The organism is Pseudomonas sp. USHLN015 (assembly GCF_037153275.1).
Lineage (GTDB): Bacteria > Pseudomonadota > Gammaproteobacteria > Pseudomonadales > Pseudomonadaceae > Metapseudomonas > Metapseudomonas tohonis.
Genome location: NZ_JBBCKP010000001.1, coordinates 278,968 through 332,882, shown reverse-complemented (window position 1 = coordinate 332,882; position 53,915 = coordinate 278,968). Strand labels below are relative to the sequence as shown.

Sequence of the window (53,915 nt, the reverse complement as noted above, 5' to 3'; positions counted from 1 at the left end):
GCTGAGTCCGCGTACACTGCAGCGTCGCCTGCGCGAGGCCGGCCTGTCGTTCAGCCAGCTGGTGGACGAGACGCGCCAGCAGCTGGTGCTGCATTATCTGCGCGATCCGGCGCTGGAACTCGCCGATATCGCCTTCTTCGTCGGTTTCAGCGAGCCCGGTTCGCTGGCCCGAGCCTTCCGTCGCTGGACCGGGCAGAGCCCCGGCGAGTACCGGCGCCATTTGTCACCCTTTCCCTGAGGAGCCCCCAATGAGTTTGAGCGAAGCGCGTTTCCACGATCTGATCGATGCCGCTCAGGAAGCCATCGAAGATATCTTCGACAGCAGCGACCTGGACGTCGACCTGGAGAACAGCGCAGGCGTCCTGACCATCCGTTTCGAGAACGGCACCCAGGTCATCCTCAGCCGCCAGGAATCGCTGCGCCAGCTGTGGGTGGCGGCGCGTTCCGGCGGTTTCCACTTCGACTACGACGAGGCCGCCGGCCTGTGGATCTGCGACACCAGCGAGGAGCCCCTGGGCGAACTGCTGGGCCGCGTGACCCGCGAGCAATCCGGTGAAGAACTTGAGTTCGAAGAGCTCTGACGAACCCGCTCCGCAGGCCTCGCCCTGCATCCGCAGGTGCTGCCTGGACGACACCGACGTTTGCGTCGGATGCGGACGCACCCTGGGTGAGATCCTGGAGTGGAACGAAGCAGGCGATGAACGTCGCCGGCAGATCCGCGAGCAGGCTGCTCGGCGCGTGCGCCAACGTGCCCGCTGACCGCCCGGTCTTGCCAACAGCGCCCGCACTGACGTAGTGTCGGTCGGGCCGGTGCTCGAACGCATCGGCTCACAGATCTGAAACCCCGCCTCCGGGCGGGGTTTCGCTTTTTTGAGCCAAGGATTCAGGAGTTTCGGATTTGCCATGACCACTCAACCCTCGATCATCATCACCCGCCTCGACCTGCAGCGACTGGAGCGTCTGCTCGATGAACTGGAGGACTTCGGCCCCGGCGCCGAGGCGCTGGAGCGGGAGCTCGCTCGCGCCCAGGTGGTGGGCCACGAGGAGGTACCGCCGGGCGTAGTGACCATGAATACCCGCGTGCACTGTCGTGAAGAGGGGAGCGGCAAGGATTACCACCTGACCCTGGTCTACCCGCAGGACGCCGGTGGCGAAGGCACCGTCTCCATCCTCGCGCCTATCGGCAGCGCGCTGCTCGGCCTGTCCGTGGGCCAGCACATCGACTGGCCGGCCCCGGGTGGCAAGACCCTCAAGCTGCAATTGCTGGCGGTCGAGTACCAGCCCGAGGCGGCTGGCGAGTACGATCGCTGATCGACGACCTGGCCGCCTCCCCGGCGGTCAGGCCTTGTTCAGCGCCTGGTTGAGCTGCTTTTCGAGCTCGGCCTTGTAGCGCAGGTAATGAACCGTCTGCGCATGGCCCTCGCCGAGGACCCGCGACAGGTCCAGGTCGGTGATGTAGCAGGGGTAACGCTCGGCCTCGCTGCGCTGCGAAAGGATGTGCCGGGCCACGGAGGCGAACAGCTCGCCGCCGTATTCCAGTTCCGAGAATTCCCGATGGTTGCAATAGAGCGTGACGTGGACGCGATCCGCGTCCAGCGGCTCGACGATCGCCTGCACGTCGTAGAACGGATGGCTGACCGGCGCCTGCGGCGCGGCGCGGCGCTCGACCTGCTGCGCGCGCTGCGGGGGTGAGGGCAGCACTTCGTAATAGAGGATCTCCAGGTCGCTCGGTGGCGTCGGGCTGTCCAGGGGCAGCAGGGCGTTGCGTCGGTAGAGCACCGATTGCAGGAAGCGTTGCAGCGGCGTGAGCAGGCTCTGCTGGTCGCGGAACGGCTGGCGCTGGCGCCACAGGGCGTTGTGCTCGTCGAGCAGGGTCAGTTCGGCACTCTCGCCGTCCTGGCGGAAGAACACCTGGATGCAGTTCGGCCGGCCCAGCGGCAGGATCAGCGCCAGGTCCTCGCCTTCCAGGGCGTAGCGGTCGAGGAACAGCGGGCTGTAGGTCGGCAGGTCCTCGCCCAGGTGTTCCAGCAGCGCCGGCAGGTCATCCAGGGCGGTGTGGCTGACCTGCCCGGGCAGCAGCTCCAGTACGTGGTATTGCTGGCGGACCTGCAGCAGGTAGCGGGTGGTGTCGGGGCTGCCCAGGTGCGCCAGGGCGTCACGGAACAGCTCTTCCACGCGTTGGGCGATGGCCTGGGCGCGGTTGCGGCAGAAGCAGCGCACGCGCAGGTTCGGCTGCATGTCCGCAGGCGTCGCGTTGAGGAAGTCGCGCAGGCAGTCCAGCGGGGCGAAGGGGCCGTCGTAGCGGGTCACCAGCAGCTCGTTCCAGCTGTTCAGGGTGACCTGGTCGATGGTCAGCACCAGGTTGTCGCGCACGCCGGAGTAACCCAGGGAGTCGGTGCGCTCGGTGGTCATGTGCACGTTCATCTGGCTGTGCTGCTTGAGCGGGTCGACGCCGACGTTGATCAGCAGCAGCACCTCGCTGGGCGCGCTGGCACGCAGCAGCGCGGCCTCGCCCACCGGCGGCAGCGGCAGCGGAATGCACTGCTGCAGGCTGGCGATCAGGTTGGACAGCTCGAACTCGGACAGGTCGCTGGTGCCGGGGTTCAGGGACAGGCGCGTGCTGGGGTCGATCACACCGTTGCGGTGACACCAGGCGAGCAGCTCGATCAGCTCGTGGGCGCGCTTGATCGGCGCGAAGTCGCGCCACTCCTGGGCGTTCAGGCTGCCCGGGAAGAGCGCCCACTGGGTCTCGCCCTGGGCCTCCGGGCTGGGGCACTGCACCAGGGTCAGGGTGTCCTCGGCCAGGTCCGGGGCGATGCCGGGGTTGATGAATTCCACCTTGCCGGCCTTGCGTTCGAAGGCGGCATAGAGGCGCCGGCCGAGCACGCCGAGGTCGCGGCTGTTGAGCGAGCTGATGGCGTGCTGGCTGCGGCCGAACTCGGAAAGGAAGCGATAGCTGTAGGTCAGCTCGTTGACCAGCGCGCGGCGCTCGGCGCCGACCTGGCGCACTTTCCACTGGCTGCGGCTGTCGAGCATGGCCAGCTGCCGCGCATCCCACTGCCACTCGCGGGTCAGGCGCTCGAACAGCAGGCGTTGCCAGCTCTTGCGGCGGTTGCGCGGTGGGCGGCTGAGCTTCTTGTTGACCTTGAGGTAGAGGCAGCGGCGGATCAGCTCCAGGCGCTCGCGGTCGCCGCGCGCCGTCAGGTATTCCTCCAGGCGGCGGTACACGACTATGTAGGGGTCGAGCTCGTCGAGGTCGAGGTGGTTGGCGTAGACGGCGTGCTTGAAGCGCAGCGACAGGCAGTGCACCCGTGGGTGCTCGCTGGCGTAGACCTCGGTGAGCAGCAGCTTGAGCACCGACTTGTAGGGCGACTCGATGCCCTTGAACAGCTGCCACATGCCGGCACCGATGAACTCGCCCACCGGGATGTGCGCCAGGTGGCCCAGGTCCAGCACCTCCTCGGCACGGATGAAGCGGCGTGACAGCAGTTTCTCGGTGTACTCGGCGTAGCGCCCTTCCTCGTAGACCGGCACCAGCCACCAGAGCGGCGTACGCCCGGCGAGCCAGATGGCGGTGCGGTAGAACTCGTCCAGCAGCAGGTAGTGCTGGGTGGTGCCGCAGTCGTCGGAAGTGAGCTGGGTTTCGCGGTCGCCGACCACGAAACGCTGGGGGTCGATGAGGAAGAAGTGCGCCTCGGTGCCCTGGGTCGCGGCCCAGGTTTCCAGTTGCTCGCACTTGCGGCGCAGTTCGGCCACCTCGGCGGCGGACAGGTCCGGTGCGTGGCAGACCCAGAGGTCCATGTCGCTCTGCTCGGCCTGCGCCACCGTGCCCAGGCTGCCCATCAGGAACAGGCCGTGGATCGGCATCGGCGGGTTGCCCCGGCGTGCCTTGTAGGCGAAGGAGCGGGTCAGGCGCTGGACTTCGGCCAGCACCTCGTCGTCGGGCTCGTAGTTGGACAGGCCCGCAGGCGTCTGCCCGGACACGTAGCCGGGCAGCAGCGGATGGTTGACGTGGAACAGCAGCGGCAACAGGCGCAGCACCAGCTGCTGGCGCGTGGAAAGGCCCTGCATGGCGCGTTCCAGGCGCCCGCCGTTGACCTTGAGGAAGCGCGCGCGCAGCTGCGCGAGGACCTTGCGGTCGATGCCGTCATCGATGTCGGGGCGGATTTCCTGGGTGCGCGTCATGGAGCTTCTGCCGGGTGGATGGGCACAGCCTACCAGCCGGCGAAGCGGCCGGGCAGGGTTGTGCCCGGGTTATCGGCGCGGACGCGTTTCAGCTTGAATGGACGGGCTCGGTGGTGAGGATGGTGAGCAGGCTCTGGGCGTGTTCGGCGGCGTCCAGCCCCAGGCTGGTGAGGTAGCCGCCATCGGGCTGGGTGATGAGTTTCTTCTGGTGGAGACGGGTGACCGCGCCTATGACCTTGGACGAGGCGTTGTTGTGCACCTTGAGTCCCTCCTGGGTGTTGTCCAGGTTGAACAGGGTCAGCAGTTCCAGTTCGGCGATCAGCTCGGGGGTATACGACATGGTGACTCCTGGGCTTCTGGTGGGCCCGCCTTCGTGCGGGCGGGTGTGACGGATCAGTGTAGTAGGCCGGGCTCAGTCTGCCGGGTAGATCGCCTCGCCGTATTGCCAGCGGTCGAGGATCGCCTGGTAGCGACCGTCTTCCTGGATGCGCTGCATACCCTTGTCGAAACGCTGCAGCAGCCAGCCGGCGCGCGATGCGCTGCGCGAGAACGACAGGTACAGCTCCGGCTGGTGCACCGTGCCCACGGCCTGGAAGCTGCCGGCGAGCTCGGGGTGCTCGCGCAGCAGCTCGGCGGTGGTGGCGCGGTAGGCCACCACGTAGTCGACGCGGCCGTGCTGCAGCATCAGGAAGCCGTTGAGGTCCTTGCGCACCGGCACCCGCTCCAGGGTGCGCAGGGCATCGAAGCGGGCGCCGTACTCGTAGCCGATGGTCACGGCCACCCGCGCGCCCTCCAGGCCTTGCAGGTCCACCACCGGGGTGGCCCGGTCGACACGCGACCAGAGCAGGATGTCGTCGCGGAACAACGGGTGCCGCGGCAACTGGTAGGCCTCGGCGATACGTGCGTCCGGCGCGGTGTTGAAGCAGCCCGCCAGCTTGCCCTGGAGGGCGAGTTGCATGCAGCGGGAGTAGGGATAGGGCACGAGCTCCACCGGGGTGTCGACGGCGGCGAAGGCGGCCAGCACGATCTCCGCAGACATGCCGCGCACAGCGCCATCGCGGAACGCGGTGAAGGGGTACCAGTCGTCCTCGGCGCCGATCTGCAACGGCTCGGCATGGACGCCTGCGGCCAGCAGGAGCAGCAGGCCGGAGAGCGCTCGGCGAGCAAGGCGGGTGATGCGCAGCGGGCTCGAACTCATGGGGGCCTGGACCTCGACGACGCTCGGGTGGGGTGGCGCGATGCTAGGGCCTGTTGCGACGGGTGATCCCGGCGTGGATCAAGTTTCCTCGTCGTCTTCGTCGCTGTCGTCCGGCAGCTCGGGCAGCGCCCTGAGGGCGGCTTCGTACCAGGCCAGGTCGAAGGGCTGGTCCTGCTCCAGGCGGCCGATCGCCCGAGCCAGCACCAGGGCCATGAGCTGGACGCTCTCCTCGCGCTCGTAGCCCACCAGGGTCAGCTTGTTCAGGGTGGCCTTGGCTGCCGGCGGGTTGTCGGCTTCCAGCTGGTTCTCGATGGCCTCGATCAGGGTTTCCTCGGCGAAGGCTTCTTCGCTGTCGTCGTGCTCGCTCATGGCGCTTCTCCTCGTTGTGCAGGCACGCAGTGTGCCACGGCGTGCCCCTCCATTCACTGTCCTGATCCTGCTGGCGCGGCCCGGGTGGGCGGGTCTATAAGAACGGACGCCCACCCCGCACGGCCAGGAGGCCCCCATGCTCAAGCTCCACGGTTTTTCCGTCAGCAACTACTACAACATGGTCAAGCTGGCGCTGCTGACCAAAGGCATCCCCTTCGAGGAAGTGCTGGTCCATGGCAGCCAGGAGCCGGCGTTCCTCGCCATCAGCCCGCGCGGCAAGGTACCGGTGCTGGAGACCGAGCAGGGCTTCATCAACGAGACCGGCGCCATCCTCGAATACCTGGAAGAACGCTTCCCCCAGCGTCCGCTGCTGCCGGCCGACCCCTACCAGCGTGGCGTGGTCCGTGCGCTGGTCCGTGAGATCGAGCTGTACATCGAGCTGCCGGCGCGCAGCTGTTATCCACAGGCCTTCTTCGGCATGCCGCTGCCGGAGGCGATCCTCGAGAAGGGCAAGGCCGAGCTGCTGGCCGGGGTCGCCGCGCTGGCGCGTCACGGTCGCTTCGCGCCCTATGTGGCGGGCGACTCCATGAGCTTCGCCGACCTGTATTTCCTCTACAGCATCGACCTCGCCTGCGAGGTGGCGCAGAAGCTGTTCGCCACCGACCTGCTGGCGGATCTGCCCGGCGCCCGTGCGCTGCTGGCCAAGCTCGGCGCCGAAGCCCATGTGCAGCGCATCGCCGCCGACAAGGCGCGGGAGATGCCCGGCTTCCTCGAGGCGGTCAAGGCCCGCGCGCGGGGCTGAGGCCCGGCTTCAGCCGGGCAGGCTGTCCAGCCAGGCGTCGAGTTCCGCTCGCGACCCCAGCCGGATGAAGCGGACCCCGGCGTTGGCCGGGTCCTGCTGCTCGGCGGCGAAGCGCGCGCGGTAGACCGCGTGGCGGGTCCAGGTCCAGAGGATGATCGAGCGCTCCGGGTCCAGGCTCAGCAGGTTGCGCAGGCGTTCGCGGTTGCCGTTCCAGAGCGTCTTGCGCAGCAGCAGGCGGCCCAGGGTGCGGGCGATGACCTGGCGCATCACGACCGGGCGCGGGAGGTCGAGCCAGATCACCGTGTCGGCACGGGAAAGCGTCAACGGGCGCACCGCCGAGTAGGCGCCTTCGACGATCCAGCGCGGTGCTTGCAGGGCGGCCTCGACCCGCGCGCGGAATTCGGCGCGGGGCAGGGGCTGCCAGCCGGGCTGGTGGAAGATCGCGTCGAGCTCGATGTGCGGGCAGCCCAGGCGCGAGGCCAGGCGGCGCGCCAGATGCGTCTTGCCCGAGCCCGAGCAGCCGACGATGGAAATACGCTGGCCGACATGCGTCGGCCAGGTGTCGGGGGTGTGGTCCTGCATGGGCATCCCTGCCGGTCGCGGGGCGACCTGGTGATCAGCGTGCGGCGAGCAGCGCCTTGCCACGGGCGACGGCGGCGCGAACCTGGTTCGGTGCCGTGCCGCCGATGTGGTCGCGGGCATTGACCGAGCCTTCCAGGGTCAGCACGGCGAAGACGTCGTCGTCGATCTGGTCGCTGAACCGGCGCAGTTCGTCGAGGCTCATCTCGGCCAGGTCCTTGCCGGAGTCGACGCCGTACTTCACCGCGTGGCCGACGATCTCGTGGCAGTCGCGGAAGGGCAGGCCCTTGCGCACCAGGTAGTCGGCGAGGTCGGTGGCGGTGGAGAAGCCGCGGCGGGCCGCCTCGCGCATCACCGCGTGGCGCGGCTTGATCGCCGGAATCATGTCGGCGAAGGCGCGCAGGGAGTCACGCAGGGTGTCGGCGGCGTCGAACAGCGGCTCCTTGTCCTCCTGGTTGTCCTTGTTGTAGGCCAGCGGCTGGCCCTTCATCAGGGTCAGCAGGCCGGTCAGGGCGCCGAACACCCGGCCGGATTTGCCCCTTACCAGCTCGGGCACGTCGGGGTTCTTCTTCTGCGGCATGATCGAGGAGCCGGTGCAGAAGCGGTCGGGCAGGTCGATGAACTGGAACTGGGCGCTGGTCCAGAGCACGAGCTCCTCGGAGAAGCGCGACAGGTGCATCATCGCCAGGGAGGCGGCGGCGCAGAATTCGATGGCGAAGTCGCGGTCGGACACGCCGTCCAGCGAGTTGCCGCCGACGGCGTCGAAGCCCAGCAGGCGGCAGGTGACCTCGCGCTGGATCGGGTAGGTGGTGCCGGCCAGGGCGGCGCTGCCCAGCGGCATGCGGTTGACGCGCTTGCGGCAGTCGACCAGGCGCTCGTGGTCACGGCTGAGCATTTCGAACCAGGCCAGCAGGTGGTGGCCGAAGGTCACCGGCTGCGCGGTCTGCAGGTGGGTGAAGCCGGGCATGATGGTGTCCGCTTCACGCTCGGCCTGCTCCAGCAGGCCCTGCTGCAGGCGGGTGATCTCGCCGAGGATGATGTCGATCTCGTCGCGCAGCCAGAGGCGGATGTCGGTGGCCACCTGGTCGTTGCGCGAGCGGCCGGTGTGCAGCTTCTTGCCGGTGATGCCGATGCGGTCGGTCAGGCGCGCCTCGATGTTCATGTGCACGTCTTCCAGGTCGACGCGCCACTCGAAGGTGCCGGCCTCGATCTCGGCCTGGATTTCCTTCAGGCCCTTCTCGATGGCGTCGCGTTCGTCCGCGGTCAGCACGCCGGCTTCGGCCAGCATGGTGGCGTGGGCGATGGAGCCCATGATGTCGTGGCGATACAGGCGCTTGTCGAAGTCGACGGAGGCGGTGAAGCGGGCGACGAAGGCGTCGACGGGCTCGCTGAAGCGGCCACCCCAGGACTGGTTGGTCTTGTCGGTGCTCATGAGTGGGCTCGGTGCTGGAGGTGAAGGAAGGCCGATGGCCGAAAAATTACCGGCGATAATAACAGCGTTGCTGGCGAAACCGGCGCGTCCCGTCCGAGCGACCTGCCGGTCGGCGTTTGTAGCCTGCTTCACAGTTTTTCATCTCCAGCAGCATTTCGGTGCTTTATTTCGCCCGGCCGGAGCGCTCTGGCTTGCTGCCCGGCGGGCGCTTACGGAAACTGCCCGGATGCCTGACGACAGCCGCAACAAGGCGCGCCCCGCCGCGTCCATCGACGATTTCTTCCTGCCCGAGCTGTGCCTGCCGGATGCGCTGCTCGGCCTCGTGCTGCTCGCCGAGCTGCTGGTGATGGTGCTGGTGCTGGCCGAGCCCATGCTGCCCAACTTCGACTGGGTGCGCCTGGCGCTGACCTCGCTCTTCGTGCAGTGGATCGTGCTGCTTTCCGCCGCCCTGCTGTGTCGGCTGCGTCCGTTGCTGGCGCGCATCAGCGCGGCGCTGGCGGGGATCATCTGCTGCCTGATCGTGGTCGGCCTGACCCTCACCTGCACCGCCGTGGCCGACTACTACGACCTGGGCGGGCCGCTGCCGCGCGCCGGCGAGGTCAACCTCTACCTGCGCCACGGGTTGATCAGCCTGATCATGTCGGCGCTGCTGCTGCGCTACTTCTACCTGCAGAGCCAGTGGCGCCGGCAGCAGCAGGCCGAGCTGCGCGCGCGCATCGAATCGCTGCAGGCGCGCATCCGCCCGCACTTCCTGTTCAACAGCCTGAACAGCATCGCCAGCCTGGTGGCCATCGATCCGTACAAGGCCGAGCAGGCGGTGCTCGATCTTTCCGACCTGTTCCGCGCCAGCCTGGCCAAGCCCGGCACCCTGGTCAGATGGGCCGAGGAGCTGGAACTGGCGAAACGATATTTGTCGATCGAGCAATATCGTCTCGGAGAACGGCTACAGTTGGATTGGCAGGTAGACGAAGTGCCCGATGATTTGCCGATTCCACAACTGACCCTGCAACCCCTGCTGGAGAATGCCCTCATCTATGGCATTCAACCGCGTATAGAAGGGGGACTGGTGCGGGTGGAAGCCGAGTACAGGGATGGTGTGTTCCTGCTCTGCGTGAGCAACCCGTTCGACACGGGTGCGGAACCCCAGCCTTCACGCGGAACCCACCAGGCACTGACGAATATTGATGCCCGACTTACGGCACTTTTCGGCTCCAGAGCCAGTCTCAGCGTGGAGCGCCGTGACGGTCGCCACTTCACCTGTCTACGCTATCCTTGTGCGAGACTCACGCAGGAAGCCCGAGCAATATGAATGTCCTGATCGTCGATGACGAACCCCTTGCCCGAGAGCGTCTCAGCCGCCTGGTCGGCGACCTCGACGGATACCGAGTTCTGGAGCCCGCCGCCACCAATGGCGAAGAGGCTCTGACCCTGATCGACAGCCTGAAACCGGATGTCGTGCTGCTCGACATCCGCATGCCAGGGCTCGATGGCCTGCAGGTGGCCGCGCGGCTCTGTGAGAAGGAAGCGCCGCCCGCGGTGATCTTCTGCACCGCCCATGACGAGTTCGCCCTGGATGCCTTCCAGGTCAGCGCCGTGGGCTACCTGGTCAAGCCGGTGCGGCCGGAGTCATTGGCCGAAGCCCTGAAGAAGGCCGAGCGCCCGAACCGGGTGCAGCTTGCGGCGCTCACCCGCCCCGCCGCGGAAAGCGGCACCGGCCCGCGTTCGCACATCAGCGCCAGGACTCGCAAGGGCATCGAGCTGATCCCCCTGGACCAGGTCATCTACTTCATCGCCGACCACAAGTACGTGACCCTGCGTCACGAGCACGGCGAGGTCCTGCTGGACGAACCGCTGAAGGCGCTGGAGGACGAGTTCGGCGATCGCTTCGTGCGCATCCACCGCAACGCCCTGGTCGCCCGCGAGCGCATCGAGCGCCTGCAACGCACCCCGCTCGGGCACTTCCAGCTGTTCCTCAAGGGCCTCAACGGTGATGCGCTGACGGTCAGCCGGCGCCACGTCGCCGGAGTGCGAAAGCTGATGCACAACCTCTAGGACGCATGGCCGCAGACGCCGGGTTTCCCACCTGCGCGCCTGCGGCTGTCTTGCCTGTTATCATTCCGGGCAGTCCTGCTTCCGGAAGTCATCATCCATGTCCCGCGAGATTCGCATCGCCACCCGCAAGAGTGCCCTGGCCCTGTGGCAGGCCGAGTTCGTCAAAGCCAGCCTGGAGAAGGCCCATCCCGGGCTCAAGGTCAGCCTGGTTCCCATGGTCAGCCGCGGCGACAAGCTGCTCGACGCGCCCCTGGCGAAGATCGGTGGCAAGGGCCTGTTCGTGAAGGAGCTGGAAACCGCCCTGCTGGAGAACGAGGCCGATATCGCCGTGCACTCCATGAAGGACGTGCCCATGGACTTCCCCGACGGCCTCGGCCTGTTCTGCATCTGCGAACGTGAAGACCCGCGCGATGCCTTCGTCTCCAACACCTTCGAAAGCCTCGACGCGCTGCCCGCCGGTGCCGTGGTCGGCACCTCCAGCCTGCGCCGCCAGGCCCAACTGCTGGCGCGTCGCCCGGACCTGAAGATCCAGTTCCTGCGTGGCAACGTGAACACCCGCCTGGCCAAGCTCGACGCCGGCGAATACGACGCCATCATCCTCGCCGCCGCCGGCCTGATCCGCCTCGGCTTCCAGGAACGAATCCGTTCCTCCATCAGCGTCGACGACAGCCTGCCCGCCGGCGGCCAGGGCGCGGTGGGCATCGAATGCCGCACCGCCGACACCGAGATCCACGCCCTGCTGGCGCCCCTGCACCACCGCGACACCGCCCTGCGCGTCACCGCCGAGCGCGCCCTGAACAAGCGCCTCAATGGCGGCTGCCAGGTGCCCATCGCCTGCTACGCGATCCTCGAGGACGACCAGCTGTGGCTGCGCGGCCTGGTCGGCCAGCCCGACGGCGGCACCCTGCTGCGCGCTGAATCCCGCGCGCTGGCCAGCGACGCCGAGAGCCTTGGCGTGCGTGTCGCCGAAGACCTGCTGGGCCAGGGCGCAGAGGCCATCCTCCAGGCCGTCTATGGTGAGGCCGGCCACTCGTGACCGGCTGGCGCCTGCTGCTGACGCGCCCCGCCGACGACAGCGCCGTGCTGGGCGAGATCCTCGCCTCGCACGGCGTGCACAGCGCCAGCCTGCCACTGCTGGAGATCCAGCCGCTGGACGACGCCCCCGAACACCGCGCCACCCTCCTGGGCCTCGACCGCTATCGCGCGGTGATCGTGGTCAGCAAGCCCGCCGCCCGCCTCGGCCTCGAGCGCCTCGAGCGCCACTGGCCGCAACCTCCCGGCCAGGTCCGCTGGTTCAGCGTCGGCGCCGCCACCGGCGAGGTGCTCACGGCTGCCGGCCTCGATGCCCACTGGCCGGAAAGCGGCGATGACAGCGAAGCCCTGCTGGCGCTGCCGGCATTCACCGAGGCGCTGGCCGCCCCGCACGCGCGCGTGCTGATCATGCGTGGCGAGGGTGGCCGAGAATTCCTCGCCGAGCGTTTGCGCGGCCAAGGCGTGACGGTGGACTATCTGGAACTCTACCGCCGCCGCCTGCCCGACTACCCGCCGCGCAGCCTGCAGCGGCTGATTCGAGCGGAACGCCTGAACGGCCTGGTGGTCAGCAGTGGGCAGGGTTTCGAGCACCTGAACGCACTGGCCGGGGATGATTGGCCCACCCTGGCCCGTCTACCCTTGTTCGTACCGAGCCCGCGCGTGGCCGAACTGGCGCGCGATGCGGGCGCGCAAGTCGTTGTGGACTGCCGGGGCGCCAGCGCCTCGGCCTTGCTGGCGGCGCTGGAGAATCAACCGGCCCCGGCCCCCTGATGCAAAGGATGGATACGTGAGCGAAGCAGATCTGGCTAAAACCGAGCAGCAACCCCCGGCCTCCGAGCCCGTCATTCCTGCCACCGCCAAGCCGGCTTCCCGGGGCGGTGGCCTGGCCATCCTGGCATTGCTGGTGGGCGCCGCCGGCGTCGCCGTCGCCGGTTGGAGCCTGTGGCAGATACGCAGCCTCGAGGCTCGCGACCAGCAGCAGCTGAGCATGGTCGAGGACGCCCGTGGCCAGGCCCAGTCCCTGCAGCAGCGCGAGAAGAAGCTCACCGAGCGCCTCGACCAGCTGCCCAGCGCCGAAGAGCTGGACGAGCGCCGCCGCCTGCTGGCCGACCTGCAGGGCGACCAGCAACGCCTGAGCCAGCGCCTGGAGACCGTTCTCGGTGCCAGCCGCAAGGACTGGCGCCTGGCCGAGGCCGAGCACCTGTTGCGCCTGGCCAGCCTGCGTCTCTCAGCGCTGCAGGACATCACCAGCGCCAAGGCCCTGGTGGAAGCGGCCGACGACATCCTCCGCGAGCAGGACGACCCCGCCGCGTTCGCCGCCCGCGAGCAGCTTTCGCGCAGCCTCGAGGCGCTGCGCACCACGGCGCAACCGGACCGCACCGGTCTGTTCCTGCAACTCGGCGCGCTGCGCGAGCAGGCCACCCAGCTCAGCCCCCTGGCCCCGGCCTTCGAGGACAAGGGCGGCGTGCTGCGCAACATGGCCGCCGACGGCGACGGTGGCAGCTGGTGGGCCGAGTGGCTGGAAAAGCTCTCCCACTACTTCCGCATCCAGTTCGACGCCGACCAGAACATCAAGCCGCTGCTCGCCGGGCAAGGGCTGTCCCAGGTGCGCCTGGCGCTGTCGCTCGCCCTGGAGCAGGCGCAGTGGGCGGCACTGCACGGCAAGACCCAGGTCTATCGCCAGTCGCTGAAGCAGGCGCGTGACGTGCTGGATTCGCAGTTCAACGCCGAGAACCCGGAGAGCCGTGCATTGCTGGCGCGCATCGACGAACTCGCCACCCAGCCGGTCGAAGTGAAGACGCCCGACCTCGGTGCTTCCCTCGAAGCGCTCCAGGCCTACCTGCAGCGCAGCCAGCGCCTGGCCGATCCGAAGGCCGCTGCGGCGCCCGAGGCCGACCCGTCGCAGGACCCCGAAGCGGCGCCGCCGGTGGAGGGCCAGGGCCAATGAGACGGATCATCCTCGTCCTGCTGCTCCTGGCCGCTGCGGGCACCCTGGTGGGCATGGCCGTGGTCCAGCATCCCGGCTACGTACTCTTCGCCTACAAGGGCTTCCGCTACGAGTCCAGCCTCTGGGCCTTCCTCGCCCTGGTCGCCGTGGTGGTGCTGCTGCTCTGGCTGGTGCGCGCGCTGCTGACCCTGGTGTTCGTCTCCGGCGGCGTGGTCAACCCCTGGTCCCGGCGCAATGCCCGCCGTCGGGTGCGCCTGGCCTCCGAGCAAGGCCTGCTGGACCTGGCCGAAGGCCGTTGGGCCCGCGCCCTGCGCCACCTGCGCCGTGCCGCCGAGGCCGATCCGCAGCCGTTGATGTACTACCTCGGTGCGGCCCGTGCGGCCAACCGCATCGGCCAGTACGAGGAGAGCGACCAGCTCCTCGAGCGCGCCCTGGAACGCCAGCCGCAGGCCGAACTGGCCATCGCCCTGGCCCATGCCGAACTGCAACAGGAGCGTGGCGAGACCGATGCCGCGCTGGAGACCCTCAAGGTCATGCAGGAGCGCCATCCGCGCCATCACCAGGTGCTGCGCCAGTTGCTCCAGCTGCATCGCCAGCGCGGTGACTCGGCGGCCCTGGTCGGCCTGCTGCCCGACCTGCGCAAGAACAAGGCGCTACCGGAATCCGAACTCAACCAGCTGGAGCTGAGCGTGTGGAGCGACCGCCTGGTGCACGCCGGGCAGGCCGGCCTCAACGAGGGCGAGACCGCGCTCAACCCGCTGATCCAGGCCTGGCAGCATCTTTCCGCCGCGCAGCGCGCCGAGCCACGCCTGGTGCTGGCGTTCGCGGACCAGCTGCGTCACCTGGGGGCCGAGCCCGAGGCCGAGGAGGCGGTGCGCATCGCCCTCAAGCGTGGCTATGACGACGCCCTGGTGCGCTTCTACGGACGCCTGCGTGGCGCCGATCCGGCGCGCCAGCTGCAGACCGCCGAAGCCTTCCTCAAGGACCACCCGACCGACCCGGCGCTGTTCCTCACCCTGGGCCGGCTGTGCCTGCAGAACAGCCTGTGGGGCAAGGCGCGGGAGTATTTCGATACCGGCCTGAGCTTCTCCCGCGAGCCGGAACTCTGCGCCGAGCAGGCGCGCCTGCTGGCGCAGATGGGCGAGCTGGAACGCAGCAACCAGCTGTTCCAGGAAGGCCTGGTGCAGCACCTGCCCGCCCTGCCCCTACCCGGCGAACGCGTCGCCTGATGTCGCGCCGCCCTGGCGGCGCGTCTCTCACGAACCCTCGTAGCTGATGCGGTAGATGGCTCCGGCCTGGTCGTCACTGACCAGCAGCGAGCCATCCGGCGCCACCAGCACGTCCGCCGGGCGCCCCCAGACCTCGCCATCCTCCAGCCAGCCTTCGGCGAACACGCTCTGGCGCTTGAGGCTGCCATCGTCGTTCAGTTCCACGCGCTTGATGCGGTAGCCGATCTTCTCGCTGCGGTTCCACGAGCCGTGCTCGGCGATGAACAGGTTGTCGCGGTACTCCGCCGGGAACTGGCCGCCGGTGTAGAAGCGCAGCCCGAGCGGCGCCACGTGCGGGCCGAGCCTGGCGACCGGGGCGACGAAATCCTCGCAGGGGCGTGTGCCGAACTCGGGGTCGGCGACACTGCCGGCGTGGCAGTAGGGAAAGCCGAAGTGCTGGTTGGGTGCGGTGATGCGGTTGAGTTCGCAGTCCGGCATGTCATCGCCGAGCAGGTCGCGGCCGTTGTCGCTGAACCACAGCTCGCCGGTCTTCGGATGCCAGTCGAACCCCACGGTGTTGCGGATGCCCCGGGCCACCCGTTCCAGGCCGCTGCCGTCGGGGTTCATGCGGTGCAGTGCGGCGTAGCGATCGGGGTCGCGTTCGCAGACGTTGCAGGGCGCACCCACCGGCACGTAGAGCTTGCCGTCGGGGCCGAAGGCGATGAACTTCCAGCCGTGATGGGTCTCGGCGGGGAAGGCCGGGCCGACCTGCTCGGGTTGCGGTGGCGCATCCAGATGCGTCTCGATGTCGCGCAGGCGCAGGATGCGGCTGATCGCCGAGACATACAGGTCACCTTCGTGGAAGGCTACGCCGACCGGCATCTGCAGCCCGCTGGCGAGCGTGCGTACGCGGCCGCTGGTGGTGTCCAGCGCATAGACCTTGCCGGCGGCATTGCTGCCCACGAACAGCGTGCCCTTGGCGCCCCAGGCCATCTCCCGGGCGCTGGGCAACCGGTCGCTGAGGACTTCGATGCGAAACCCCGGCGGCAGGCGGATCCTGTCCAGGGGCAGTTGCGCCTGGGCCAGCAGGGGCATGAAAAGCAGCAGGGCGAGTAACCGACGCATGGCGTTCTTCTCTGGATGGGCACCCGCTGCAGACTAGACGGTCGCCTTGAAAGGCCAATGGGCTTCCTCTACCGTATCGGCCTCTCATCACTCCTCGGAGCCGCCATGACCCTGGCCAGCCCCCGTTCCCTGTTCTTCGCCGCCTTCCTCGCCTGTGTCGCCGTCATGGGCGGTGCGCTCTACCTGGAACACGCGATGGGCCTGGAGCCCTGCCCCCTGTGCATCGTGCAGCGCATCTTCATCATTCTCTTCGGCGTGGTCTGCCTGATCGCCGCACTGCACGCGCCCCAGGCCCGAGGCCGTCGCGTCTACGCCGGGCTGGCATTGCTGTTCGCCGCCGGTGGCGCCGCGACCGCCGGCCGCCAGGTCTGGCTACAGGGCGTGCCCGCGGACCAGCTTCCGGCCTGCCTGCCGAGCCTGGAATACATGATGGATGCGCTGCCCTTCCAGGAAATCATCAAGCTGATGCTGCACGGCACGGCCGACTGCGCCGAAGTCACCTGGACCCTGTTCGGCATGAGTATTCCCGAGTGGAGCCTGCTGGCGTTCGCCGGCTGCATCCTCTTCTCGCTCTACCAGATGCTGCGTCGCGCCTGATCGCACCACCCGCCGCGCCTGGCTTGCAGCCGGGTGCGCGTTCTCGTCGCACCCTCCCGCCCCTGATGCACAAGCCGCGCCGGCTCTGGCGCGACGATTAAACGCTCGTATGAAATTTTCTCGACGAGGTGCCTTGCTGGCAGGCAGGCACGGGCATAATCTGGCCCGCACGCGACGCCGGAAAGTTGCCACTTCCGCGCCGTCTTCCCCGTTTTTGCGCCGATCGACAAAAAACCGTCTCGGAGCAGACGAACAAAGCATTACCGAAAGGGAAGCGAGGACATCATGCTCGAAAGTTGCCAGAACGCTCAGGAACGTTGGGGTGGGGTACACCAGTTGATCGACCGCTGGTTGCTGGAGCGCCAGGAACTGGTCAGGGTCTTCACCAGCGTCAGCGACAGACCCGAGGCACCTGCGGTGGAAGACCTGCAGGGGTTCTGCGAAGTACTGGTCGACTACGTGTCGGCGGGGCACTTCGAGGTCTACGAACAACTGCTCAACGAGGCCAAGGCCTTTGGCGACCAGCGCGGCCTGGATCTCGCCAAGCAGATCTACCCCCGTATCGAAGCCATCACCGAGGTCGCGTTGAGCTTCAACGACTGCTGCGACGGCAGTGCCAGCCGCGAAGTCTGCCTGGCCACCGAGCTCAAGCGCCTCGGTCCATTGCTGCACGAGCGCTTCGAACTGGAGGACTGCCTCATCGAGGTGCTGCACAACGCCCACCAGAACCAGGGCGCGCAGCTCGCGTGATTCAGCGGACCTCGAGCAGCTCGAGGTCGAACACCAGGGGCGCGTGGGGCGGAATCAGGTCCCCCGCGCCTTCCGCGCCATAGGCCTGGGCCGAAGGAATCACCAGGCGCCACTTCGCCCCTACCGGCATCTCCTGCAACGCATCCCGCCAGCCGGCGATCACGCTGTCGAGGCGGAACCATTGCGGCCCGTCGCTCTCGTCGAACACGCTGCCGTCGGCCAACTGCCCGCGATAGTTCACCCGCACCTGCGAATGCGCGCCCGGCTTCGCGCCGCTGCCGGCCCGCAGCTCGGTCACCAGCACGCCATCCTTCAACTCGCGCACTCCGTACCTGCCGCGTTCCAGCGCGATGAAGCGCCTCTCCGCGGCGATGGCTTTCTGCATGTCCTGGCCGTTGCGTTCGAGGGCCGTCTCGTGGGCGTCGAGCAGCTGTTCCATGCGCTGCGCATCGAGTTCCGGCTTCTCGCCGCGATAGGCCTGGGCGAGCCCGCGCAGCAGTGAGTCCAACTGCAGATCCGGTGCTTCCTGGCGCAGCCGCTCCCCCAGTTTCACGCCCATGCTGTAGGCGAGATCCTTCTGCTCGTCGGCGGCTTGAAGGGGCAGAGCGAAGAGGCAGAAAAGCAGGGAGGCGAGGATGCGCATCGGGCGTTCTCCAGGAGCGGAATGCGGGCGATTATGCCAGCCATGCAGTTTGGAATAACGGGGAACTAGCGATGGCTCAAACAGGCGTCTAGTATGGGCGCAACCACGTCCGCCCGGAGGCGCACCATGTCGGCCAAGAAGAAGCCCGTAAGCACCCCGCTGCACCTGCTGCAGCAACTTTCCCACAGCCTGATCGAACACCTCGAAAACGCCTGTAGCCAAGCGTTGGTCGATGCCGAAAAACTGCTCACCAAACTGGAGAAGCAACGCGGCAAGGCCCAGGAAAAACTCCACGGTGCGCGGACCAAGCTGCAGGATGCTGCCAAGGCCGGCAAAGCGAAGGCGCAAGCCAAATCCAAGGAAGCCGTCGCGGAGCTGGAAAGCCTGCTCGACGCACTTAAGGCCCGCCAGGCCGAGACCCGCTCCTACATCGCCGACCTCAAGCGCGACTCCCAGGAAAGCCTGAAGATCGCCCAGGGCGTCGGCAAGGTGAAAGAGGCCGCTGCCAAGGCGCTGGTCGCTCGTGAAGCCAAGGCCAAGCCCGCTGCCGCCAAACCGGCCGCCAAGGCCGCGCCGAAAGCCGCCGCCAAACCCGCTGCCAAACCTGCCGCCAAACCCGCTGCCAAACCTGCCGCGAAAGCACCGGCCAAGGCTGCCGCAAGCAAACCCGCTGCTGCCAAGCCTGCCGCCAAACCTGCTGCGAAAGCCCCGGCCAAAGTGGCTGCTGCCAAGCCCGCCGCCGCCAAGGCTCCGGTGAAAGCCGCTGCCAAACCGGCGGCCAAGCCTGCCGCGAAAGCGCCGGCCAAGGCCGTCGCCAGCAAGCCTGCCGCTACCGCGAAACCCGCTGCCAAGCCGGCTGCTAAACCGGCCGCCAAGCCCGCTGCCAAGGCGCCGGCGAAAGCCGCAGCGAAACCCGCTGCTACCAAGCCCGCTGCCGCGGCGAAACCTGCAGCCAAGCCTGTCGCCGCCAAGCCGGCAGCTGCCAAGTCCGCCGCCAAGGCTCCGGCCAAGCCGGCTGCGAAGCCGGCACCCAAGGCCGCTGCCAAACCCGCTGCCAAGCCTGCCGCGAAGGCCCCGGCCAAGCCCGCCGCCCCGGTGAGCGCACCGGTCGCCAAGCCTGCCGCACCGGCTCCTACCGCTGCTGCCACGCCGGCTCCGTCGGCTGCCAACGGCGCAGCGCCGACCACGCCTTCGGCTTAAGCCTCGAGGGCCGCGACGCGCAGCGATTGCAGCGCGTCGCGGTCACTCTCCCCCGCCTTTCCGGCCAGTCCCTCCAGCCATCCCATGTCATGCCCAGCGGCCTCCGGCCAGGGCGCGGCAGCCTGCTCCAGGCGGGCCAGCAGACGCCGCTCGGCATCCAGCTCCAGCCGTTTCACCGCCTCGCGCAACGTGCGCAGTTCCTCGTCCATGGCCGCCGCTTCGCGCCATCCACGCCTCAGCGCACGCAAGGGCTCCACGACCTCCCGTTGCCAGGGTTCGGCGATCAGGCGCAGCTGTTCCTCGCGGGCATCGTCGTGCCTGACGCCCCGGCGCGCGAGCCAGGCGCCGGCCAGCAGCAGGCAGACATCGGCACCCTGTTCCTGCAGGCGCAGGCAGGCATCTTCGACGCCCGGACGGGCGTAGAGATCAAGGGCGAAACTCCATAGATCGGGGGGCATGGCGCATACCGGGCGGTGGGGGAATGAAGCTGATAAACTCCGCCGCCATTATGATCCGACTCCAGAACCTCACACTACAGCGTGGTCCTCAGCGCCTGCTCGAAGGCGCCGAACTGACCCTGCACACCGGCCAGAAGGTCGGCCTCATCGGCGCCAACGGTGCCGGCAAATCCAGCCTCTTCGCCCTGCTGCGCGGCGAGCTCGGCCCCGACGCGGGCGACTGCTTCGTGCCGGCCGACTGGCGCATCGCACACATGCGCCAGGAGGTGGACACCCTCGACCGCCTGGCGGTGGACTATGTCCTCGACGGCGACGTGCACCTGCGCCGCGTGCAGGCCGAGCTGGCCGCCGCCGAGGCGGGCCATGACGGCACTGCCATCGCCCGCCTGCACATCGAGCTGGACAGTGCCGACGGCTACACCGCCGATGCCCGCGCGCGCAAGCTGCTGGCCGGCCTGGGCTTCACCAGCGAGCAGATGGACCGCCGCGTCGGCGACTTCTCCGGTGGTTGGCGCATGCGCCTGAACCTGGCCCAGGCGCTGATGTGCCCGTCCGAACTGCTGTTGCTCGACGAGCCCACCAACCACCTGGACCTCGACGCCATCCTCTGGCTGGAGGAGTGGCTCAAGGGCTACCCCGGCACCCTGCTGCTGATCTCCCACGACCGTGACTTCCTCGATGCGGTGGTGGACAACGTCGCCCACCTGGAACAGCAGAAGCTGACCCTCTACCGCGGCGGCTACTCGGCCTTCGAGCGCACCCGCGCCGAGCGCCTGGCGCAGCAGCAGCAGGCCTACGAGAAGCAGCAGGCCCAGCGTGCGCACATGGAGAAGTACATCGCCCGCTTCAAGGCCCAGGCCACCAAGGCCCGCCAGGCGCAGAGCCGGATCAAGGCCCTTGAGCGCCTGGAGGAACTGGCGCCTGCGCACGTCGACTCGCCCTTCGACTTCGTCTTCCGCGAGGCCGACAAGATCTCCAGCCCGCTGCTGGACGTCGCCGAAGGCCAGCTCGGCTACGGCGACAAGGTGGTGCTGCAGCAGGTCAAGCTGCAGCTCGTCCCCGGTGCGCGCATCGGCCTGCTCGGCCCCAACGGCGCGGGCAAGTCCACCCTGATCAAGACCCTTTCCGGTGAGCTGGCGCCTGTCGCCGGGCGCCTGGCACGGGGCGAGAACCTCGCCATCGGCTACTTCGCCCAGCACCAGCTGGACTCCCTCGATCCCAAGGCCAGCCCGCTGCTGCACCTGCAGCGCCTGGCACCGACCGAGCGCGAACAGACCCTGCGCGACTTCCTCGGCGGCTTCGACTTCCGTGGCGATCGCTGCGACGAGCCGGTGCTGAATTTCTCCGGTGGCGAGAAGGCGCGCCTGGCCCTGGCGCTGATCGCCTGGCAGAAACCCAACCTGCTGCTGCTCGACGAACCGACCAACCACCTGGACCTGGAGATGCGCCTCGCGCTGACCATGGCCCTTCAGGAGTTCGCCGGCGCGGTGCTGGTGGTCTCCCACGATCGCCACCTGCTCAAGAGCACCACCGACGAGTTCCTCCTGGTGGCCGACGGCCGCATCCAGCCCTTCGAGGGCGACCTCGACGACTACGCCCGCTGGCTGGTCGACTACCGCGCCCGCCAGGCCCCTGCCAGCACCCCCGCCGCCGGTGCCGGCACGGGCACCGACAAGCGCGCCCAGCGCCAGGCCGCCGCCGCGCTGCGCCAGCAACTGGCCCCGCACAAGCGCGAGGCCGAGAAGCTGGAGAAGGAGCTCGGCACCCTGCACGAGAAGCTCGCCGCCGTTGAGTCCCGCCTGGGCGACTCCGGCCTCTACGAGGCCTCGCGCAAGGACGAACTGCGCGACCTGCTCGCCGAACAGGCCAGGCTCAAGGCCCGCGAAGGCGAGCTGGAGGAGAAGTGGCTGGAGGCGCTGGAGCTCCTGGAAAACCTGCAGAGCCAACTGGAGGCGAGTGACTGATGGAAGACCTGGTGCTGTTGACGGCCTGGAGCGAACCCCTGATCCGAGCGGCGCAGGTGCTGCTCATCCTGATTCTCGCCTGGCTCGTGCAGCGCATCGTCACCCGTGGCATCACCCGCCTCGGCGCGCGTTATCCACAGCTGCCCCAGGAGCTCCTGCTGCCCCTGCGCGGCCTGCTGCGCTGGCTGATCCTGGGCAGCGCCTTCATGCTGGTGCTGGAGCGTCTCGGGGTTTCCGCCGAGGTGCTGTGGACGGCGCTGACCGGCTTCACCGCCGTCGCCGCGGTGGCCTTCTTCGCCATCTGGAGCGTGCTCTCGAACATGTTCTGCGCGGTGCTGATCTTCTCCCTCGGCCCGTTCCGCCTGGGCGATGTGGTGGAGGTCGTGGAGAGCGCCGACAAGCCCGGCGTGAAGGGCCGCGTGGTGGCCATCAACCTCTTCTACACCACCCTGCAGGACCTCGGTGAAAGCGCCGACGGCGCCCTGGTGCAGGTGCCCAACAGCCTGTTCTTCCAGAAGGCGGTGCGTCGCTGGCGCTGAGCCGCCGGCCGGGGCTGGGCAGCGCCAAGCGCAGCGGGTAGTCTGCTCGGCCCCCCCTTCCGTTTTCCGAGGTTCACGCCATGGCCATGCACACCTGGCTCGCTTTCCTGGTCGCCTGCTGGGTGATCAGCCTCTCGCCCGGCGCGGGCGCCATCGCCTCCATGTCCTCCGGGCTGCAATACGGGTTCCTGCGCGGCTACTGGAACGCCATCGGCCTGCAGCTGGGCCTGGCCCTGCAGATCGCCATCGTCGCCGCCGGTGTCGGCGCCATCCTCGCCACCTCGGCCATGGCCTTCAGCGCGATCAAGTGGTTCGGCGTCGTGTACCTCGTCTACCTGGCCGTCCGCCAATGGCGCGCGCTGCCCAGCGACCTGTCCGCCGACTCCGCCGAGCGGCCCCTTGGCCGGCCGCTGACCATGGTGCTGCGCGGCTTCCTGGTGAACGTCAGCAACCCCAAGGCGATCGTCTTCATGCTCGCCGTGCTGCCGCAGTTCATCGACCCCCATGCGCCGCTGGTGCAGCAGTACCTGGTGATGGGCGCGACCATGATCACCGTCGACCTGATCGTCATGGCCGGCTACACCGGGCTGGCCGCCAAGGTCCTGCGCGTGCTGCGCTCGCCGCGCCAGCAGCGGTCCATGAACCGCGGCTTCGCCGTGCTCTTCGTCGGCGCCGCCGCGCTGCTGGCCACCGTGCGTCGCGTCCCGGCGTGATCCAGTCGATGGCCTGAACGTGACCCGGCGCCGCGACAAGGTGGCGCACGGGCACTAGGCTGCCGGTCTTCCCAAAGGAGCATCGGCATGCCGCCATCCAACAGCCGGGACGGGGTCTATGGCGACTCGCCGGACCTCGCCATCGCCCCCCTGCGACACCCTCCGCTGGAGCAGGCCCTGAGCGCCGCCTGTGGCGAGCTCGACATCCACGAAGCCTTCCTCGCCGCCCTGCGCGACCCCGCGCTCGGCCCGCAGCCGCGCCTGCTGCTGGGCGTTTCCGGCACCGACCTGGCCGGGCGCCGCCGCCTCGCCGCGCTGGTGGCCGAGTTGCTGCCCGACGACCTCGAACTCGACCTCATCGAGCTGGAGGACGACAACCTGTCCCAGGCCCTGCGCGAATGCTGCGAGGCGTTCTACCGGCGCTGAGCCTTGGCAGCGGCAAAAGAAAAGCGGCCCGCAGGCCGCTTGCCTCAATGCAGGATCTTCGCTGGTTCGTCCGGTGGCAGCGCCCCGTAGCGCCCGCTGTCGGTCACTGCCGCCGGGCCCACGCCGAGCTGCTCCCGCAGCTGCCGGGCGACATCTTCGCCCAGGGCCTTCGACACCTCGCGCACCACGCGCCCCCGGTTGGGGGAGACGCGCCTGTCGCCGCCCTTCACCAGCTTCACGTCCTGGGCTTCACCCATCGCGGTGAAGGCGGCCTTCACTTCGTGGGTGCGGGTGTCGATGAGGCTGAAGTCGGCCACCAGGGTCAGGCCCAGCACCGTGGAGTAGGTGTCGGTGTTGTCGATGGCGTTGACGTCCTGGCGGAAGTCGGCGTCCGAGAGCGAGCCGAACAGCACGTAGTCCGCGCCCTGGAACTGGCCCTGGGCGATACGCCCGATCACGTCGTGCAGGCCTTCGTTGTCGCTGCCGTAGGGGCGCCCCTGGACCAGCTGGAAGGTGCCGGACTTGAGGATCTCGCCCTTGATGTCGCCGGTGAATTTGCGCAGCTCGCCGCGCTCGATGTAGCTGTAGGTGCCTTCCTCTTCCGAGTAGCTGCTGGAGGCGCTGCCGGAGAAGCCGCTCACCTGCGAGGCACTCTGGGCGTTCACCGTGTGGATGTACTCGCGGACGCGTTCCTCGAAGGCGAGGTCGGTCACCGCCACCTTGGGTGCCGCGTGGCTGGCCAGTGCCAGGCTGGCGACGAACAGGCCGATCAATGCGCGCATATCAACGCTCCGTGGTCTTGCGGATTTCCTTCTCGTCCATCCATTCGGCCAGGCCGCTCTCGACGTCGACGAGCTGCAGGCTGAACTTGTAGAAGACGTCCTTGTAGTCGCTGCTGCGCTTGACGATGGAGCTGATGGAGCCCTCCAGGCGGTACTTGGCGGCGACCATGTTGCCGGTCTTGGCGATGGTGGAGTTCTTGTACAGGCCGCTCTGGTTCTGCAGCTTCAGCTGGTCGACCTGGCTCTGCATGTCGGTGTTGTCGCTGGCGAAGCGTGCGGTGCCGGACTTCAGCAGCTGGGTCTTGATCGAGGTGGTGATCTCGCGGGTGTCGATGTACTCGCTGGTCTTGTTCTTCACGTCGTAGACCTGGATCACCGGGCGGCCCTGGAGCACGCCGGACTGGGCCAGCGAGCGGGTCATGGACTCGGCGATCATCTGCAGGTCGGTGGAACCGAACTCGTTGGTGATCAGCTCGACGGCCTTGCTGTCGCCATAGCTGATGTTGCCGCCGCCGAGTACCGGCGAGGGGTTGTTGGCGCAGCCGGCGGCGGCCAGGGCGAAGGCGGCGATGCAGGTGGTGCGGACAAGGCGCATGGGGATTCGCTCTCTCGTGATCAGTCGGGGGTGTTCATTTCAAGGCGGAAGTCGGTCGCCTTGGGTACGGGGGCAATGGCCGGCAGGACGGTGGTCTGGGTGCCGTAGATCGGCAAGGCCTTCCAGCTCTCCTCGCCGGCGACGGGGAAGCCGTCGCTGTCGAGCCAGGCGAAGCGGTAGTAGAGGGTGCGGTTGTGGCTGGAGGTATTGGTCAGCTTCACCTTGACGGTGAGGAAGCCGTTCTCGCGGGCCACCCGCATGGTGTCCACTTCGATGTCTTCGACATCGCCCATGGGCGCCACCTTGCTGGAGGCGGTTTCGCGGCCGGAGCAGCCGGCCAGCAGGGCCAGGGCGAGCCCGGCGACGAGCAGATTGCGCATGTGTGTTCCTCAGGGTGTCTGGTTGCTGGCCACGGCGCGGACGCCGGGTGTGGTCGGGGTGACGGCGCCCTGGGCGTAGACCTGGCCGGCCACCAGGCGCAGCGGGACCACCTGGTGGGGCCGATCGATCTTCAGGGTGAATTCGCGCACTCCATGGGCGGTGGGCAGGGCCAGGCGGTGCTCGCCCATGGCCAGGCGCAACCGTGCGACGCCGATGCTGCCGGGCAGGGTGCGCCAGGTGCGCTCGTCGGCCCCTTCGCTGGCCACCGACATGATGCCGACGGCCAGGCTGGCGAGGGCGTTGCCGTTGTCGTTGAGTTGCTTCTGCAGGGCGCCCCGGGTCACCGCGCGCACGGTGGTGCGCAGGATGATGCCGGGCATGTCGTCGCGCAGGGCGCGGTGCGACATGGCGCGCACGCTGCTGAGTTCGGTGAGGGCGGTGGGTGTGCCATCCACCTCGACGAAGGCCGGCGCCGGGGTGCTGGTGTCGTCGCGCAGCAGCGGGAAGGACACGGTGCTGATGATCATCCCGGACTCCAGGGGCACCGGCAGCGGGATGCGCAACGAGTCGCGGGCCGGCGCCAGGCCGCTCTGCAGCACCAGCAGCACGTCGCTGCCGGCGTCCGCCGCAGGCGTTGCGTCCAGGTCCAGGAGGGCCTGTTCCAGCAGCGGCGTGCCGGGGCGCAGTTCGGCGGCCTGGCGATAGCCGGGGGCGGCCAGGCCCTTTTCGCCCAGGGCCTCGTATACGAACCCGGCGAGGTAGTGGCTGAAGGCGCTCTGGTAGCTGTTCTTCAGGTTGACCACGTCGGGGGCATCGAGCGAGGCCACCGGGTAGCCGCGCAGGTCTTCGAAGCGGGTGCTGATGCCCTGGCGCTCGGCCTCTTCCTCGCTGTCGAGGTACTGCCGGTCGCGCAGCTCGGCGATCAGTGCTTCGCGTTCGTGGGTCTTGCGGATCTCGGTACGGGCGGCGTCGAAGTCGCTGACGGCCAGGTCGTTGAGGGCCATCTGCGTGGTGAGCATGACCTTCTCGTAGTCGTAGCCCTCGTAGCGACGCACCCGGTCGTTGGCGAGGAAGGCGCCGGCCTGCCCCAGGTAGCGCGAAGGGTCGGCCTTCATCGCCTCTTCCCACTGGAAGACGATGCGGTCGGCCTGGCGCCAGGCGGCCTGGCTGCCGGTGAGGTCGCCACGTGCACGCAGCAGCTCGCCCTTTTCGAAGTAGTAGAGGAGGTCCTTGTCCTCGCCGCTGTTGTTGGCTTCCAGCGTGCCGAGGGCGGCGTCCACTTCGCCACGGGCGAGGTGCTGGCTGGTGGCGGTGAGTTCGCTTTCGTAGCTGCGCAGGACCGAGCAGCCGGCAAGCTGCAGGGCGAAGCAGGCCGCCAGGGCGGTGAGGGCGCGGGATGCCATGGGTTCCTCGTCGAGTCCTTGATACTGCCAGCCGTTTCCAGCTGACCCAGGCGTGCAATGGCATGTGGCGGCTTCCTGCCAATCCCCGCAGGGGCCTTCCGGGGCACCGGCGGTGCGGGAAGGGCGGGCGATTATAGGGGGATATCGGTGAAAATTGCTGGCACAGTGAGATCATTTTGATCTCGCAGGCGCTGCGGCATGGTGGCGCAGCGAGCATCCGCAGGGGGGCGCTGGCATACTGCGCGCCCGCAACCTTTCCGGAGCCCAAGCCCATGCGTGTGTGGATCGACGCCGACGCCTGCCCCCGTGCCGCCAAGGACCAGGTCATCAAGTTCGCCCTCAAGCGCAAGTTCGAGGTGGTGCTGGTGGCCGGGCAGAGCCAGGTGAAGCCGGCCTTCGCCTGCGTGCGCCTGGTGGTGGTGCCGAGCGGGCCGGATGCGGCGGACGATCACCTGGTGGAGCAGGCCGAGCCAGGCGACCTGGTGATCTGCAGCGACGTGCCGCTGGCCGACCGGCTGGTGAAGAAGGGCGTCGCCGCGCTGGATCCGCGTGGCCGCGAATTCGACGAGCGCAACATGGGTGAGCGGCTGGCGGTGCGCAACCTGTTCACCGACCTGCGCGACCAGGGGCAGATGGGGGGTGGCCAGGCCGCTTACAGCGACAAGGACCGCCAGGCGTTCTCCAACTCGCTGGACCGGCTGCTGACCCGCCTCGCCCGGGGCTGAACGCCCTCAGCCGCAGAGGTAGGTGCCGGTGCCGACGGCCACCAGGGTGCCGTCGTCGGCGTGCAGTTCCGAGCGCACCACCGCGACCTTGTTGCCCGAGCGCAACAGCACCGCCGTGGCGGTGAAGGCGCGGCCGCGCCCCGGGCGCAGGTAGTCGATACGCAGGTCGATGGTGCCGAGCTTGGACAGCCGCTCCATGCGTTCGGCGGTGGACAGGCCCTGGTGGCGTTCGAAGGCGCCGATCAGCGCCATGGCGCCGCCGGTGACGTCCAGCAGCGAGGAGATCACCCCGCCATGGAGGATGCCATGGACGAAGTTGCCGATCAGTTCGTCCTTCATCGGCAGGTGCATGGTCACCTGCTCCTGCGACAGCTCGCCGAGCTGGATGCCGAGTACCTGGTTGAAGGGGATGCGTTCGAAGAAGCGCCGGACCGCCTGTTGCAGTTCCGGGGTCAGGACGAAGTCGTTGTCGCTCATGCTGCACCTGCGTCGGGGTCGAGAGTGCGACGCTGACGCAGCGCGGGGCGCTTGAACAGGGGCGCGGCCCAAATGGCACGCGGATTGGCGGGAGCGGCTTGCAGTGGCGGGCGGCCAGGGCCGCCCGCCTGGCCGTCAGTGGTCGGCGTGGGTCAGTTCGAGCACGCGGTCGACCAGCTTGTAGATGCCCGAGGCGGCTTCGCTGATGGACTGGGCGAGCATGTAGGCGGGGGTGGTGACCAGTTTGCGTGCCTTGTCCTCGACTATCTCGCTGACCACGCACTCGACGTGCTCGGCGCCCATCTTCTCCAGCGCACCGGCGGTGTCGGCGTCGGTGCCGATGGTGCAGGTGACGCCTGCGCCATAGATCTTCGCGGCCATGGCCGGGGCGATGCAGATCAGCCCCACCGGCTTGCCGGCGTCGGCGAAGCCCTGGGCGGCGGCCAGGACGTCGGGCTGCACGCTGCAGTCGGCGCCGCTGAGGGCGAAGTCGGAGAGGTTCTTCGCCGCGCCGAAGCCGCCGGGGATGATCAGGGCGTCGTAGTCCTCGGCCTTGAGTTCACGGACGTCCTTCACCGCGCCACGGGCGATGCGTGCGGACTCGGTGAGCACGTTGCGGCTCTCGGGCATCTCCTCGCCGGTGAGGTGGTTGATCACGTGGTGCTGGGCGATGTTGGGTGCGAAGCACTGCGCCAGTGCGCCGCGTTGGTCCAGGCGCAGCAGGGTGATCACGCTCTCGTGGATCTCCGCGCCGTCGTACACGCCGCAGCCGGAAAGAATCACAGCAACTTTCTTGTTCATAGCGTTCTCCGCTTCACTGGGCCGCCTTCAGGTTCTCCTGGAGGAACGCCTGGGCATGCTGGTGGGCATCCTCGGCCAGCCTGGGTTGGTAGGTATTCAGGTCGCTGCGCTGGTCGAACACGTGGTCGGCCCCGCCGTATTGCACCAGTTGCAGTTGTTCGAGTTCGAGCCCGTCTATAGCTGATAGACACTGAAGGTGGTCAGTGATTCTGTCCTTGCCACCGAGAAACATCAGCACCGGCAGGTCGCGCCCCTTGCCCTGGCGCAGGTGCGCGGGGAATCCACAGTAAGGGTAGAAGGCGATGACGCCGCGCACACCGTCCAGCGCCTGCTGGCCGATGCGGGGGAAGCCATGGCCGGCGCCGCCGTCGTAGGCGAGTGCATCGAGGATGCTCCAGCCGCCGTGGGAGTAGCCGAGCAGGGCCATGCGCCGGTGATCCAGGCGGGGCATCGAGCGGGCGAGGTCGAGGGCGGCGTAGACGTCCAGCGCACGCTCGTTGCCCCACAGCAGCTTGCCGTCGCAAACCGGATGCCAGTCATGGATGCCACGTGCGCCCAGGCTGTCGACGAAGAGCAATGCGTAGCCCTGGGGCAGCAGCCATTTCTTCACGTTCTCGACGAAGCCCGGGCTTTGCCCGCTGCAGCCGTGGAACACCAGCACGGTGGGAAAGGGGCCTTCGCCTGCCGGGGTGAACAGGCTGAGGTGGGGCGCCAGGCGCTCGCGCGCGGACGCCAGGTCGTCGGCGGCCGGCAGCAGCGCGGCGCGATAGGGATAGAGTCCCAGGAGGGCGGCCGTGGCGATCAGGATCAGCAGGATGGAAAAGGTGCGTCGTGTGGTTATGCGCATGTGTCGTCATATGCCGGTTGGGCTGGCATGCGGCGCCAGGGGCCCCGGAGAGGCGCGGGCGTAGCATCGAGCCTGGCAATCCTAGTCCCTTGATCGGCATAACGATACGGCTGACATCATGAATTACGTCCTCTACGCGGTCCCCTTCTTCTTCCTGCTGATCGGCATCGAGCTGCTCGCCGATCGCTGGCGCGGGGTGCGCACCTACCGCACCGCCGATGCCATCAACAGCCTCAGCGCCGGGGTGCTGTCCACCACCAGCGGGCTGCTGACCAAGGCGGTGGGGGTGCTCACCTACACCTATGCCTGGCAGCACCTGGCACTGTTCGAGTTGCGCGCGGACAGCCCGTGGGTCTGGCTGTTCGCCTTCGTCTTCTACGACTTCTGCTACTACTGGAACCACCGCCTGGGCCACGAGCGCAACGTGCTCTGGGCCGCGCATTCAGTGCACCACCAGAGCGAGGAGTACAACCTCTCGACGGCGCTGCGCCAGACCAGTACCGGCTTCCTCTTCGGCTGGATCTTCTACCTGCCGATGGCGGTGGCCGGCGTGCCGCCGCTGGTGTTCCTGACGGTGGCCGCGCTCAACCTGCTCTACCAGTTCTGGGTGCACACGCGCCATGTGCCGAAGCTCGGCTGGTTCGAGTGGTTCTTCATCAGCCCCTCGAACCACCGCGTCCACCATGCGCAGAACGCGGTCTACATGGACCGCAACTACGGTGGCGTCTTCATCCTCTGGGATCGCCTGTTCGGCACCTTCCAGGAGGAGCTGGACGAGGAACCGGTGGTGTTCGGCGTGACCACGCCGCTGGCCAGCTGGAACCCGATCTGGGCCAACCTGCAGTTCTACTCGGTGCTCTGGCGGGATGCGGTGCGCGCCGGGTCCTGGTGGGATCGCTTGCGCATCTGGTTCATGCGCACCGGCTGGCGACCTGCGGATGTGGCGCTCAAGTACCCGCAGGCCAAGCCGGACCTGAGCCGTTTCAGCAAGTTCGAGGTGCCGCTGTCGGGCGGGCGCACCCTGTATGCGGCGCTGCAGTTCGTCGGTTACGTGGTGGGTGGCAGCTACCTGCTGGGGGCGGGCGACGGCTTGCCGCTGGGCGCCGTGCTGCTGGGCTGGGGCTGGGTGGCGTTCGGCCTGTTCGTCATCGGCGCGTGGCTGGAAAACCGGCCCTGGGCACTGCGCCTGGAGTTGGCGCGGCTGGCGGCTAACGTGCCGGTGCTGTGGCTGGCGGGGGGGCTTGGCATGCTGCCGACCAGCCCGTCGGCCTGGCTGGTGCTGGGGGTGCACGGCCTGGCCAGCGTGCTGGCGCTGTTCGCGCTGGGGCGGCGCGAGGCGGCGCTGGCGGTCTGAGGCGGGAGGGGCGGGCTACGGCTGCGGAGGCTCGCCGGCGTTCGCCTTGGCTTCGCGGCTGTTGCGCAGCCGGCGGCGCAGCCAGAGCAAGCCGCCGATCACCACCAGCACGCCGAGCACCATCAGCTCGTAGCGCTTGAGGTTGCCCAGCATGCCTTCGAGCACGGCGCCGAAGTGGAAGGCGGCGAAGCCCAGGGCCAGGGCCCAGACGATGGCGCCGATGCCGTTGAGGATCAGGTAGCGCAGCGGCGGGTAGCCGGACAGGCCGATGGCCACCGGCATCACGGTGCGCAGGCCGTAGACGAAGCGGAAGCTCAGCACCCAGATGTCCGGGTGGCGACGGATGTGCTCCAGGGCCTTGTCGCCCATCGCCTGCCAGCGCGGGCGCCGGGCGAGGATCTGCCGGCCCTTGTGGCGGCCGAGGTAGTACCACAGCTGGTCGCCGGCATAGCTGCCGAAGAACGCCGTCATCACCACCAGGTTGATATCCATGTAGCCGCGGAACGCGAGAAAGCCGGCCAGGACCAGGATGGTCTCGCCCTCGAAGAAGGTGCCGAGGAAGAGGGCGAAGTAGCCGAAATCCTGGAGAAATTGTTGCAGCATCAGTTAGGCAGCGCGGCAAAAATGAACGCGAAGCCTAACCGGGTTGGCGCTGCGGGAAAAGCTCTAAAGGGTGGCGAACCGCCAGTCGAGGGTCGACTGGTTCACGGCCAGCCCTCGTGGGGCCTCGGAAATTTCGTCGAACGCGACAGAGCGTCGCTGTCATGCATTGTTACCATTCGGTCATAATTGCCGCTTATAAATGTCGCACTGTGTCCTCCTTTGGACCCTGGAGTCTGTCGTGAGCTTTACCCCCGCCAATCGCCTGTTCCCCGCTACCCGCCTGCGCCGCAATCGCCGTGATGACTTCTCCCGCCGCCTGGTGCGTGAAAACACCCTGACCGTCGACGACCTGATCCTCCCGGTGTTCGTGCTGGACGGCGAGAACCGCCGTGAAGCGGTGCCCTCGATGCCGGGCGTCGAGCGCCTGTCCATCGACTTGCTGCTGGAAGCTGCGGCCGGCTGGGTGGCTCTGGGCATCCCCGCGCTGGCGCTGTTCCCGGTGACACCGCTGGAGCGCAAGTCGCTCGACGGCGCCGAGGCGTGGAACCCGGACGGCATCGCCCAGCGCGCCATCCGTGCCCTGCGCGAGCGCTTCCCGGAACTGGGCGTGATCAGCGACGTGGCCCTGGACCCCTTCACCACCCATGGCCAGGACGGCATCCTCGACGCCGACGGTTACGTGCAGAACGACATCACCGTGGACGCCCTGGTCAAGCAGGCGCTGTCCCACGCCGAGGCCGGCGCCCAGGTGGTCGCGCCCTCGGACATGATGGATGGCCGCATCCAGGCGATCCGCGAAGCGCTGGAGCTGGCCGACTTCCCCAACGTGCGGATCATGGCCTACTCGGCCAAGTACGCCAGTGCCTACTACGGGCCCTTCCGTGATGCCGTGGGCTCGGCCGCCAACCTCGGCAAGGCCAACAAGGCCAGCTACCAGATGGACCCGGCCAACGGCGACGAGGCCCTGCACGAAGTGGCGGCAGACCTCGCCGAAGGCGCCGACATGGTCATGGTCAAGCCGGGCATGCCTTACCTGGACATCGTCTGGCGCGTGAAGGATGCCTTCCGCGTACCGACCTTCGCCTACCAGGTCAGCGGCGAGTACGCCATGCACATGGCGGCCATCCAGAACGGCTGGCTGAGCGAGGCGGTCATACTCGAATCGCTGACCGCATTCAAACGTGCGGGCGCTGATGGCATCCTTACCTACTTCGCCGTGCGTGCCGCAGAAATGCTCAAGGCGGGAGCCTGACTCCCCAGCAGGAAACCAGATGAACACCGATGGACTGAACCAAGCGTCGAACCCCGAACAAGAGCCCGTGCCGGAGCAGCCGGTCGCCGAGGCCCCCGCCCCGGCTCCCGTGGAGACTCCGCCGCCGGCCCCCGCGCCGGCTCCGGTGATCCCGGGCCTGGATGACAGCAGCCTGTACATCCACCGGGAGCTGTCGCAGCTGCAGTTCAACATCCGTGTCCTGGAGCAGGCGCTCGACGAGTCCTACCCGCTGCTCGAGCGCCTGAAGTTCCTGCTGATCTTCTCCAGCAACCTCGACGAGTTCTTCGAGATCCGGGCCGCCGGCCTGAAGAAGCAGATCACCTTCGCCCGCGAACAGGCGGGTGCCGACGGCCTGCTGCCGCACCAGGCGCTGGCCCGTATCAGCGAGCTGGTGCACGAACAGGTGGCGCGCCAGTACAGCATCCTCAACGACGTGCTGCTGCCGGAGCTGGCCAAGCACCAGGTCAGCTTCATCCGCCGGCGCTACTGGACGCCCAAGCTCAAGACCTGGGTGCGCCGCTACTTCCGCGACGAGATCGCGCCGATCATCAGCCCCATCGGCCTCGACCCGACGCACCCCTTCCCGCTGCTGGTGAACAAGAGCCTCAACTTCATCGTCGAGCTGGAGGGTGTCGATGCCTTCGGCCGTGACTCGGGCCTGGCGATCATCCCGGCGCCGCGCCTGCTGCCGCGCGTGATCCGCGTCCCCGAGGAGATCAGCGGCCCCGGCGACAACTTCGTGTTCCTGTCGTCGATGATCCACGCCCATGCCGACGACCTGTTCCCCGGCATGAAGGTGAAGGGTTGCTACCAGTTCCGCCTGACCCGTAACGCCGATCTTTCGGTGGACACCGAGGACGTCGAGGACCTGGCCCGCGCCCTGCGCGGCGAGCTGTTCTCGCGCCGCTATGGCGATGCGGTGCGCCTGGAGGTGGCCGACACCTGCCCGAAACACCTGTCCGACTACCTGCTCAAGCAGTTCGGCCTGGCCGAGAGCGAGCTGTACCAGGTCAACGGCCCGGTCAACCTGACCCGCCTGTTCAGCATCACAGGGCTGGACAGCCACCCCGAACTGCAGCACCCGAGCTTCACCCCGGTGATCCCCAAGCTGCTGCAGAAGGCCGAGAACCTGTTCAGCGTGGTGGGCAAGCAGGACATCCTGCTGCTGCACCCCTTCGAGTCCTTTACCCCGGTGGTGGACTTCCTGCGCCAGGCGGCCAAGGACCCCAACGTCCTGGCCATCAAGCAGACGCTGTACCGCGCCGGTGCCAACTCCGAGATCGTCGACGCCCTGGTGGAAGCGGCACGCAACGGCAAGGAGGTCACCGCGGTGATCGAGCTGCGCGCGCGCTTCGACGAGGAATCCAACCTGCAGCTGGCCAGCCGCCTGCAGGCTGCCGGCGCCGTGGTGATCTACGGCGTGGTCGGCTTCAAGACCCACGCCAAGATGATGCTCATCCTGCGCCGCGAGGATGGCGAGCTGCGCCGCTATGCCCACCTGGGCACCGGCAACTACCACGCCGGCAACGCGCGCCTGTACACCGACTACAGCATGCTCACCGCCGACGACGCGCTCTGCGAGGACCTGCACAAGCTGTTCAACCAGCTGATCGGCATGGGCAAGACGCTGCGCATGAAGAAGCTGCTGCACGCGCCCTTCACCCTGAAGAAGTCGTTGCTGGACATGATCGCCAAGGAGGCCCAGCACGCCACCGAAGGCAAGCCGGCGCACATCATGGCCAAGGTCAACTCGCTGACCGACCCGAAGGTCATCCGCGCGCTGTACAAGGCCAGCCAGAGCGGCGTGAAGATCGACCTGGTGGTGCGCGGCATGTGCTGCCTGCGCCCGGGTATCCCCGGCGTCTCGCACAACATCCAGGTGCGCTCGATCATCGGCCGCTTCCTCGAGCACAGCCGCATCTACTACTTCCTCAATGGTGGCGACGAGCTGCTCTACCTCTCCAGTGCCGACTGGATGGAGCGCAACCTCGACATGCGCGTGGAGACCTGCTTCCCGGTGGAGGGCAAGAAGCTCATCACCCGGGTCAAGAAGGAGCTGGAGACCTACCTCGCCGACAACACCCACAGCTGGGCCCTGCAGCCCGACGGTCGCTACTTGCGCAACAGCCCCAGCGGCAACCAGAACCCGCGCAGCGCCCAGGCCATCCTGCTGGACAAGCTGCTCAACCCGCCGGTCAGCGCGCGCTGACCGGCCACTGGGCCGCACCAACGAAAACGGGGCCCTCTGGCCCCGTTTCGCTGTCCGCTTCCGGCGTCTCGCTTCAGCTCACCTGCAGGGTGAAGTCGATGCGCTTCAGCCAGGTGGCTTCCTGTTCGAAGTCCGCCTGGGTCAGCGGGTTGGCCGCCAGCCAGTTCTCGGGGAACTGCACGTCCAGGCTCTGCGGGCCCACCTTCAGGCGGACCTGGGGGGTCTCCTGGCTTGTGCGGATGTGGTGGAAGAGGATGGCGAAGCGCAGCAGCACGCAAAGGCGGATGAGCTTGACGCCCTCGTCGCCGAACTCGGCGAACTTGTCCTTGGGGATGTTGCGGCGATGGCCACGGACCAGCAGCGCGAGCATCTGCTGGTCCTGGCGGGAGAAGCCCGGCAGGTCCGAGTGCTCGATCAGGTAGGCGCCGTGCTTGTGGTACTGGTAGTGGGCGATGTCCATGCCGATCTCGTGGACGCGGGCGCCCCAGACCAGCAGGTCGCGGTGCCACTCGTCGTCCAGCTCCCAGGCGTCCGCCACCTGCTCCAGGGCTTCCAGGGCCTTGGCCTCGACGCGGGCCGCCTGCTCGGCGTCGGCGTGGCAGCGCTCCATCAGCGCGCTGAGGGTGCGTTCGCGCACGTCCTCGTGGTGGTGGCGGCCCAGCAGGTCGTAGAGCACGCCTTCGCGCAGGGCGCCTTCGGAATGGGTCATGTGCTTGAGTTCGAGGGCATCGAAGATGGCCTCGAGGATCGCCAGCCCGGCCGGGAAGATGGCACGGCGATCGGGCTTGATGCCGTCGAGTTCGAGCTTCTCCACCTCGCCCAGCTTGAACAGCTTGCGCTTGAGCCAGGCCAGGCCTTCCGGGTTGACCTCGCCACTGCCCATGCCGGCCGCCTGGATCGCCAGGCCTACGGCGCGGATGGTGCCCGAGGCGCCCACCGCCTGTTGCCAGCCGAGGCGGCGCAGGCTGTATTCGATGCCCATCAGCTCCAGGCGCGCGGCGGTGTAGGCCTGGGCGTAGCGGGCGGGGGTGATCTTGCCATCGCGGAAATAGCGCTGCGTGTAGCTCACGCAGCCCATCTGCAGGCTCTCGCGCAGCTGCGACTCGAAGCGCTGGCCGATGATGAACTCGGTGCTGCCGCCGCCGATATCGGCGACCAGGCGCTTGCCGGGGGTGTCGGCGATGCTGTGGGAGACGCCCAGGTAGATGAGGCGGGCTTCCTCGCGGCCGGAGATCACTTCCACCGGGTGGCCGAGGATGGCCTCGGCGCGGCGGATGAACTCGGCGCGGTTGCGCGCCTCGCGCAGGGCGTTGGTGCCGACGATGCGCACCGCGCCCTCGGGCAGGCTGTTGGTCATCTGGGCGAAGCGGCGCAGGCAGTCGAGGCCGCGCTGCATGGCTTCCTCGCTGAGCATGCGCTCGTCATCCAGGCCGGCGGCGAGCTGCACCTTGTCGCCGAGGCGCTCGAGGATGCGGATCTCCCCGTGATCGGCCTTGGCCAGCACCATGTGGAAGCTGTTGGAGCCCAGGTCGATAGCTGCGATCAGGGAAGGGGTTTCGGCGCGACGGGTCGAGGGCATGGTCTTGGTGTCTCGTTTCTGAACGGCGCCATCCTGCCACGATCGTCACGTTGCGCCAACGCGAGTCGTGGAACGCTCGTGCAAGGGAATGGCAGGCGGCGTCACAGAATGCCACGGAGAAGTTTCCGCTTCATGACGGCCGCCTCCTTACTATAGGCGGCGCCCCGCCTCCCGGTGGCGGTGTTCGCGAAGGCTCCGGCACAGGGCGATAAATGGCCGCGGCGGATTGACGCGCAGGCGGTTATCCATCAGTTTTCCAACGCACCTCCATAGGAAGGCTCAATCGCCAGCGGCTTTCGGTCCGGGGAAAGCCGGGCTATGATGGCCGCCAATTTCCGCATCCGAATCCACGGAGAACATCCATGAGCGAACTCATCTCCCACGTTAGCGACGCCAGCTTCGAGCAGGACGTGCTCAAGGCCGAAGGCGCTGTGCTGGTCGATTACTGGGCCGAGTGGTGTGGCCCGTGCAAGATGATCGCCCCCGTCCTCGACGAGATCGCCAAGGACTACCAGGGCAAGCTGAAGATCTGCAAGCTGAACATCGACGAGAACCAGGACACCCCGCCGAAATACGGCGTACGCGGTATCCCGACCCTGATGCTGTTCAAGAACGGCAACGTCGAGGCGACCAAGGTCGGCGCCCTGTCCAAGTCCCAGCTGGCGGCCTTCCTCGACGCCAACATCTGAGTCCCGCCGGGTCTCCGGCGAGCCTTCGGACCGTAGCGAGAAACCCCGCAATCTGCGGGGTTTTTTGTTGAATCGGTACTAGACGCCCCGGGATGCGGGTGTTAAATTCGGGTCCGCAGCGTCATTCCGTTGCCCTTCGCAAGCCGCCGCCGACGCATTCCAAATCGAATAAGCACAGCGATCCTGTCGCCTCTCCGCGGCGCGGCCTCTAAAGCTCAACGCTTTCCTTCCTTCTCAATTTTCGTACTTACGTCATTCCTATGAATCTGACCGAACTCAAGCAAAAGCCGATTGCCGAACTGCTGGAAATGGCCGAACAGATGGGCCTCGAGAACATGGCCCGTTCGCGCAAGCAGGACGTGATCTTCGCCCTGCTGAAGAAGCATTCCAAAGGCGGCGAGGAAATCTCCGGTGACGGCGTGCTGGAGATTCTCCAGGACGGTTTTGGCTTCCTGCGCTCCGCAGACTCCTCCTACCTGGCCGGCCCGGACGACATCTACGTCTCGCCCAGCCAGATCCGCCGCTTCAACCTGCGTACCGGCGACACCATCATCGGCAAGATCCGCCCGCCGAAAGAAGGCGAGCGCTATTTCGCCCTGCTGAAGGTTGACTCGATCAACTTCGACCGCCCGGAAAACGCCAAGAACAAGATCCTGTTCGAGAACCTGACGCCCCTGTTCCCCAACGAGCGCCTGAAGATGGAAGCCGGCAACGGTTCCACCGAAGACCTCACCGGCCGCGTGATCGACCTCTGCGCGCCGATCGGCAAGGGCCAGCGCGGCCTGATCGTCGCCCCGCCGAAAGCGGGCAAGACCATCATGCTGCAGAACATCGCGGCCAACATCACCCGCAACAACCCCGAGTGCCACCTGATCGTCCTGCTGATCGACGAGCGCCCGGAAGAAGTGACCGAGATGCAGCGCACCGTGCGCGGCGAAGTGGTTGCCTCCACCTTCGACGAACCGCCGACCCGCCACGTGCAGGTCGCCGAGATGGTGATCGAGAAGGCCAAGCGCCTGGTCGAGCACAAGAAGGACGTGGTCATCCTGCTGGACTCCATCACCCGCCTGGCGCGTGCCTACAACACCGTGATCCCCAGCTCCGGCAAGGTGCTCACCGGTGGTGTCGACGCCCATGCCCTGGAGAAGCCCAAGCGCTTCTTCGGTGCCGCCCGTAACATCGAGGAAGGCGGTTCGCTGACCATCATCGCCACCGCGCTGGTCGAGACCGGCTCGAAGATGGACGAGGTGATCTACGAGGAGTTCAAGGGCACCGGCAACATGGAGCTGCCGCTGGACCGCCGCATCGCCGAGAAGCGCGTGTTCCCCGCCATCAACATCAACAAGTCCGGTACCCGCCGCGAAGAGCTGCTGACCGCCGAGGACGAACTGCAGCGCATGTGGATCCTGCGCAAGCTGCTGCACCCGATGGACGAGATCGCCGCCATCGAGTTCCTGCTCGACAAGCTCAAGGACACCAAGACCAACGACGAATTCTTCATGTCCATGAAGCGCAAGTAAGGTCGGGTTGGTACCAGGAAGGCCGGGGAAACCCGGCCTTCGCGTTTCTGCGATTCGTCGTGGCCTTCTGAATAACCCAGTTCGGCGCTAAACTTTGCGCCCCGACCTGCACGCCCCATGCGAGGCTCAAGCATGCAGTATCGCGATCTGCGCGAATTCATCAGCGGCCTGGAACAGCGTGGCGAGCTCAAGCGCGTCACCGCCCCGGTCTCGCCGATCCTGGAAATGACCGAAATCTGCGACCGCACCCTGCGCAAGCAAGGCCCGGCGCTGCTCTTCGAGAACCCCACCGGCCATGACATCCCCGTGCTCGGCAACCTGTTCGGCACGCCCGGGCGCGTGGCCCTCGGCATGGGTGCGGATGATGTCTCCGAGCTGCGCGAGATCGGCAAGCTGCTGGCCTTCCTCAAGGAGCCCGAGCCGCCCAAGGGGCTGAAGGACGCCTGGTCCAAGCTGCCGATCTTCAAGAAGGTCATCAGCATGGCGCCCAAGGTCCTCAAGGATGCCCCCTGCCATGAAGTGATCGAGGAAGGCGACGACGTCGACCTCGGCAAGCTGCCGATCCAGCACTGCTGGCCGGGCGACGTGGCGCCGCTGATCACCTGGGGCCTGACCATCACCCGCGGCCCCAACAAGGAGCGGCAGAACCTCGGCATCTACCGCCAGCAGGTGATCGGCCGCAACAAGGTCATCATGCGCTGGCTCAGCCACCGTGGCGGCGCGCTGGACTACCGCGAGTGGTGCCAGAAGCACCCGGACACGCCCTACCCCGTCTGCGTCGCCCTCGGTGCCGACCCGGCGACCATCCTCGGCGCGGTGACCCCGGTGCCGGACACCCTCTCCGAGTACGCTTTCGCCGGCCTGCTGCGTGGCCACCGCACCGAGCTGGTCAAGGCCATCGGCTCCGACCTGCAGGTCCCGGCCAGTGCCGAGATCGTGCTGGAAGGCGTGATCCATCCCGGCGAGACGGCCCCGGAAGGCCCCTACGGCGACCACACCGGCTACTACAACGAGGTCGACACCTTCCCGGTGTTCACCGTCGAGCGCATCACCCGGCGCCGCAAGCCCATCTACCACAGCACCTACACCGGCCGCCCGCCGGACGAGCCGGCCATCCTAGGCGTGGCGCTGAACGAAGTCTTCGTGCCGATCCTGCAGAAGCAGTTCCCCGAGATCACCGACTTCTACCTGCCGCCCGAAGGCTGCTCCTACCGCATGGCGGTGGTGACCATGAAGAAGCAGTACCCCGGCCACGCCAAGCGCGTGATGCTCGGCGTCTGGTCCTTCCTGCGCCAGTTCATGTACACCAAGTTCGTCATCGTCACCGACGACGACATCGATGCCCGCGACTGGAACGACGTGATCTGGGCCATCACCACCCGCATGGACCCCAAGCGCGACACCGTGATGATCGACAACACCCCCATCGACTACCTGGACTTCGCCTCGCCCATCTCCGGCCTCGGCTCCAAGATGGGCCTGGACGCCACCCACAAGTGGCCGGGCGAGACCACCCGCGAATGGGGCCGGGCCATCGTCAAGGACGAGGCGGTGACCCGCCGCGTCGACGACATCTGGTCCAGCCTGGGTATCGACTGATGCGGGTCACGCTGCAACCCTCCGGCGCGGTCCTGGAGATCCAGGCCGGCGAGAACATCCTCGCGGCGGCCCGGCGCCTCGGCTACGAGTGCCCGCAGAGCTGCCGCAACGGCAACTGCCACATCTGCGCGGCCCTGCTGGTCGAGGGCCGCGTGCGCCAGGCCGGCGTCGAGCTCGACCACGGCGAACTCTTCACCTGCCTGGCCGAACCCCTGGAAGACTGCGTGCTGCATTGGGACGGCGTGCTCGCTCCCGGCGAGCTGCCGGTGCGCATGCTCAACTGCCAGGTCAGCGCCTGCATCGATGCCGGTGGCGACGTGTGGCGCGTGCGCCTGCGCGCCCCGGCCGGCAAGCCGCCGCGCTACCACGCCGGGCAATACCTGCTGATCGCGCGCGAGGATGGCGAATCCTCGGCCTTCTCCCTGGCCTCCGCGCCCAGCGAAGGGCGCGATATCGAGCTGCACATCCTCGCCCGCGAGCCCAGCGCCCAGGCCCTGCTGGCGCAGTTGCAGCGCACCGGCATCGCCCGGGTGCAGATGCCTTTCGGCGACACCCACCTCGCCGAGCTTCCCGAAGGCCCGCTGGTATTGATCGCCGCCGGCACCGGCATGGCGCAGATGCACAGCCTGATCGAGCATTGCCGCGCCACGGGATTCAGGCACCCGGTGCACCTGTACTGGGGCGCGCGACGGCCGGAGGACTTCTACGAACTGCCGCACTGGGCGCAATGGCAGGGCCTCGACAACCTGACCCTGCACCAGGTGGTCAGCGATGCCTGTGGCTGGCAGGGCCGTTGCGGGCTGCTGCACGAAGCGGTGCGCCAGGACTTCCCCGACCTCAAGCCGCTGCATGTCTACGCCAGCGGCTCGCCGGCCATGGTCTACGCCACCCTCGACGCCCTGGTGGCGGCGGGGATGGACGCCCACCAGATGCGTGCCGACGTCTTCGCCTACGCCCCCCGGCCGTGAGGCCCGCGCCAACCACCGTGCCGCGAGCCCCGTCACCCACGACGGGGCGATGAGACGCGCAGCGCCTCCTTACCTCTCCGTCGCGGCCCTGAGCCGCCAGGGCTGGCGCGATGCCAGCCCCGGCGTCCGCGCCTGGCCGGCCTAGGACAGGTACGAAAACACCGCCCGATCATGTACGGCCATACGCGCCCTGCCTATGATCGCGGCTGCCGGCAAAACCCCCTATCTCATCACTCGCGCGGCCGCTCCAGCGGTCCTGTTCGCCTGGCCTCGTGCCGCGCCGTGACTACCGAGGAACAGTTATGTCGAGCTTCCGATTGAACGCCCTTTCCCGCGCCACCCGACGATGGAGTGCCAGCCTGGGAGCGGCCCTGCTTCTGCCGGGCGGCATGGCGCTGGCCGATGACAGCCAGCACGGCATCGAGTCCGTCATCCAGGGTCATTTCATCAACCTCCAGTTGCCGGGCGCCAGGGCGACCCCGTTCAGCGTCGCCGAGGCCGGAACCGAGCAACTGGAGCGGGAAACCGGGATGCGCGTCCGCAGTCTCGCCCCGCAGCTCGGCGATGCATTCAAGGACCTGCGGGTCATGACCGGGCAACTGGAGGGACGTGCCCGCACCCTGAGCGCCCCTGGGGAAATGACGTTGGCCGCGCGGCCCGATGGCAGCTTCATCGCCCTGTTGCCGGACGCCAACGCCATCATCCGCGGCGACGCCAACGGCCAGCAGTCGATGATCCACCTCGACGCCGGGGCGGCCTTCGAGCCGTCGAGCGTCGACTACGTCGCCGATGACGGCAGCGAGACGCCGGCGATCAAGGAATTGCGCAGCGGCCTGCGCAGTTTCCAGGTCAACCGCAACGTCCAGGGCGAAACCGTGATCGACCTGCTGGCCGGGTTCTCCCAGGCCGCCGCCGACTATATCGGCGACCACGAAGCCTACGCCCTGGTCCAGGTGGCCTCGGTCAACCGCGCGCTGCAACAGTCCAAGGTCCAGGGCGTGCGCCTGCGTCTGGTAGGTACCCAGGTGGTGGCTCAGGACACGCCCATCACAAGCCCTAGCCTGGGTCAGGTACGCAACGTCTTCGCCGAAGGCATGCGTCGCTACAGCCCGGACGTGGTCGCCAGCTTCGTCGTGGGCACTCCCGGGCAGGACACGGCCGTAGGTTGGGGCTACATCAACGGCCGCTACACCATCAACTCCATCAAGTCGTCCACCGCGTTCCGTCATGAACTGGCCCACAATATCGGCGGAAACCACTGTTCCGACGGCAGCAGCTACCGCTTCGGCTACAACAACGGCCGGCTCGGCACCATACTGTGCGGCAACCATGTGGGCTATTTCTCCAACCCGGATGTCAAGGACAGCCGGGGCGTGCCGCTGGGCCACGCGGACACCGCCAACATGGCCCGGGTCTGGCGGGAAAACGCGGCGCGGATGTCGGCCTACAGCCCGTCCGTGGTGCCCCTCGAAGAGGAACGAGGCACCTCGATCCTCAACCAGAAGGTCAGCCTGAGCAGCGGCCAGACGCGCTACTTCCCGGTGGATGTCCCCGAAGGCACCCGGCGCCTGGTGTTCAGCGTGGTGGACGGCGAACTCACCGAGAAGGCCGGTCAGGTCCAGCTGCTGCTCAAGCGCGGCGCCCAGCCCAGTGGCACCAGCTACGACTACCGCTCGGTACGCAACCACAACGTCTCCCTGGGGGTGAACGACCCGCAGCCGGGGCGCTGGTACCTGGCGATCAACACCGACAACCTAGCCACCCAGGACCAGGTGCTCGAAGCCCACGCCTACGGCCTCACCCAGGACACCGCCCAGGGCCGCTACCTGAAGTTAGTCGCCACCTCGGCGGTGGACGGCCAGGACAGCGCCAGCGTCGCCGAACTGCTGCTGGTGGATGCCAAGGGCAAGGCCCTGCCCCGCGAGAGCTGGACGATCCTGTCCACCAGCAGCGCCGTGCCTGGCACGGCGGTCGGCAGCCACGCGATCGACGGCAATCCCAACTCCTACTGGAGCTCGGCGGCGGGCGCGCGCTATCCCCATGAAATGGTGATCGACCTGGGGGCCGATAGCCGCTTCTCGCAACTGCACTACCTGCCCCGCCAGGACGCCGGCCTGAGCGGCAACATCAAGGGCTACCAGGTCTACGGCAGCAGCAGCGTCAACGGCGGCTGGACCCTGCTGGCCGACGGCGAATTCAGCGCCGACAACGAGGTCAAGGCTGCGTCCCTCAAGCCCGTGAATGCCGGTGAACCTCCGGTAGCGGTGATCAGCGGCAAGACCGAAGCCAACGCCGGGGACAGGATCGTCCTCGATGCCTCGGCCTCCAGCGATCCCCAGGGCAATGCCCTGAGCTTCGCCTGGGAAGCCTCGCCGCGCCTGGACTTCGACTACGACGGCGCGCGCATCAGCTTCACCGCGCCCGAGCTGCAGGAAGACACCCGCTACCGTTTCACCCTGACCCTGAGCAACGGCAAGCAGAGCAGCAGCCGGACCCACGAGGTGCTGGTCAAGGGCCAGGCCGCCACCGCCAGCTGCAAGCCGGAATGGACGCTCAGAGGCACTTACGTCGGCAACGATGTGGTGCAGTGGAAAGGTCGTCAGTACCAGGCTCGCTGGTGGACCTCCGGCGCCGAGCCGGGCCTGGCCAGCACCACCGGCCCGGACGGCTCCGGCAAGGTCTGGCGTGACCTGGGCCCCTGCCAGAGTGGCGGCGAGAAACCGGTCGAGCCGCCGGTGGTGGAGGTCAAGCCGCCCGTGGCGGTGATCGGCGGTGCGAGCCAGGCCAAGCCGGGCGAAACGGTCTACCTCAACGCCAGCGGGTCCAGCGACCCAGCGGGCCTGAAGCTCAGCTACAGCTGGAGCGTCAACCCCAGCGTCGTCTTCGAAGCGGCTGGCGACCTGATGAAGTTCGTCGCCCCGAGGGCCGCCCAGGACGTGACCTACAGCGTCAGCCTGACGGTGAACAACGGCAAGCACAGCGCCACCCGGGTGCATCAGGTCAAGGTGCTGGCCGAGACGCCGGAAACGGTCAAGCCGCCGGTGGCGAGCATCGCTGGCGCCAGCCAGGCCAAGGGCGGTGAAACGGTGACCCTGGACGCCGCAGGCTCCAGCGATCCGGCCGGCCTGGCGCTGAGCTACCAGTGGACCGTGACGCCCAGCGTCTCCTTCCAGGCCTCGGGGTCGAAACTGAGCTTTGTCGCGCCCAAGGGCGACAAGGACATCAGTTACCGCTTCACCCTCAACCTGAGCAACGGCACCCATGTGGCCAGCCGTGACCACAGCGTGATGGTGCTGGCGGACAAGGTGGAAACCCCGACCGGCTGCCAGGGTGCCTGGAGTCCCCAGGGAACCTACTGGGCCAATGACAAGGTCAGCCACAACGGTCGCTTCTACATCGCCCGCTGGTGGACCAAGGGCAACGAACCCACTGCCGCCACCATCGGTGGCGAAGGCAGCGGCAAGGTCTGGAGGGATGTGGGCGCCTGCAACTGACGCGGGCCGGTGACCGGTTGCGCAGCCAGGCGCTGTGCGGCCGGTCCATCCGGGCCCCAGGCCGGTGGCATCCATCGATGTCGCCGACCCGGGGCGCACCGAATCCGGCATAAGCCGGGCGGCCCGTAGGATGGGTAGAGCGAAGCGAAACCCATGCGGTAAGCACGGGCAGGGTGCTCGCCGGGAAGCCCGCCTGATGGGTTTCGTACCTCTACCCATCCTACGGTCAACCGGCCGGGGATCACGCCAGCTCGGGGAATTCCGCGCGCAACTCGGCCGCGAGCCACCCCAGGAACCACTGGATATCGGCACTGACCTCTTCGGTCGGCAGCAGCGCCTGGTAGCTCTCCAGCGGCGCCAGCAGCGACACGGGGCGTACCAGCAGGCCGGCGGCCAGTTCCTGGCTCACCAGCACCTCATTGGCCAGGGCGATGCCGTGGCCCTTCTCGGCCATGCTCAGCGCGTGGTCGTTGCTCACGTAGAGCACGTCGGAACTGACCCGTACGGCGCAGCCGACGGCCGCCAGCCAGGCGTTCCACCATTCACCGTCGTCCACATGGATCAGCTTGTGCCGCGCCAGCTCGTCGGCTCCTGCGATCGGGCCGTGGGCGGCCAGGTACTGCGGCGAGCACACCGGGAACACATTGGGTTGCAGCAGGGTGGCCCGGCATTGCGGGTACTGTCCGGGCATGCCGTAGACGATGCCGAGGTCGGCGCCCTGGCCGTCCACGGCGGTGAAGGTGGGGTTGGGCTCGATGGCGATCTTCAGGCCCGGGCGCAGCTGCCGCAGCGACTCCATGCGCGGCATCAGCCAGCGCTTGGCGAAGGCCGGCACGGCGAGGATGCGCAACCAGCGCGGGGCGTCGCTGGCCGCCACCTCGGCGCCGGCCTCGGCGATCTGCCGCAGCGCCCGCGACACCTTGGCGTGGTAGCGCCGCCCGGCCTCGGTGAGCAGCACGCCGCGCGGCGTGCGTTCCAGCAACTGCACGCCGAGCCAGTCCTCCAGCAGGCGCACATGGCGGCCGATGGCCGGCTGGGTGACGTGCAGCGCCCGCGATGCGGCGACATAGCTGCCGAGGCGGGCAGCGGCCTCGAAGGCGCGCAGGGCGTTGAGCGGCGGCAGGCGTGGTTCGGCCATCACGGGGCTCCTGGCTGTTAATTTTATTAACAGCCAATGTAAGGAAATTGAAGTTTCCTGTCGCGGGTATTTGGCCGAGTATCCGGGCCAGGTAGCGCCGCAACGACAACAGGCGCGCCCGTTCCGCCCGCTCGCCACGAGCACTCAGTCCTGCCCAGAACAACTAGAAGTCCCGCCAGCGGACCCTCGCGGCGCGGACACGGAGGTAAGGCCATGAACGCCCTGCATGCAGTGCAGACCGCGGCGGTATCCATCCGCGCGGTACGCAAGGTCTACGGCGATCCCCAGTCCGGGCCCGTCGCCCTCAGGCACGTCGACCTGGAAATCCGTGACAACGAGTTCTTCACGCTGCTCGGCCCGTCCGGTTGCGGCAAGACCACCCTGCTGCGGATGATCGCCGGCTTCGAATACCCCAGCGCCGGCAGCATCCACCTCTATGGCGAGGACATCGCCGACCTGCCTCCCTACGCGCGCCCGGTCAACACGGTGTTCCAGCACTACGCGCTGTTCCCGCACATGACCATCGCCCAGAACCTCGCCTTCGGCCTGGAATCCCAGCCGCTGGGCCGGGCCATGAGCCGTGCCCAGGTCGCCGGGCGCGTGGCCGAGATGCTCGCCCTGGTGCAGATGGAGCGCTTCGCCGATCGTCGCCCGACGCAGCTGTCCGGCGGCCAGCAGCAACGCGTCGCCCTGGCCCGCGCCCTGGCGCCGCACCCCCGGGTTCTGCTGCTGGACGAGCCGCTCTCGGCCCTCGACCTCAAGCTGCGCCAGGCGATGCGCGAGGAACTTAAGGTGATCCAGGCGAAGACCGGCATCACCTTCATCTTCGTCACCCACGACCAGGAAGAGGCCCTGACCCTGTCCGACCGCATCGCGGTGTTCTCGGAGGGCCAGGTGCAACAGGTCGGCACCCCGCAGGAAATCTACGAGCGCCCGCGCAATCGCTTCGTCGCCGACTTCATCGGCGAGACCAACTTCCTCGATGCCCAGGTGCTGGGCCTCGAGGGCGACCAGGCGCTGTGCCAGGGGCCGGGCGGGCAACCGTTCCGGGCCGAGACCGTGGCAGGCGTGCTGCCGGGCAGCCGGGTCAGCCTGTCGATCCGCCCCGAGCGCGTGCACCTGGGGGCCGACGATACCGCCGGCGCGTTGCCCTGCCGGGTGGAGGCGCAGGTCTACCTGGGCACCGACCTGCAGTACCAGGTGAGCCTCGACGACGGCACGCGCCTGACCGTGCGCATGCCCAACAGCCAGGTCCGCCACCGGCGCTTCGGTGTCGGCGAGCGCGCCGCGCTGCAGTTCGAGAACGGCAGCGCCAGCGTCCTGCTGGACTGAGCCCGGAGGCCTCCATGCATCGATCCACCCTCACCGGCGCCGCCCTCCACGAGCGTCGGCAATCCCTGCGCAACCTGCTCGGCGTGAGCCCGGCACTGCTCGCCATCGGCCTGTTCCTGATCGTCCCCATCCTGCTGGTGGTCGGTTACTCGCTGATGGAGGCCAACCCCTATGGCGGGGTCGAGCCGGTGTTCAGCACCGAGTCCTACCTGTCGCTGCTGTTCGAGCGGCAACTGGACGACAGCCTGGCCTTCGTCGACTCCTACCTGCTGATCGCCCTGCGCTCCATCGGCATCGCCGCGGCGACCACCCTGGTCACGCTGCTGATCGGCTTCCCGGTGGCGGTGTGGCTGGCCATGCAGCCGCCCCACAAGCGCGGCCTGCTGATCTTCCTCATCACGGTGCCGTTCTGGGCCAACCTGCTGATCCGCACCTACGCCTGGATCCTGCTGCTGCGCGAGACCGGCGTGGTCAATGGCGCGCTGATGGGGCTCGGCGTGCTCGACCGGCCGCTGCAACTGCTGTACACCGACGGCGCGGTGCTGCTGGGGCTGGTGTACACCTATGCGCCCTTCGTGGTGCTGCCGATCTACGCGACCCTGGAGAAGATGGACATGCGCCTGCTGGAAGCGGCCCAGGACCTTTATGCGGGCCGCTGGCGCACGCTGCGCAAGTTGGTGCTGCCCATCGCGCGGCCGGGCATCCTCGCCGGCGCCATCCTCACCTTCGTGCCCTGCCTCGGCGCCATGGTGGCACCGGAGCTGCTCGGCGGCGGCACGCGGATGATGCTCGGCAACCTGATCTTCCGGCAGTTCAGTGACGCCCGTAACTGGCCCTTCGGCTCCGCCCTGGCCCTGGTGCTGATGGCCGCGGTGATGCTGGTGCTGACCCTCTACGCGCTGCGTGCCGAGCGCGTGCGCATCGCCCGGGGAGGTGTGTGATGAAGCTGTTCGAGCGTCGCCTCGGCGTGCACCACTTCCCCGGTTTCGGCGGCTTCAGCCTGCTGTTCTATCTCTACCTCTATGCGCCGATCCTGGTGCTGGTGGTGCTGTCGTTCAACGCCAACCAGTCGGCCACGGTGTGGAGCGGCTTCAGCCTCGACTGGTACCGCGCCGCCTTCGCCAACCAGGCGCTGCGCCAGGCCGCTGGCAACAGCCTGCTGATCGCCCTGTGCGCCAGCCTGATCGCCACCGTCATCGCCACCCTGGCGGCCCTGGCCACCTCGCGCGGCGCACGCTTCAAGGGGCTGCGGCTGTCGATGGGGGCGATCATGCTGCCGCTGGTGCTGCCCGAGATCGTGGTCGGCGTCGCCACCCTGGCGCTGTTCTCCACCCTCGGCCTGTCCCTGGGCTACGGCAACCTGATCATCGCCCACACGGTGTTCTGCATCCCCTTCGCCTACCTGCCGATCCGCGCCCGGCTCAACGACATGGACCTGTCCCTGGAGCAGGCCGCCGCGGACCTCTACGCCGGGCCCTGGCGCACCCTGCGCAAGGTCACCCTGCCGCTGCTGATGCCGGGGATCCTCTCCGGGCTGATGCTGGCCTTCATCGTCTCGCTGGATAACTTCGTGATCTCGATGATGGTCTCCCAGGCCGGCACCACCACCCTGCCGATCTTCATCTTCGGCCTGCTGCGCATGGGCGTGACGCCCGACGTGAACGCCGTGTCGACGCTGATCCTCGGCGTTTCCGTGCTCTTCGTGACCCTGTCCTGGCTGCTTGGCCGGACAAGAACCTGACCCTGGAGAATTGACGCATGAAAAAGCTGATCGCTGTTCTGGGTGCTTCGCTGGGCCTCGCCCTGGCTGCCGATGCGCAGGCCGCCGGTACGCTCAACGTCATCAGTTGGAGCGGCTATTTCTCGCCGCAGATCCTGGAGAAGTTCGAAAAGGAGAGCGGCATCAAGGTCACGGTGGACTCCTACGACTCCAACGAGACGCTGCTGGCCAAGCTCAAGCAGGGCGGTGCCGGCTACGACGTCGCCATTCCCTCGCACCAGTTCGTGCCGATCCTGATCCAGGAGCAGTTGCTGGAGCGCTTCGAACCCGGCCAGGAGGCCTACTACCAGGGCTTCACAGCCAACCTGCAGAAGCCCGCCTGGGACCCGCAGGGCGCCTATGCCGCGCCCTTCATCTGGGGCACCACCAGCGTGGTGGTCAACCGCGAGCGCTACCAGGGCGAGGCGGACAGCTACGCACTGCTGTTCAAACCGCCGGCGGAGCTGCAGGGGCGCATCAACATGTTCGACTCGGTCAGCGAGGTGATCGACACCGCCAGCCTCTACCTGGGCATCCCGCTGTGCAGCGAGGACCCCAAGCAGATGCAGCAGGTGCTGGCGCTGCTCAAGGAACAGAAGCCCCATGTGCGCACCTACAGCTCAAAGGCCGGTGCAATCCGCGAGAGCCTGGCGGCCGGCGAGCTGGACATGTCCATGTTCTGGGGCGGCTCGTCGCTGCGCGCGCGGGAGATGAAGCCGAGCCTCGAGTACCTGTACCCGAAGGAAGGCGTGATGGCCTGGGTGGACAACCTGGTGATCCCCAAGGGCGCTCGCAACCTGGATAACGCCAAGGCCTTCATCGCCTTCCTCAGCCAGCCGGAGAACGCCGCGCTGACGCAGAACTTCCTCAAGCACCAGAGCCCGGTGCAAGGCGTCGAGCCCTTCCTCGAGCCCGGCCTCAAGGACGCCCCGGAGCTGCACATCCCCGAAGGCACCAAGGTGGTGTTCAGCCAGACCTGCGGTGCCGGTGCCATCCGCCTGGCCGATCGCCTGTGGACCAGCCTGATGCGTTGATGAACGACGCCCCCGCCGTCGTGGGGGCGCATAACGAAAACGAGACGGAACGAGATCACTGCCCATGAGTCATGCAAGCCCGATCAGCGAGCTGGTGCGCCTGCCGGCCGCCGAGCTGGCCGAGCGCATCCGCGCACGCGATGTGTCCTGCCGCGAGGTGATGCTGGATTACCTGGCCCAGATCGAACGCTTCAACCCGGCGGTCAATGCGCTGGTCAGCCTGCAACCGGCCGAGGCCTTGCTGGCCCAGGCCGATGAACGCGATGCCGAGCTGGCGCGGGGCCTCTACCGGGGCTGGATGCACGGTCTGCCCCATGCGGTGAAGGACCTGTCGGCGGTCAGGGGCATCACCACCACCTACGGCTCGCCCTTGTTCCGCGACCACGTGCCGGCACGTGACGGCATCATGGCCGAGCGCCTGCGCGCGGCCGGGGCGATCTTCATCGGCAAGAGCAACACGCCGGAATTCGGCCTCGGCTCGCAGAGCTACAACCCGCTGTTCGGCGCTACCGGTTGCGCCTTCGACCCCACCCGCACGGCCGGCGGCAGCAGCGGAGGCGCCGCCGCTGCGCTGGCGCTGCACCTGGTGCCGGTGGCCGATGGCAGCGACATGATGGGCTCGCTGCGCAACCCGGCGGCGTTCAATAACGTCATCGGCTTCCGCCCGTCCCAGGGTCGCGTGCCCTTCGACGACAGCGCCGACCTGTTCTTCGACCAGCTCGGCTACGAGGGGCCGATGGGCCGCACCGTGCGCGACGTGGCCCTGCTGCTCTCGGTGCAGGCCGGTGGCGATGCGCGCGCACCGCTGTCCATCGCCGCTGGCGGCGAGGTTTTCGCCGGTTCGCTGCAGCGCGACTTCAGGGGCGCTCGCCTGGGCTGGCTGGGCGATCTCGACGGCCAGTTGCCGATGCAGCGCGGCGTGCTGGAACTGTGCCGCACCGCTCTGAAGGACTTCGAGGCGCTGGGCTGCGTGGTGGAGGAGACGAGCCTGGGCTTTTCCCGCGAGCGGCTCTGGGACACCTGGCTGACCCTGCGTCACTGGCTGGTGGCCGGCGGCCTGGCGGCGGCCTACGAGGACCCGGCGAAACGCGCATTGCTCAAGCCCGAAGCCTGCTGGGAGGTGGAAAACGGCCTGCGCCTGAGCGGCCAGCAGGTCTACCGCGCCTCGGCCGCCCGCAGCGACTGGTATCGCGTGGTGAGCCGGCTGTTCGAGCGTTTCGATTTCCTGTTGCTGCCCAGCGCCCAGGTCTTCCCCTTCGACAAGGCGCAGCACTGGCCTAAGGCGATCGAGGGCGTGGCGATGGATACCTATCACCGCTGGATGGAGGTGGTGATCCCCGGGACCCTGTCGGGCTGCCCGGTGGCCAACGTGCAGGCGGGGTTCAACACGGACGGCTTGCCGATGGGGCTGCAGATCATCGGCCCGCACCAGAAGGACCTGGCGGTGCTGCAACTGGCCCATGCCTACGAACAGGCCAGCGACTGGTTCCGCCGGCGTCCGTCGCCGTTGCTGGCGGCGGGCTGAGACGCCCGGAAAGAAAAGGGCCCGCTCCCGTTTCGTGGCGGGGCGGGCCCAGTACTGCCCGGTTGCCTAGCGGACCTTGACGACCACCTTGCCCACCGCCTTGCGCTGGCCGAGGGCATTGATGGCGTCGGCGGACTGCTCCAGCGGGAACACCTGGGAGACCAGCGGCTTGAGCTTGCCTTCGGCATGCCAGGCGAACAGTTGCTGGAAGTTGGCCAGGTTGTCCTGGGGCTGGCGCTGGGCGAAGGAGCCCCAGAACACGCCGACCACCGAGGCGCCCTTGAGCAGGGTCAGGTTCACCGGCAGCTCGGGGATGCGGCCGCTGGCGAAGCCGACCACCAGCAGGCGGCCGTTCCAGGCGATGGAGCGGATGGCCTCGTCGAACAGGTCGCCGCCGACCGGGTCGTAGATCACGTCCGCGCCCTGGCCGCCGGTCAGCTCCTTGACCTTCTCCTTGAGGCTGGACTCGCTGTAGTTGATCAGCAGGTCGGCGCCCGCGGCCTTGGCCACTTCCAGTTTCTCGGCGCTGCTGGCGGCGGCGATCACCCTGGCGCCCATGGCCTTGCCGATCTCCACCGCCGCCAGGCCGACGCCACCGGAGGCGCCCAGCACCAGCAGGGTCTCGCCCGGCTGCAGGTTGGCGCGCTGCTTGAGGGCGTGCATGGAGGTGCCGTAGGTCATGCCGAAGGCGGCGGCGGAATTGAAGTCGATGCCCTTGGGGATCGGCATCACGTTGTAGCCGGGCACGGCCACCTGCTCGGCGAAGCTGCCCCAGCCGGTCAGCGCCATGACCCGGTCACCGGGCTTGAGGTGGGTGATCTTCTCGCCGACGGCGGCGACGGTGCCGGCCGCTTCGCCACCCGGGGAGAAGGGGAACGGCGGCTTGAACTGGTACTTGCCTTCGATGATCAAGGTGTCGGGGAAGTTGACGCCGGCGGCATGCACGTCGATCAGCACTTCGTTCTTCTTCGGCTCGGGGCTGGCAACCTCTTCGAGCACCAGGGTTTCGGCTGGGCCGAAGGCTTTGCACAGGACGGCTTTCATGGACGCTTCCTCAACGTGGATGCCGGCGCGAAGGGCGCGGCAGGTTGGCCTGATGGCTTGGCAGTGTAGGTAGCCGGCCCGGTGGGTCAACGAGCATGGCCCGGCCTGATAGCCATGCATAAGCATCGGGCTTGGGCCGGCGCGCGGGTCTGGCTATGCTAGGCGGCATGCCTCCTCAGGAATGATCCCCGTGAAAACCACCCTCGCACTGCTGCTGGCCCTGCTCATCCCCTTCGCCGCCCTGGCCAACGAGGAGAAGGAAGAACCCAAGGAGGGCGAGGCTGCTGCCCCGAAGGTCGCCTATGTCGGCCTGACGCCGGCGCTGGTGGGCAACTACGGTGCGGGCCCCAAGCTCAAGTACTACAAGGCCGATATCTCCCTGCAGGTGGCCGGGGCGGACGCCGCCAAGTCGGTGGAGTACCACGAGCCGCTGATCCGCAATCAGCTGGTGATGCTGTTCGCCCAGCAGACCGACGAGAGCCTGGCCACGCCCGATAGCAAAGAGAAACTGCGCCAGGAGGCGCTCAAGCAGGTCCAGCAGGTGCTGCAGCAGGAAGAGGGCAAGCCGCTGGTGGACGACCTGCTGTTCAACAACCTGATCATCCAGCCCTGACCCGGGCTCGCGTTCAGCGCAGCGCGAGCACCGCCTGCCATTCCTCGTCGCGCACCGGCATCACCGAGAGGCGCGACCCCTTCTGCACCAGCGGCATCGCCTCCAGCGCGGCCTGGGCCCTCAGCGTCGCCAGCGGGATGACCGTCGGGAAGGCCTCGACGAACTCGACGTCCAGCGCGCTCCAGGGGTTCTTCTCGTGGCTGGCCTTGGCATCGAAGTAATGGCTGCCGGGGTCCAGCGCCGTCGGGTCCGGGTAAGTGGCGCCGACGATGCGGGCGATCCCGGCGATGCCCGGTTCCGGGCAGCTGGAGTGGTAGAAGAAGAACAGTTCGCCCTCTTGCATGGCACGCATGAAGTTGCGTGCCTGGTAGTTGCGCACGCCGTCCCAGCGCGCGCGGCCCAGCCGCTGCAGGTAGTGGATCGACAGTTCGTCGGGTTCTGATTTCATCAACCAGTAAGGCATGAACTTTGCTCCTGACGTCCGGTCCTTGTCGCGGACGAAAAATCATCAACTGGCCGACGGTCGGCTGGCGTCATAAATTGCGTGTTCCCCAGCGTTGCCGGAGAATGCCGCACTTTAAGCCGCAGACCACTCGCGGCCCATAACTAAAAGCAACCGCCGCAAGTCATCGCGGAACGTTTGCCTTGAAGGGGGAGGCAATCGATGAAACGCAAACCCGATCTTCTCTGGGTACTGGTCATACTCTTCGGCCTGGGCGTGGTTACCACGGGTTACACCCAGAGCCTGTGGGAGCAGCGCCAAGGCGCGCCTGTCAGCATCCAGCAGCCCTGATTCTCCGACGGCGCCGCAAGGAATGCGGTGCCGCCTCAGTTCCCGCGATACCAGTCCCCGTCCGTCACCGTCGCCTGCAGGCGCACGTCCCAGCTCGCCAAGGGCAACCGATCCACCTTCTGGCATTCATGGGCCAGGCCCAGCAGCGTCGGCTTCTG

The 53,915-nt window shown here is 67.7% G+C and carries 56 protein-coding genes (2 of these 56 only partly in view); 34 read left to right on the top strand and 22 right to left on the bottom strand.

Translation table 11 applies throughout. From position 1 onward, the window contains the following. The 4 genes from WFQ67_RS01545 to rnk form a co-directional block, all read left to right on the top strand. Window positions 1-238, top strand: partial view of an AraC family transcriptional regulator gene (locus WFQ67_RS01545; RefSeq protein ID WP_173176739.1) — the end only. It extends 806 nt beyond the left edge of the window; 238 of the gene's 1,044 nt are visible here — the last part of the coding sequence; its start codon lies off the left edge, out of view; its stop codon occupies window positions 236-238. Between the two features lie 10 nt (window positions 239-248). Next, complete coding sequence (gene cyaY / locus WFQ67_RS01540; protein ID WP_111261173.1) at window positions 249-581, top strand: iron donor protein CyaY; 333 nt, start codon at window positions 249-251, stop codon at window positions 579-581. After that, window positions 562-759, top strand: coding sequence for a DUF1289 domain-containing protein (locus tag WFQ67_RS01535; protein WP_213627650.1), 198 nt, complete (start codon window positions 562-564; stop codon window positions 757-759). The genes cyaY and WFQ67_RS01535 overlap by 20 nt, the downstream gene beginning before the upstream one ends. 144 nt (window positions 760-903) lie before the next feature. Then, the gene (gene rnk, locus WFQ67_RS01530) at window positions 904-1,311 is read left to right on the top strand and encodes a nucleoside diphosphate kinase regulator (protein ID WP_213627652.1); all 408 of its coding nucleotides are present in this window, start codon (window positions 904-906) and stop codon (window positions 1,309-1,311) included. A gap of 27 nt (window positions 1,312-1,338) precedes the next feature. On the opposite strand, the gene WFQ67_RS01525 is transcribed toward rnk, so the two are convergent. The 4 genes from WFQ67_RS01525 to WFQ67_RS01510 all read right to left on the bottom strand — a co-directional run bounded on the left by WFQ67_RS01525 (window position 1,339) and on the right by WFQ67_RS01510 (window position 5,752). Then, window positions 1,339-4,185 carry a class I adenylate cyclase gene (locus WFQ67_RS01525; protein ID WP_337056019.1) on the bottom strand — a complete coding sequence of 949 codons (2,847 nt, stop codon included), beginning with the start codon at window positions 4,183-4,185 and terminating at the stop codon, window positions 1,339-1,341. A gap of 88 nt (window positions 4,186-4,273) precedes the next feature. Then, window positions 4,274-4,525 (bottom strand): TIGR02647 family protein, encoded by a 252-nt coding sequence (locus WFQ67_RS01520; protein ID WP_111261169.1) that lies wholly within the window; start codon window positions 4,523-4,525, stop codon window positions 4,274-4,276. A gap of 72 nt (window positions 4,526-4,597) precedes the next feature. Beyond that, window positions 4,598-5,383 carry a substrate-binding periplasmic protein gene (locus WFQ67_RS01515; RefSeq protein ID WP_213627656.1) on the bottom strand — a complete coding sequence of 262 codons (786 nt, stop codon included), beginning with the start codon at window positions 5,381-5,383 and terminating at the stop codon, window positions 4,598-4,600. A 78-nt stretch (window positions 5,384-5,461) separates the two neighbouring features. Further along, window positions 5,462-5,752 carry a hypothetical protein gene (locus tag WFQ67_RS01510; RefSeq protein ID WP_337056018.1) on the bottom strand — a complete coding sequence of 97 codons (291 nt, stop codon included), beginning with the start codon at window positions 5,750-5,752 and terminating at the stop codon, window positions 5,462-5,464. 136 nt (window positions 5,753-5,888) lie between these two features. Between WFQ67_RS01510 and WFQ67_RS01505 the strand changes: the two genes are divergently transcribed. Continuing rightward, window positions 5,889-6,554: a glutathione S-transferase family protein gene (locus tag WFQ67_RS01505; protein ID WP_337056017.1), complete on the top strand. Its 666-nt coding sequence runs from the start codon at window positions 5,889-5,891 to the stop codon at window positions 6,552-6,554. A 9-nt stretch (window positions 6,555-6,563) separates the two neighbouring features. Here WFQ67_RS01505 and WFQ67_RS01500 read toward each other — a convergent pair whose 3' ends face one another. Both WFQ67_RS01500 and argH read right to left on the bottom strand, forming a co-directional pair. After that, complete coding sequence (locus WFQ67_RS01500) at window positions 6,564-7,136, bottom strand: AAA family ATPase (protein WP_337056016.1); 573 nt, start codon at window positions 7,134-7,136, stop codon at window positions 6,564-6,566. A 34-nt stretch (window positions 7,137-7,170) separates the two neighbouring features. Beyond that, on the bottom strand, window positions 7,171-8,565 hold the full coding sequence (gene argH / locus WFQ67_RS01495) for an argininosuccinate lyase (RefSeq protein ID WP_213627664.1): 1,395 nt from the start codon (window positions 8,563-8,565) through the stop codon (window positions 7,171-7,173). Between the two features lie 226 nt (window positions 8,566-8,791). On the opposite strand from argH, the gene WFQ67_RS01490 reads away from it, so the two are divergent. The 6 genes from WFQ67_RS01490 (at window position 8,792) to WFQ67_RS01465 (ending at window position 14,826) form a co-directional block, all read left to right on the top strand. Beyond that, entirely contained in the window at window positions 8,792-9,874 is a 1,083-nt protein-coding gene (locus tag WFQ67_RS01490) for a sensor histidine kinase (protein WP_337056015.1), read from the top strand. Next, window positions 9,871-10,617, top strand: a complete 747-nt coding sequence (locus WFQ67_RS01485; RefSeq protein WP_173176722.1) for a LytR/AlgR family response regulator transcription factor — start codon at window positions 9,871-9,873, stop codon at window positions 10,615-10,617. The genes WFQ67_RS01490 and WFQ67_RS01485 overlap by 4 nt, the downstream gene beginning before the upstream one ends. Before the next feature lie 97 nt (window positions 10,618-10,714). Further along, window positions 10,715-11,653: a hydroxymethylbilane synthase gene (gene hemC, locus WFQ67_RS01480; protein WP_337056014.1), complete on the top strand. Its 939-nt coding sequence runs from the start codon at window positions 10,715-10,717 to the stop codon at window positions 11,651-11,653. Continuing rightward, window positions 11,650-12,420, top strand: a complete 771-nt coding sequence (locus WFQ67_RS01475) for a uroporphyrinogen-III synthase (RefSeq protein ID WP_337056013.1) — start codon at window positions 11,650-11,652, stop codon at window positions 12,418-12,420. The genes hemC and WFQ67_RS01475 overlap by 4 nt, the downstream gene beginning before the upstream one ends. Window positions 12,421-12,436: 16 nt before the next feature. Beyond that, window positions 12,437-13,597: a uroporphyrinogen-III C-methyltransferase gene (locus WFQ67_RS01470; protein WP_337056012.1), complete on the top strand. Its 1,161-nt coding sequence runs from the start codon at window positions 12,437-12,439 to the stop codon at window positions 13,595-13,597. Then, entirely contained in the window at window positions 13,594-14,826 is a 1,233-nt protein-coding gene (locus WFQ67_RS01465; protein WP_213627673.1) for a heme biosynthesis HemY N-terminal domain-containing protein, read from the top strand. The genes WFQ67_RS01470 and WFQ67_RS01465 overlap by 4 nt, the downstream gene beginning before the upstream one ends. Before the next feature lie 27 nt (window positions 14,827-14,853). Here WFQ67_RS01465 and WFQ67_RS01460 read toward each other — a convergent pair whose 3' ends face one another. Next, window positions 14,854-15,930, bottom strand: coding sequence for a PQQ-dependent sugar dehydrogenase (locus WFQ67_RS01460; protein WP_337056011.1), 1,077 nt, complete (start codon window positions 15,928-15,930; stop codon window positions 14,854-14,856). 105 nt (window positions 15,931-16,035) lie between these two features. Here WFQ67_RS01460 and WFQ67_RS01455 point away from each other — a divergent pair, with 105 nt between their 5' ends. Then, complete coding sequence (locus WFQ67_RS01455; RefSeq protein ID WP_213627677.1) at window positions 16,036-16,527, top strand: disulfide bond formation protein B; 492 nt, start codon at window positions 16,036-16,038, stop codon at window positions 16,525-16,527. Between the two features lie 285 nt (window positions 16,528-16,812). Beyond that, window positions 16,813-17,277 (top strand): sigma D regulator, encoded by a 465-nt coding sequence (gene rsd / locus WFQ67_RS01450; protein ID WP_213627679.1) that lies wholly within the window; start codon window positions 16,813-16,815, stop codon window positions 17,275-17,277. A 1-nt stretch (window position 17,278) separates the two neighbouring features. Here rsd and WFQ67_RS01445 read toward each other — a convergent pair whose 3' ends face one another. Further along, window positions 17,279-17,920 carry an FKBP-type peptidyl-prolyl cis-trans isomerase gene (locus tag WFQ67_RS01445; RefSeq protein ID WP_337056010.1) on the bottom strand — a complete coding sequence of 214 codons (642 nt, stop codon included), beginning with the start codon at window positions 17,918-17,920 and terminating at the stop codon, window positions 17,279-17,281. 126 nt (window positions 17,921-18,046) lie between these two features. Here WFQ67_RS01445 and WFQ67_RS01440 point away from each other — a divergent pair, with 126 nt between their 5' ends. Next, window positions 18,047-19,120: an AlgP family protein gene (locus tag WFQ67_RS01440; protein WP_337056009.1), complete on the top strand. Its 1,074-nt coding sequence runs from the start codon at window positions 18,047-18,049 to the stop codon at window positions 19,118-19,120. On the opposite strand, the gene WFQ67_RS01435 is transcribed toward WFQ67_RS01440, so the two are convergent. Further along, a complete protein-coding gene (locus tag WFQ67_RS01435; protein WP_337056008.1) occupies window positions 19,117-19,578 on the bottom strand; it encodes a TIGR02444 family protein in 462 nt (153 codons plus the stop codon). The genes WFQ67_RS01440 and WFQ67_RS01435 overlap by 4 nt on opposite strands. A gap of 50 nt (window positions 19,579-19,628) precedes the next feature. Here WFQ67_RS01435 and WFQ67_RS01430 point away from each other — a divergent pair, with 50 nt between their 5' ends. From WFQ67_RS01430 to WFQ67_RS01415, 4 genes are all read left to right on the top strand, one after another. Next, window positions 19,629-21,542, top strand: coding sequence for an ATP-binding cassette domain-containing protein (locus WFQ67_RS01430; RefSeq protein ID WP_337056137.1), 1,914 nt, complete (start codon window positions 19,629-19,631; stop codon window positions 21,540-21,542). Further along, window positions 21,542-22,081: a mechanosensitive ion channel family protein gene (locus WFQ67_RS01425; RefSeq protein ID WP_111261152.1), complete on the top strand. Its 540-nt coding sequence runs from the start codon at window positions 21,542-21,544 to the stop codon at window positions 22,079-22,081. The genes WFQ67_RS01430 and WFQ67_RS01425 overlap by 1 nt, the downstream gene beginning before the upstream one ends. An 80-nt stretch (window positions 22,082-22,161) precedes the next feature. Continuing rightward, window positions 22,162-22,794 (top strand): homoserine/homoserine lactone efflux protein, encoded by a 633-nt coding sequence (rhtB, locus tag WFQ67_RS01420; RefSeq protein ID WP_173176701.1) that lies wholly within the window; start codon window positions 22,162-22,164, stop codon window positions 22,792-22,794. Between the two features lie 87 nt (window positions 22,795-22,881). Then, the gene (locus WFQ67_RS01415) at window positions 22,882-23,220 is read left to right on the top strand and encodes an enhanced serine sensitivity protein SseB C-terminal domain-containing protein (protein ID WP_111261150.1); all 339 of its coding nucleotides are present in this window, start codon (window positions 22,882-22,884) and stop codon (window positions 23,218-23,220) included. A gap of 44 nt (window positions 23,221-23,264) precedes the next feature. On the opposite strand, the gene WFQ67_RS01410 is transcribed toward WFQ67_RS01415, so the two are convergent. The 4 genes from WFQ67_RS01410 to WFQ67_RS01395 are packed head-to-tail and all read right to left on the bottom strand — an operon-like array spanning window position 23,265 to window position 26,381. Continuing rightward, window positions 23,265-24,002: a penicillin-binding protein activator LpoB gene (locus WFQ67_RS01410; RefSeq protein WP_337056007.1), complete on the bottom strand. Its 738-nt coding sequence runs from the start codon at window positions 24,000-24,002 to the stop codon at window positions 23,265-23,267. Between the two features lies 1 nt (window position 24,003). Next, window positions 24,004-24,597, bottom strand: coding sequence for a penicillin-binding protein activator LpoB (lpoB, locus tag WFQ67_RS01405; RefSeq protein ID WP_111261148.1), 594 nt, complete (start codon window positions 24,595-24,597; stop codon window positions 24,004-24,006). Between the two features lie 20 nt (window positions 24,598-24,617). Next, complete coding sequence (locus WFQ67_RS01400; RefSeq protein ID WP_337056006.1) at window positions 24,618-24,977, bottom strand: YcfL family protein; 360 nt, start codon at window positions 24,975-24,977, stop codon at window positions 24,618-24,620. 9 nt (window positions 24,978-24,986) lie between these two features. Then, window positions 24,987-26,381 (bottom strand): COG3014 family protein, encoded by a 1,395-nt coding sequence (locus WFQ67_RS01395; protein ID WP_337056005.1) that lies wholly within the window; start codon window positions 26,379-26,381, stop codon window positions 24,987-24,989. 272 nt (window positions 26,382-26,653) lie between these two features. Between WFQ67_RS01395 and WFQ67_RS01390 the strand changes: the two genes are divergently transcribed. Then, the gene (locus WFQ67_RS01390) at window positions 26,654-27,106 is read left to right on the top strand and encodes a YaiI/YqxD family protein (RefSeq protein ID WP_111261145.1); all 453 of its coding nucleotides are present in this window, start codon (window positions 26,654-26,656) and stop codon (window positions 27,104-27,106) included. A gap of 6 nt (window positions 27,107-27,112) precedes the next feature. Here WFQ67_RS01390 and WFQ67_RS01385 read toward each other — a convergent pair whose 3' ends face one another. The 3 genes from WFQ67_RS01385 to WFQ67_RS01375 form a co-directional block, all read right to left on the bottom strand. Beyond that, window positions 27,113-27,583, bottom strand: a complete 471-nt coding sequence (locus WFQ67_RS01385) for a thioesterase family protein (RefSeq protein ID WP_263152054.1) — start codon at window positions 27,581-27,583, stop codon at window positions 27,113-27,115. 135 nt (window positions 27,584-27,718) lie between these two features. Continuing rightward, window positions 27,719-28,384: an isoprenoid biosynthesis glyoxalase ElbB gene (gene elbB, locus WFQ67_RS01380; protein WP_213627697.1), complete on the bottom strand. Its 666-nt coding sequence runs from the start codon at window positions 28,382-28,384 to the stop codon at window positions 27,719-27,721. A 13-nt stretch (window positions 28,385-28,397) separates the two neighbouring features. Next, window positions 28,398-29,231, bottom strand: coding sequence for a dienelactone hydrolase family protein (locus tag WFQ67_RS01375; protein WP_213627699.1), 834 nt, complete (start codon window positions 29,229-29,231; stop codon window positions 28,398-28,400). Window positions 29,232-29,349: 118 nt separating this feature from the next. Here WFQ67_RS01375 and WFQ67_RS01370 point away from each other — a divergent pair, with 118 nt between their 5' ends. After that, window positions 29,350-30,585 carry a sterol desaturase family protein gene (locus tag WFQ67_RS01370; protein WP_337056004.1) on the top strand — a complete coding sequence of 412 codons (1,236 nt, stop codon included), beginning with the start codon at window positions 29,350-29,352 and terminating at the stop codon, window positions 30,583-30,585. Between the two features lie 15 nt (window positions 30,586-30,600). Here the strand turns inward: WFQ67_RS01370 and WFQ67_RS01365 are convergent, their stop codons facing one another. Beyond that, a complete protein-coding gene (locus tag WFQ67_RS01365; protein WP_263154524.1) occupies window positions 30,601-31,191 on the bottom strand; it encodes a DedA family protein in 591 nt (196 codons plus the stop codon). Between the two features lie 235 nt (window positions 31,192-31,426). Between WFQ67_RS01365 and hemB the strand changes: the two genes are divergently transcribed. Together hemB and ppk1 are read left to right on the top strand one after the other, a co-directional pair. After that, on the top strand, window positions 31,427-32,440 hold the full coding sequence (gene hemB, locus WFQ67_RS01360; RefSeq protein WP_111261139.1) for a porphobilinogen synthase: 1,014 nt from the start codon (window positions 31,427-31,429) through the stop codon (window positions 32,438-32,440). Between the two features lie 19 nt (window positions 32,441-32,459). Next, window positions 32,460-34,670, top strand: coding sequence for a polyphosphate kinase 1 (ppk1, locus tag WFQ67_RS01355; protein ID WP_337056003.1), 2,211 nt, complete (start codon window positions 32,460-32,462; stop codon window positions 34,668-34,670). A gap of 73 nt (window positions 34,671-34,743) precedes the next feature. Here the strand turns inward: ppk1 and ppx are convergent, their stop codons facing one another. Next, window positions 34,744-36,249 carry an exopolyphosphatase gene (gene ppx, locus WFQ67_RS01350; RefSeq protein WP_111261137.1) on the bottom strand — a complete coding sequence of 502 codons (1,506 nt, stop codon included), beginning with the start codon at window positions 36,247-36,249 and terminating at the stop codon, window positions 34,744-34,746. A 362-nt stretch (window positions 36,250-36,611) separates the two neighbouring features. Here ppx and trxA point away from each other — a divergent pair, with 362 nt between their 5' ends. The 5 genes from trxA to WFQ67_RS01325 all read left to right on the top strand — a co-directional run bounded on the left by trxA (window position 36,612) and on the right by WFQ67_RS01325 (window position 44,519). Then, window positions 36,612-36,938, top strand: a complete 327-nt coding sequence (gene trxA / locus WFQ67_RS01345) for a thioredoxin TrxA (protein WP_021218198.1) — start codon at window positions 36,612-36,614, stop codon at window positions 36,936-36,938. Between the two features lie 260 nt (window positions 36,939-37,198). Then, window positions 37,199-38,458: a transcription termination factor Rho gene (gene rho / locus WFQ67_RS01340; RefSeq protein WP_173176681.1), complete on the top strand. Its 1,260-nt coding sequence runs from the start codon at window positions 37,199-37,201 to the stop codon at window positions 38,456-38,458. Between the two features lie 132 nt (window positions 38,459-38,590). Next, window positions 38,591-40,057 carry a 4-hydroxy-3-polyprenylbenzoate decarboxylase gene (gene ubiD / locus WFQ67_RS01335; RefSeq protein WP_213627707.1) on the top strand — a complete coding sequence of 489 codons (1,467 nt, stop codon included), beginning with the start codon at window positions 38,591-38,593 and terminating at the stop codon, window positions 40,055-40,057. Further along, the gene (locus WFQ67_RS01330; protein ID WP_213627709.1) at window positions 40,057-41,025 is read left to right on the top strand and encodes a CDP-6-deoxy-delta-3,4-glucoseen reductase; all 969 of its coding nucleotides are present in this window, start codon (window positions 40,057-40,059) and stop codon (window positions 41,023-41,025) included. The genes ubiD and WFQ67_RS01330 overlap by 1 nt, the downstream gene beginning before the upstream one ends. Window positions 41,026-41,327: 302 nt before the next feature. Further along, window positions 41,328-44,519 carry a discoidin domain-containing protein gene (locus WFQ67_RS01325; protein WP_337056002.1) on the top strand — a complete coding sequence of 1,064 codons (3,192 nt, stop codon included), beginning with the start codon at window positions 41,328-41,330 and terminating at the stop codon, window positions 44,517-44,519. A 241-nt stretch (window positions 44,520-44,760) separates the two neighbouring features. On the opposite strand, the gene WFQ67_RS01320 is transcribed toward WFQ67_RS01325, so the two are convergent. Then, window positions 44,761-45,657 carry a LysR substrate-binding domain-containing protein gene (locus tag WFQ67_RS01320; protein ID WP_213627711.1) on the bottom strand — a complete coding sequence of 299 codons (897 nt, stop codon included), beginning with the start codon at window positions 45,655-45,657 and terminating at the stop codon, window positions 44,761-44,763. A gap of 213 nt (window positions 45,658-45,870) precedes the next feature. Here WFQ67_RS01320 and WFQ67_RS01315 point away from each other — a divergent pair, with 213 nt between their 5' ends. From WFQ67_RS01315 to WFQ67_RS01295, 5 genes are all read left to right on the top strand, one after another. Continuing rightward, window positions 45,871-46,989, top strand: coding sequence for an ABC transporter ATP-binding protein (locus WFQ67_RS01315; protein ID WP_337056001.1), 1,119 nt, complete (start codon window positions 45,871-45,873; stop codon window positions 46,987-46,989). 14 nt (window positions 46,990-47,003) lie between these two features. After that, the gene (locus WFQ67_RS01310; RefSeq protein WP_337056000.1) at window positions 47,004-47,930 is read left to right on the top strand and encodes an ABC transporter permease; all 927 of its coding nucleotides are present in this window, start codon (window positions 47,004-47,006) and stop codon (window positions 47,928-47,930) included. Next, window positions 47,930-48,730 (top strand): ABC transporter permease, encoded by an 801-nt coding sequence (locus WFQ67_RS01305; protein WP_213627717.1) that lies wholly within the window; start codon window positions 47,930-47,932, stop codon window positions 48,728-48,730. The genes WFQ67_RS01310 and WFQ67_RS01305 overlap by 1 nt, the downstream gene beginning before the upstream one ends. 17 nt (window positions 48,731-48,747) lie before the next feature. Then, a complete protein-coding gene (locus tag WFQ67_RS01300) occupies window positions 48,748-49,782 on the top strand; it encodes an ABC transporter substrate-binding protein (protein WP_337055999.1) in 1,035 nt (344 codons plus the stop codon). A 64-nt stretch (window positions 49,783-49,846) separates the two neighbouring features. Then, a complete protein-coding gene (locus WFQ67_RS01295) occupies window positions 49,847-51,307 on the top strand; it encodes an amidase (RefSeq protein ID WP_213627721.1) in 1,461 nt (486 codons plus the stop codon). 66 nt (window positions 51,308-51,373) lie between these two features. Here WFQ67_RS01295 and WFQ67_RS01290 read toward each other — a convergent pair whose 3' ends face one another. Continuing rightward, window positions 51,374-52,351, bottom strand: a complete 978-nt coding sequence (locus tag WFQ67_RS01290; RefSeq protein ID WP_213627723.1) for an NADPH:quinone oxidoreductase family protein — start codon at window positions 52,349-52,351, stop codon at window positions 51,374-51,376. 190 nt (window positions 52,352-52,541) lie between these two features. Here WFQ67_RS01290 and WFQ67_RS01285 point away from each other — a divergent pair, with 190 nt between their 5' ends. Continuing rightward, window positions 52,542-52,964: a flagellar basal body-associated FliL family protein gene (locus WFQ67_RS01285; protein ID WP_173176660.1), complete on the top strand. Its 423-nt coding sequence runs from the start codon at window positions 52,542-52,544 to the stop codon at window positions 52,962-52,964. A gap of 13 nt (window positions 52,965-52,977) precedes the next feature. Here WFQ67_RS01285 and WFQ67_RS01280 read toward each other — a convergent pair whose 3' ends face one another. Beyond that, window positions 52,978-53,427 carry an EVE domain-containing protein gene (locus tag WFQ67_RS01280; RefSeq protein WP_337055998.1) on the bottom strand — a complete coding sequence of 150 codons (450 nt, stop codon included), beginning with the start codon at window positions 53,425-53,427 and terminating at the stop codon, window positions 52,978-52,980. 201 nt (window positions 53,428-53,628) lie between these two features. Between WFQ67_RS01280 and WFQ67_RS01275 the strand changes: the two genes are divergently transcribed. Further along, window positions 53,629-53,757: a hypothetical protein gene (locus tag WFQ67_RS01275; protein WP_021218212.1), complete on the top strand. Its 129-nt coding sequence runs from the start codon at window positions 53,629-53,631 to the stop codon at window positions 53,755-53,757. Window positions 53,758-53,792: 35 nt separating this feature from the next. On the opposite strand, the gene WFQ67_RS01270 is transcribed toward WFQ67_RS01275, so the two are convergent. Further along, window positions 53,793-53,915, bottom strand: partial view of a 5-formyltetrahydrofolate cyclo-ligase gene (locus WFQ67_RS01270; RefSeq protein WP_337055997.1) — the 3' portion only. The gene runs 483 nt beyond the window's last position; 123 of the gene's 606 nt are visible here — the last part of the coding sequence; its start codon lies off the right edge, out of view — the gene reads right to left on this strand; it ends in the stop codon at window positions 53,793-53,795.

Excerpts from the sequence above, each read along its gene's own strand:
- WFQ67_RS01410 (WP_337056007.1), bottom strand. The coding sequence starts at position 24,002 with ATGCGCGCATTGATCGGCCTGTTCGTCGCCAGCCTGGCACTGGCCAGC.
- WFQ67_RS01510 (WP_337056018.1), bottom strand. The coding sequence starts at position 5,752 with ATGAGCGAGCACGACGACAGCGAAGAAGCCTTCGCCGAGGAAACCCTG.
- WFQ67_RS01455 (WP_213627677.1), top strand. The coding sequence starts at position 16,036 with ATGACCCTGGCCAGCCCCCGTTCCCTGTTCTTCGCCGCCTTCCTCGCC.
- WFQ67_RS01275 (WP_021218212.1), top strand. The coding sequence starts at position 53,629 with ATGAAACGCAAACCCGATCTTCTCTGGGTACTGGTCATACTCTTCGGC.
- WFQ67_RS01300 (WP_337055999.1), top strand. The coding sequence starts at position 48,748 with ATGAAAAAGCTGATCGCTGTTCTGGGTGCTTCGCTGGGCCTCGCCCTG.
- trxA (WP_021218198.1), top strand. The coding sequence starts at position 36,612 with ATGAGCGAACTCATCTCCCACGTTAGCGACGCCAGCTTCGAGCAGGAC.
- WFQ67_RS01325 (WP_337056002.1), top strand. The coding sequence starts at position 41,328 with ATGTCGAGCTTCCGATTGAACGCCCTTTCCCGCGCCACCCGACGATGG.
- WFQ67_RS01395 (WP_337056005.1), bottom strand. The coding sequence starts at position 26,381 with ATGGCATCCCGCGCCCTCACCGCCCTGGCGGCCTGCTTCGCCCTGCAG.
- lpoB (WP_111261148.1), bottom strand. The coding sequence starts at position 24,597 with ATGCGCCTTGTCCGCACCACCTGCATCGCCGCCTTCGCCCTGGCCGCC.
- hemC (WP_337056014.1), top strand. The coding sequence starts at position 10,715 with ATGTCCCGCGAGATTCGCATCGCCACCCGCAAGAGTGCCCTGGCCCTG.
- WFQ67_RS01330 (WP_213627709.1), top strand. The coding sequence starts at position 40,057 with ATGCGGGTCACGCTGCAACCCTCCGGCGCGGTCCTGGAGATCCAGGCC.
- WFQ67_RS01305 (WP_213627717.1), top strand. The coding sequence starts at position 47,930 with ATGAAGCTGTTCGAGCGTCGCCTCGGCGTGCACCACTTCCCCGGTTTC.
- ppk1 (WP_337056003.1), top strand. The coding sequence starts at position 32,460 with ATGAACACCGATGGACTGAACCAAGCGTCGAACCCCGAACAAGAGCCC.
- cyaY (WP_111261173.1), top strand. The coding sequence starts at position 249 with ATGAGTTTGAGCGAAGCGCGTTTCCACGATCTGATCGATGCCGCTCAG.
- WFQ67_RS01295 (WP_213627721.1), top strand. The coding sequence starts at position 49,847 with ATGAGTCATGCAAGCCCGATCAGCGAGCTGGTGCGCCTGCCGGCCGCC.
- WFQ67_RS01280 (WP_337055998.1), bottom strand. The coding sequence starts at position 53,427 with ATGCCTTACTGGTTGATGAAATCAGAACCCGACGAACTGTCGATCCAC.
- rhtB (WP_173176701.1), top strand. The coding sequence starts at position 22,162 with ATGGCCATGCACACCTGGCTCGCTTTCCTGGTCGCCTGCTGGGTGATC.
- WFQ67_RS01310 (WP_337056000.1), top strand. The coding sequence starts at position 47,004 with ATGCATCGATCCACCCTCACCGGCGCCGCCCTCCACGAGCGTCGGCAA.
- rnk (WP_213627652.1), top strand. The coding sequence starts at position 904 with ATGACCACTCAACCCTCGATCATCATCACCCGCCTCGACCTGCAGCGA.
- WFQ67_RS01520 (WP_111261169.1), bottom strand. The coding sequence starts at position 4,525 with ATGTCGTATACCCCCGAGCTGATCGCCGAACTGGAACTGCTGACCCTG.
- WFQ67_RS01435 (WP_337056008.1), bottom strand. The coding sequence starts at position 19,578 with ATGCCCCCCGATCTATGGAGTTTCGCCCTTGATCTCTACGCCCGTCCG.
- WFQ67_RS01460 (WP_337056011.1), bottom strand. The coding sequence starts at position 15,930 with ATGCGTCGGTTACTCGCCCTGCTGCTTTTCATGCCCCTGCTGGCCCAG.
- rsd (WP_213627679.1), top strand. The coding sequence starts at position 16,813 with ATGCTCGAAAGTTGCCAGAACGCTCAGGAACGTTGGGGTGGGGTACAC.
- WFQ67_RS01505 (WP_337056017.1), top strand. The coding sequence starts at position 5,889 with ATGCTCAAGCTCCACGGTTTTTCCGTCAGCAACTACTACAACATGGTC.
- WFQ67_RS01515 (WP_213627656.1), bottom strand. The coding sequence starts at position 5,383 with ATGAGTTCGAGCCCGCTGCGCATCACCCGCCTTGCTCGCCGAGCGCTC.
- WFQ67_RS01290 (WP_213627723.1), bottom strand. The coding sequence starts at position 52,351 with ATGAAAGCCGTCCTGTGCAAAGCCTTCGGCCCAGCCGAAACCCTGGTG.
- WFQ67_RS01370 (WP_337056004.1), top strand. The coding sequence starts at position 29,350 with ATGAATTACGTCCTCTACGCGGTCCCCTTCTTCTTCCTGCTGATCGGC.
- ppx (WP_111261137.1), bottom strand. The coding sequence starts at position 36,249 with ATGCCCTCGACCCGTCGCGCCGAAACCCCTTCCCTGATCGCAGCTATC.
- ubiD (WP_213627707.1), top strand. The coding sequence starts at position 38,591 with ATGCAGTATCGCGATCTGCGCGAATTCATCAGCGGCCTGGAACAGCGT.
- WFQ67_RS01525 (WP_337056019.1), bottom strand. The coding sequence starts at position 4,185 with ATGACGCGCACCCAGGAAATCCGCCCCGACATCGATGACGGCATCGAC.
- WFQ67_RS01440 (WP_337056009.1), top strand. The coding sequence starts at position 18,047 with ATGTCGGCCAAGAAGAAGCCCGTAAGCACCCCGCTGCACCTGCTGCAG.
- WFQ67_RS01385 (WP_263152054.1), bottom strand. The coding sequence starts at position 27,583 with ATGAGCGACAACGACTTCGTCCTGACCCCGGAACTGCAACAGGCGGTC.
- WFQ67_RS01390 (WP_111261145.1), top strand. The coding sequence starts at position 26,654 with ATGCGTGTGTGGATCGACGCCGACGCCTGCCCCCGTGCCGCCAAGGAC.
- argH (WP_213627664.1), bottom strand. The coding sequence starts at position 8,565 with ATGAGCACCGACAAGACCAACCAGTCCTGGGGTGGCCGCTTCAGCGAG.
- WFQ67_RS01465 (WP_213627673.1), top strand. The coding sequence starts at position 13,594 with ATGAGACGGATCATCCTCGTCCTGCTGCTCCTGGCCGCTGCGGGCACC.
- WFQ67_RS01485 (WP_173176722.1), top strand. The coding sequence starts at position 9,871 with ATGAATGTCCTGATCGTCGATGACGAACCCCTTGCCCGAGAGCGTCTC.
- WFQ67_RS01400 (WP_337056006.1), bottom strand. The coding sequence starts at position 24,977 with ATGCGCAATCTGCTCGTCGCCGGGCTCGCCCTGGCCCTGCTGGCCGGC.
- WFQ67_RS01320 (WP_213627711.1), bottom strand. The coding sequence starts at position 45,657 with ATGGCCGAACCACGCCTGCCGCCGCTCAACGCCCTGCGCGCCTTCGAG.
- WFQ67_RS01500 (WP_337056016.1), bottom strand. The coding sequence starts at position 7,136 with ATGCAGGACCACACCCCCGACACCTGGCCGACGCATGTCGGCCAGCGT.
- WFQ67_RS01315 (WP_337056001.1), top strand. The coding sequence starts at position 45,871 with ATGAACGCCCTGCATGCAGTGCAGACCGCGGCGGTATCCATCCGCGCG.
- WFQ67_RS01415 (WP_111261150.1), top strand. The coding sequence starts at position 22,882 with ATGCCGCCATCCAACAGCCGGGACGGGGTCTATGGCGACTCGCCGGAC.
- WFQ67_RS01425 (WP_111261152.1), top strand. The coding sequence starts at position 21,542 with ATGGAAGACCTGGTGCTGTTGACGGCCTGGAGCGAACCCCTGATCCGA.
- WFQ67_RS01375 (WP_213627699.1), bottom strand. The coding sequence starts at position 29,231 with ATGCGCATAACCACACGACGCACCTTTTCCATCCTGCTGATCCTGATC.
- WFQ67_RS01490 (WP_337056015.1), top strand. The coding sequence starts at position 8,792 with ATGCCTGACGACAGCCGCAACAAGGCGCGCCCCGCCGCGTCCATCGAC.
- elbB (WP_213627697.1), bottom strand. The coding sequence starts at position 28,384 with ATGAACAAGAAAGTTGCTGTGATTCTTTCCGGCTGCGGCGTGTACGAC.
- WFQ67_RS01445 (WP_337056010.1), bottom strand. The coding sequence starts at position 17,920 with ATGCGCATCCTCGCCTCCCTGCTTTTCTGCCTCTTCGCTCTGCCCCTT.
- rho (WP_173176681.1), top strand. The coding sequence starts at position 37,199 with ATGAATCTGACCGAACTCAAGCAAAAGCCGATTGCCGAACTGCTGGAA.
- WFQ67_RS01430 (WP_337056137.1), top strand. The coding sequence starts at position 19,629 with ATGATCCGACTCCAGAACCTCACACTACAGCGTGGTCCTCAGCGCCTG.